Genomic DNA, 49,584 nt, shown 5'->3' with positions numbered 1-49,584 from the left:
GAAATACACCATTCAAACTAGCCCAAATGCTATTAGATAATTCATTGCTAGAAAAACTTTCACTTAAACATATTCCAGCAGATGAAGTGCATTTAAAACCTGCACTTTTAAAAAAATAAGATATCAAAATTCTAAGACAAATATCAGTGAAACTTAATCTTGCAAAAATTTAGCAAACGGAACTTAGTTTTTCAAAAGATTTCCGTTGGCTTATTAAGTATGCAAAAAAATACCCCAGAAACTGAATATCTTATAAAAATTATAACCTATTTCAAATATTTTATCTATAAAAACAAACTAAAAAAACTGACTTTACCCTTGCAAACACAATAGTCTAGCTAAAACGGAAGTTAGTTTTGCATTCAACGTAATTTGTAAACATTCTATTAACTATGTATATAAACCCTTTTCATTCTAAGAAAGTAGTGTTATTCTATAGTCATAGAGGAAGTTATTGTAACTTCCATAAAGGTATATTAGGTATAAATTTATGAGAAAGAGAAGAACAAGTAGTGGGTTAACTTGTTCTTCTTTTATTTTATATGAAAATAAAAGTATGTTGTATGAGTAAGGTAATATGATATAAATTTTATTTAGCCTTTATTGTAAACATTTTATTAACTATGGGTGTAAACCCTTTTCATCCAAAGAAATTAATGTTATTCTATAGACATAGAGAAAGTTATTGTAACTTTCATAAAGGTATATTAGGTATAAAATTTATGAGAAAAAGAAGAACAAGTAGTGGGTTAACTTGTTCTTCTTTTATTATGTAGTAATAAATATACTTTATTCAAATAGAAAAAACTAATGCTATTTACATTATCAAATAACATTAGTTTTTTGTTTATTATCATTTAATTTTTGTTTTTTTATATTACATTAGTTCTGTATTTTTTAATTTTTCTTCAAAGAATTCATTTGCATGAATAAGTGGATTTCTAAGTAATAATCCTAAAACTAAAGCAAATGGTAAGAAAGCTAATAGATATACTAAATCTTTCATATAATCCATTCCATACATTCCCGCTATTGATTCTCTCATAGCATTTATACTATGAGTAAATGGCAAGAATTTATTAATTTTCTGGAAGAACTCTGGTGTTACCTCTATAGGGAATGTACCACCAGCACCTGCTAACTGAATTACTAATAATAATACACTTAGCGCTTTTCCTACATCTCCAAACGATATTGTAAGCGTATATATTATTGTAGAGAATATGAAACTTGCCATCCAACACGCTACTAAAAATGCTATTCTATTATCACATTGTATTTTAAGATAGAATATATCCCCTAAACATATTATTGTTGATTGTAAAAATGCTAATATAAAGAATAATATATATCTACCCAAATATTCTTGATATGGTTTTAATTCAGTATACTGTTCTCTACTCTTTATAGTTGTCTTTAATATTGCTACTAAAACAATTCCACCAACCCATATAGCAAGAGTTGTATAAAATGGTGTCATTGCTGTACCATAATTATCAATAGGATATAATTCTTTAGTATCTACTTCTACTGGAGCTGCTATAAATTCACTTATTAATTCTGTATTATTGGATAATGTATCAAATAAACTCTTTAAATTTTGATTTTGTGCAACTCCTTTTATTTCTTCTGAAGCATCATTTATTTTACCTTGAATATCTTCTATTAATCCTATAGTAGTATCAAATGCCTTCTGAGTAGAGCTTAATGCATTTCCTAATTGATTCAAAACATCTTTTGTATTGGTTATATTAGTTTTTAATCCTTGTAGATTTGCTATAAGTCCATCTATTGAAGTGTTAGCATTACTTTTTATTGCTGCAACACTTTGGTTCACAACTGCATTAATCTTATTATTCAATGAATCTTTTTGATCCTTTATATTCTGCATAATCTGATTAATTCTATCTATGTCTATGTTGGTTCCAGAAGAATTGTTTAATATATCTTGAATCTCATTTAACCCAGTTTGTATATCTGATAGAGAATTCTGTAAGTCATTTGATGAATTAGTTGCATCTCCTGCTGGGATACCAATAGCTGTGAAACTATTTATTGTATTCTTAGCATTTCCTAATGAATTAGTTGCTATATCTATCTGTGATTCTACACCATTAACAGAAGTTTGCATCGTATTGTTTAAATCATTAAATGCTTTAACTGTATCATTAAATGCATTTAAACTCTGTTTAATAGTATCCATGTTACTATTTACTTTATTAAACCCTTCAATAATATTGCTACTTATATTATACTTATCCGAACCTTCTCCAGTTGATATAAGAACATCTTCTATAGATCTTGTTATTGTTTGAACAAATGTTGTATTAACTTGATTCTGAATTGTTGATACTCCACTATTAGTCATTTTAGGTGCTATAGCATTTTTCTTAGAATTACAATAATAATCTATACTAGGTCTTACTATATCTCCTGATAACACACTAGTTATATCTTTTGAAAAATCTTCTGGAATAACTATGGCTGCATAATATTTACCACTTTTAGCTCCTTCAATAGCTTCATTCTCATCAACAAACTTCCAACCCATCTTATCGTTATTTTTTAATGTTTCAATAATGTTATCACCTAAAGACATCTCTTTACCCATAAGTTTATATCCTTTATCATTGTTAACAACAGCAACAGATATTCCACCTGTATTACTATACGGATCCCAGTTGGCTATTATATTAAACCAAGCATACAAAGATGGCAATACTATAACTCCTATAATTACAATAATAGCTATTGGATTCTTAATTAATCTTTTCATATCGTCCTTAAATATCTTTATAATGTTCATTTAAATTCTGCACTTCCTCTCTATAATCATCTTTTACCATTACTTTATTAAATTTTCATCTTTTTCTTTAACATAAAAGTATTCTTGATTGTCTTTTATTTGATGGAATAACTTCTTAAGCTTAGATTTTGTACTCTCTATTACTATAACGAATCCAACTGACAAAACAATAACAGCAACCCAAACTAATAATGTTGTCATTTTACTATCAGTAGTTTTAGAAAATGCTATCCCATAAAATGTAATTATAAGAATTAGCGCATGTAATGAATATAATATTCCAAAGTATACTTTTTTCATTTTCTTGTACAACTTATAATTTTCTAACACTAAATAAGTCTTATCAATTATCGCTTTTATTCCAAATAGCTCCTTTGCCCTACTAAAGGCTTCTTCACTTTCTGGAAGGTCCCAAGTTTCATATTTATTAACTTCATCCTTTTTTAAATATTTTATATGATAATAATCTAGACACTCTTCATATATTCTGGTAAATTCTTGTATAAGCATATTTTCTGCTGCTTCATTCTCATCCATATTATTATCTTTAAGAATAGTTACTATGTATTCTTCTATATTCTTTCTCACTTCAACCACCCTTGCACACACATAATTATAGCCTCAATATATAGTTTCCTAATTTAAAAGAAAATATGCCTATGAACCATATTAATCTTTAGTTCACAGGCATTTTTTTAGGATAATTTTAATATTGGAATTTTTCTATATTCTTCTTCATATCCTTAGACATTTCTACCATATCTTCTACCGAATTAGATAATTCATTGATAATAGAAGTTTGTTCTTGTACTGATGCCGCAACTTCTTCTGTAGATGCTGCATTTTCTTCTGCTATAGCAGATAAGTTTTGCATAACATCTATTATTACCTTCTTCTTATCATTCATGTTATTAGAAGATTCATTTAATCTATCTATACTTGCTTTTGTTTCAGTTATGCTTTGAGATATTCCATTGAATTTCTCTACTGTGTCACCAACTGCTACATCTTGATTCTTCATCATATTTATCATTTTATCAACTGTTTCAACAGCACTTTCTGTTCTGCTTGTTAATTCTTGAATAACAACTTCTATTTCTTGTACTAACTTATTAGATTCATCTGCTAGATTACTAACTTCTTCTGCTACTACCGAGAATCCCTTACCAGCTTCTCCAGCTCTTGCTGCTTCTATAGCTGCATTTAATGATAGAAGGTTAGTTTGTTCTGCAACATCTTTAATCTTAGCACTTGCTACTTCTATATTCTTAGCTTTATCATTTGTGTCTTTAATAACTTCATATATCTCACTTGTAGCTGCTAATGCTTCTTTACTTTCTTCTGACAAGCTATTAACACTTGCATATCCTTGAGCTCTTAGTTTATCTACTTGATCCATAAGTTTAACCAAAGTATCAAATTCTTTATTATTTAAATCAATATATTTACCTAATTCTTCAGTTTCTTGTGAACCATTTTCTATATCTTTAGCTTGATTAGTTGCTCCTTCTGCTATCTGATTAATAACTTCTGCTATTTCACCAGAGGTATTAGTTACTTGTTCCATATTTTCAAGAACTGATCCAGCATGATTATTAACACTTGATGCCATAGAATCACTATCAGAAATAAACTTTCTTAAACTTGTAACTGCAACTTGTAAGGAATTTGATACCGTACCTACCTCATCTTTAATTTTATTTAAACCTTCAGGAATATCTTGTGATATATCTAATTCCTTCATGTTATTTGTATATTTAGCTATCTTAATTAAATTCTTAGTAATAGCATTTCCAACAAAATAAGTTACTGCTATACAAACAACTAAACATACAGCTCCTAATATATAATACGCTATTCTAATTTCACTTAAGTTTGATGCTATTGATGCATTAACATTCTCTATTGACATACCAACAAATAAAACACCTATTGTTTTACCACTTTGTCCAACTATCATTGAATATGTTGATTTATATTGTTGTCCATTTACTATAGTTATTCCATTATAAGCTTTATCATTCATAAGAGATTTATAAGCTGCTTGATTCTTCTCTAATGTTCCTGTTATTCTCTTATTATCTTTGTCTCTTATATTAGTTGAAACAATCTCGAATTCATCACCGTTTTTTACATATATTGTTGCAACATCTGAAAGATCTTGTAATACCTTATCTACTACTTCTGTATCTCCTGCTATATCTAATCCAGACTTATCAGTTAATTTCCCATTTGTCTTTGTCACGCCACCATATTTATATTGAAGATAACTATTCATAGCATTAACATCTGCATATAATTTATCATCTATTATTTCATTAGATACTTCTTTTATACTGCTACTAGACTTATGTGTTCCAAATACCACTATAATTATTCCTGCTATTAAAAATATTGCTGAAAAAACAGTAATTAATTCATTTTTTATACTCCTTTTATTAACTTTCATTTTCATAGACTTACTCTCCCTTCTGTCACTGTTTATATTTTTATTGTATCATAGAGTAATCTGTCGAAGTATTAATATAGTGTTAATATTTTACTGTTTTTCTTTACAACTTATCGCAACATTTTAAATTATATAATATTTATTTTATTAAACCTTTACAATACTCAGGTATTATGTCGAATTGGTTTAATCGAAGGCAATATTTTACATCTCTTTCTAGTTTTAAACTCATCATTACTTTATAATGTCTTGCATTTTTTACATATTCTGACGCATCATTGTTTACATAAGTCAAATACGCAGTTTTACATATATCACTCATTTCTATATCATCTGCAACTTGCTTCATTTCATTTAATATACAGCCAGTACATATAAAATCATCAATAGAAAATTGTCCATTTGTTCCCGAATTAACTATAACTATGTCTCTATCGTATTTTATAGCCTCTCTTGCAATAGCACTTCCATTAAGCATACATCCTATAAGAATTTTATAAGCACCCACACTCCTTGTTAATGCTTTAGTTCCATTTGTAGTAGTTAAAATTATATTTCTACCCTTTACTACTTCCTCTGTATATTCAAGTGGAGAATTAGATAAATCAAATCCAGGTATCTTCTGTGCTTGTCTCTCTCCGCCTAACAAATAATTTTTATGTAATTCTGAATCTCTAAGTTTTATAGCCTCTTCCACTGTTAATACTGGTATAATCTCTTTACAACCATTATTTATAGCTGTTGTTATTACTGATGTTGCTCTAAATACATCTATAACAATAACTATCTTATTTTTTATAATATCTTCTTGTATATAATCTGCTGATATAATCATATCAATATTCATCTATATAATCCCTCCCTTGATAATAGCCATTCTCTTCCATAGCCGCATCAATTGCATTTAAAACTTCCCATTTCTTCAAGCTCCATATAGGTCCTATAAGTAAATCACGTGGGGCATCTCCTGTTAATCTATGTACAACCATATCTTCTGGTAACATAGCTATACCTCTACATATAAGGTCTATATAATCCTCTTGAGATAAGAATTCTAGTTCTCCTCTTTCATATAACTTCACCATAGGAGTTTCTTTCATCAAATGTAGCAAATGAAACTTTATTCCTTTAGCTCCACTATGCGCTATATAATCTATAGTCTGTAACATATCACTTTTGTTTTCTCCTGGTAATCCTAATATTGAATGTACCACAAAATCTATATCTCTATCCTTTAATGACTTAATGGCACTTTCGAAAGTTGAAAGTTTATATCCTCTGTTAATTCTAACTGCTGTCTCATCACTTACAGTTTGAAGACCTAATTCCACCCAGACATATACTTTTTTATTAAGCTCCTCTAAAAGGTCTAAAACATCCTCAGGCAAGCAATCTGGTCTAGTTGCTATTGCAAGAGCAACAACTCCATCTTCTGCTATAGCTTCATAGTATTTCTGTCTTAACTCCTCAACTGGAGCATAAGTGTTAGTGTAAGCTTGAAAATAAGCTATATACTTACCACTTTTCCATTTCTTTTGCATCATATTCTTGATATCTATAAATTGATTATGAATAGAACATTCTCTGTTTCCAGCAAAATCTCCTGAACCACTCTCGCTACAGAATAAACACCCACCAGTACTAATAGTTCCATCTCTATTAGGGCATGAAAACCCACCATCTATAGATATCTTAAATACCTTTTCTCCAAATCTATGTCTCAGAAAATAATTAAGACTATGATATCTCTTACCATTCCATTCCTTCATAACATATCTCCTATATAAAATCTCTTTTATACATAATAGCACAATTAAATTTAATTTGCTTTAACTATATTGTTAGACTTTATATCTATTCTATACACTTCTATTACGCCTGTATTATTATCTTTAACTTTAATAAATACACCTTCATCATTTATTAAATATATGTTTAAATTATATCTTTCCCCGGGAAATAATTTTTGTAATCCTATATCTACTTTCTCACCTTTTGGAATTCTATATATATTAATAGAATTATTATATTCAGTTAATAAATAATCACCTTCTATTGTCATTACTACTTTATCTATTCTCTCTACTGGCAAAATATCATAAGCAATAACATTAGTTGCTATAGGTTTCTCCTTTATCTCTTCAACCTCTATATTATTATTTTCCCCATTAGCTTCTGTCACTTCACCATCTGCAGATTCATCATTATTAATTTGCATAAAAGTAATTAATTTACCCTCATCATTATCTGTAATTAATACGACCTTATTTCCATCAATATTTACTGTTAACTCATTATATTTATGATTGGATACATGTATCTTGTTAATAGCAATAGATGAATCCTGTGGGTATACACTTCTAGGTAAGTCCTTCTGTCTAAGTAATAATTCACTTATTCCTACATCAACATTTCTATATCTTAAATTATTATTATCTGTATATATAGCATCTAATTCTGAAGCCCTTACTTCACTTATAGAATATTTAGATTTATTTCTTATTACTTTTATATCTATATTATCTATACTTACCATTAACTTATTATTATCTTGTTTAATTGCCTTATACTTAAGCACTACACTATCAGAAGATTCTGATATATTGTCTATAGAATATGCTACTATATTATTATCTGCATTAATTGCATATTCCTTCATATATTCCTTTCCTACATTAGTAGCCTTCTCTATATCAAAAGTTTCTTGAATATTATTCTTATTATTGTTACAACCTATAATAAATATACTTAATAAAATTATTATTATACTCTTTATTAATTTCTTTACATTCATAATTCAATTCCTATAACGCTAACTACCTCTACCATTTATGTAGTTATTCCTTTCTTAATAATTCTGTATATATTTTTATCTCTTTCCGTGTTTATTATTCACATTTAATAAATGCAAAATAAACTAATAAATACTATTATTAAATTAAATCGAATATCTATAAATATATAAATTAATTAAATAGGAGTATGAATTTTTGAAAAAAGATCACATTAAAATATTTCAAATTGCTGTTGTCTTTATCGGCACTATTGTCGGTGCTGGACTTGCTTCAGGCAAAGAAATAACTACATTTTTTACTTGCTATGGTTTAAAAAGTTTTATAGGTATTATTCTATGTGGTTTTTTCTATATATTTATAGGCTCATTATTATCTAAGATAAGCATTAATTATAATCTTACATCTTATAGTGATGTCATGAATACTATAAGTCCTAATATACTAGGTAAAATAACAGGAATAATTACAACCTTATATCTCATATCTAGTGCTTCTATAATACTAGCAGGTAGTGGTGCCTTACTTAATCAATTCTTTGGAATTCCAAGAATATTAGGTAGTATATTAATGTTACTTGTGGCACTGTTCTTCTTACTAAAGGGAACTAATGGTTTAATAGAAGTTAATTCCTTTATAGTACCTGGTCTAATAACAACTATAACTTTAATTACTATTTTGTATTTTTTATTTGCTAGAGATATTCTTTCTATAGACTATCTTACACACTTTAAACCACAAAAAAATGGCTTTTTACTCTCTACAATTTTATATGCTGGATATAATACATTATGTTCATCAGGTGTAATTGTTCCTTTAAGTTCTGAAACTAAAGATTTTAAAACAATGAAATGGGGAATAATATTAGGTTCGACCTTTTTATGTATTCTATGTGCAATGATTAATCTATTATTAACAGCTAATCAACCATATATATACAATTATGAAATTCCATTATTATTAGTATCAAATAGATTTGGAACTATAATTCAAGCAATATTATTGATAATAATATTATTAGAAATGTTTTCTACAGAAGTATCAGATGTATATTCTATTAGTAAGTCAATAGAACATACCTTTAAAATACCTTTTAAGAAAGGAATTTTTATAGTTTTAGCTATTGCCTTACCTATATCTCAAATAGGTTTCTCTAATCTAATATCAACATTATATCCTATGTTTGGTGTTCTTAGTTTAATTTTTATAGTACAATGTATTATTTTTAATAATAAACAGAATAAAATCTCCAAGACAACTATGAAGCTTTAGATTTTATATAATTACCTATTTTATTCTATATAAAACGACATATGCCCCACAAATATTGGGGCATATGAATTAGTGTCTATTTATTTTCATATTTTAAAATTAAATCTCTATTTGCTATTTCATATTCATTTAATTCTGAATCATCACCCTTAAATTCTGGATTTGGAGTATACCATGCTTGATCAGAAAAATATTCATTAAACTTGCTATCATTAAATATATATCCATGTCTTGCATATATCTCATTTCTCGCATATTCAAGTTCAGCTGGATCTAGAGCTTCCACCTCACATTCTTCTATATATCTACTCTCACTAGAAGCTAATAGAATTTCACATGATGTTGGGTTATTTTCTAGTATCTTTTTCATATTAAAGCTATCAATAGTTAATCCTCCAAACATACTGTTTTTATTTATACTAGCCATAACTGTGAAGTTAGATTTATTATATTCATAGATATTAGATTTATATGCAACAGTTCCAGTAAGAACTACATGTTCTTGATCTACTTGTCTTGAACCTGTAATCTCAACTATTGGTTGACAATCTCCTCTATTACCTGAATAGAACTCAACATACCCATCATTTAATGAATAAATACCCATATTGTTAAAATCATTTATTTGAGTTCCAAATGCTTGTTGTAATAATGCATTAATATTACCATCACTAACTTTTCTATCTGAAATTATTTTATCTTCACTTTTTAGATTATTATATACGTATTCTTGTTCCCAAATTAATAATTGTAAGAAAACCATTTTTGTATTATCATCATAAGGTATACCATTTTGTAGTGCATTTACATTAAATAAATTTACAGGTTCACTTGGATAATTATTATAATATCCATCATTCATAAAATATAACTCTCCAATTAATGAAGAAACTTGTTGCTTTTCTTCATCACTCATATTATATTCTACTTCTTGGGAAAAATTTTCTGTAGGTTGTACTACTTCTTCAGTTTGTACTTCATCATACTTAACTTCTATAGTGTATTCATAATTAATGCCTTCTATCTTTATACTATCTTGTTTAGTATAATTTTTCTCTATCGTTGCAGCTTTTACTTCTAATGGGCTAATTAATCCTCCTACCATTGTTACAACTAATATAGCAACAGCAATATTTTTCTTTTTCTTTATTATTAAGATAATTCCTAATGCAATAGCAAGAACAACTACAGAGCTTAAAATAATCACTTTCTTGTTAATTCCTTTTTTACTTTCACTATATACTTTTGTTTTTACTGGTTGTACTTTATTAATTTTAATTTGTTTGCTAATACTTTGAGCTGAATCTATTTTCTCTTCATTTAATTCCAGAGTTTCTTCATTATATAATTGACTTGGTAAATTTACTTTTACACACAAATTCTCATAATTAACATCAGTTGTATTTACTATATTAACATTAATGTATTTATTATCTTCTGATGGAACCAAATCAACTGTTATTTCGTTACCATTATCTGTGCCTTCAGTTGCATAAACATTTATCCCTGGAATTATCATAATAAATAGCAACAATGTACACAATATATATCTTAACTTTTTATTATTCTTTACTTCCTTATTATTATTTTCATTACTCAATACAATCCTTTTTTTCATATCCATTCACTCCTTAACATCTTATGAGTATATTATAGCAAGCTACTTTTGCTAAATTTCGCATAGATATTGCCAACTTGTTAACACTTATTAAAAATTAAAATATAATATTTTTTTCTAGTAGAATGAAAAAATAATTCAAAAAATAGTTAATTGATATTACAATAGATTATTGAGGTGTTTTTTATGAAATATTTTAATTTACTAAAGAATTGTAATTTATGCATACGTAGATGTAATGTTAATAGATTAAATAATGAAATAGGCTTTTGTAAGGCTACAGATAAAATAAAAATTGCTAGAGCAAGCTTGCACATGTGGGAGGAACCTCCTATATCTGGAACAGTAGGTTCAGGAACTGTATTTTTCTCTCATTGCAATCTAAAATGTGTATTTTGCCAGAATCATGAAATAAGTCAAGAATCCTTTGGAAAAGAGATATCTATCCATAGATTATCTGACATATTCCTAGAACTCCAAGAAAAAAATGCTGCTAACATCAATTTAGTAACTCCTACTCATTATGTACCACAAATATTAGAATCTATTGAAATTGCAAAATCTAAAGGTTTGTCTATTCCTATTTTATATAATACAAATAGCTATGATTCTATAGAAACCATAAAATTATTAAATGGCTATATAGATGTTTATTTACCAGATTTTAAATATTTCAATGATAAATATTCTGTTAAATACTCAAGTGCTCCAAGGTATGAAGAAAATATAATACCAGTTCTTAAAGAAATGTATAATCAAGTAGGTCCTGTTCAATTTAACAAAGAAGGTTTTATTACTAAAGGTATTATTGTTCGTCACCTTATGCTACCTGGACTATTATTTGATTCAAAGAAAGTACTAGATGAAATATATTCAACCTTCCAAGATGATGTATATATAAGCATAATGAATCAATATACGCCTATGTATAATGCATGTAACTATCCAGAAATCAATAAAACACTTAATCCAAAGCATTATGATACCCTTATAGACTATGCTAGTTCTATAGGTATAACTAATGGTTTTATACAAGATAGCGGAACTAATTCTACTGCATTTGTTCCAGATTTTAATCTAGAAGGAATTTAATAAGAGCCATTCTATAATTCAATCTATTATAGAATGGCTCTTATTATAAACACTATTTTAGTTCTGCAATCTTACTTACACCTACATATATATTTGATATTTGATACCATGTTGCATAATCTACAACCCCAGTCTGAGGAAGGTTGAATATTCCTTGGAATGTCTTAACCGCTTCTGCTGTAGCTTCTCCATATACTCCATCTACTGAGACTTTTGGAATAAGCGGATAATTCTGTGCTATTCTATTTAAAAATTCTTGAATCATAGTAACTTCTTCTCCAGAAGCTCCAATGGTTAAATTATAGCCAGGATAGGATCTAGGACTACCTTGTACTTGTTCTGCAGTTGTCAATTCTATATCATTGCCATAATAATAAGTTAATATTTCATAAGGCACCTTACCTTGATCACCTAAATACTTACTTCCCCATTGACTTAACCACTCAGGGCAAGACACATTTCTACCATCACAATATTGAGTTAGTAGAGGTTGTTTCTTACCAAACCTTTTGATGTACGTTGAAAATATCTCATCAACAATTGTACTTATACTATCATATATATTTCTTCCATAATTAAATGCATGATCATAAGCTGTTGAACTTGTAATATCAAAATTCTTTCCTTTACCTCTATACCATTCAGTGTATATTCTATTTAATGTAAATGAAATTATACATAATATATTAGCTCTTATAGTTGATTCTGGCCATGTACAATATATCTCACAGGAAGCAACATTTTTGATATATTCCTTATATTCAACTGTATAATTAGGTGCACTATTATCATTAGGACTGCCTTGATGAACAGTTATAAATTCTGGAACAACAGGTTTAGCCAAGACAACTCCGCTAGATGGAGGTGGTAATGGTTTATCTGGATTCTCTGGTATTTTTTCAGGATAACTACCGTATAATGTATTTGGCAATATAATTATTACATCTGATCGAGAGCTTCTATTATTATCCCTATTAATTAGGTTAACGTTTTGAAGGGCTGTTCTATCTGGATATACTTGAACACCTTTTATAACAGCCTCTTCAAATCCATCTCTCTCTATGTTTAAATCATATAAACTATAGGGTAAATTATCTGATGGATTCATTGAATATTCAAGAAGTGGAGCTTCTACTGGAATTTCATTAGTCAATCCTGATGAATCTGTTTCTACTGATACATAATCCTTTTCATTACCTTGAATAGATGATTTTCTTATTGTTACTCTACAGTTATCTACAGGAACATAACTATCTCCATAAAAACATTGAACTTTTATCCTTCCTTCTGGCATAAAATTCTCCTAATTTTTATTGTTCTAATTATATTATTCATTTTCTATAATATTTGTTCTAATTTTATTCTATTTACATTTATACTTAGTTTACTAGGTACTCTTATAAACATTCTATTTTGTTGTATAACACCTATACTATTTATTAAAGCTTTTATAGTCTCCTCTAAACACGCCTCTCCATATCCCCAACTTGTATTTGGATATTCAATATCAGTCCTTTTTTTTCTTGCACCTATTATCATATAATACTTAAGTCTTTCTCCATATAAGTAACTATCATTCCCCTTTAATATTCCCCATTCCATAAGCAATGCACTCATACCACTTATATGTGGTGTAGCCATAGATGTACCAGTCTTTCTGTCATATATACCATAAGGCACTGGTGCTATTATATCTTCACCAGGTGCTACTATAGTAGGTTTAATCTCAAAATATAATGGATAACTTCTACCTCTACCACTAAATGATGAAATATTTTTATTAATAGGATTATAGCTTCCAACAGATATTACATTAGGAACTGTAGCTGGTATGCCTAATGTTCCATCTACTGTAGGAGATAAAAACTTGGTATTTTTATTTAATCCTTCTGATATTGGAAGCCATATATCATAAATCCCCTTATATTTGTTTAACACCTTAATTTTTAATGTCCAGACTCCTTCTAATATATAATAATTATCATTCACTAATGATATGCCTATCTCTCCACTTATATCAAAAGGTTTAGGTCCAGTATCATATATTCTATATCTATTTCCTGAAACAATACCTTCAACCAAGCCTTCTTTTATTATTATTTCTCCAGTTCCAATTCCCCTAGGAGATATTATCTCTAATGAGATCTGTGGTAATATAGATTTATATAGGTTCATTACTACATAAGTCTCATCTCCTGATATAGAAAAATTTATCATTGTTGTTTCTTCTAGATTTCCACCTATATGATGAGAAGCATTTCCTTCATTACCTGCTGCAATTACAATAGTTACTCTCTCTGATTTAGATATTGTACTTATATATTGTTCTAATAAACTACTTCCATTATGTGCTCCATCATTAGTACTTAAACTAATGTTTACTACTAATGGCATATTTAATTCATTACTTTTGTCTATTAAGAACTTTAATCCTTTCATTATGTTAGTACTTAATGAAAATAATCCTCGACTACTTTTAACCATAATAATAGAACTCTCAGGAGCTACTCCATAATAATCTCTATCTATATTCCCTCCTGCACATGCAATTCCTGCTACATGAGTTCCATGACCTATTATATCTTGGGATGGTACTACTGAATATGGATCCTTTTCTTGTAATGCTTGATTTATTTGATTCTTTGAATATATTTCCCCTCCTAAACTTAAATCATATATATATTCTACTCTAGTAGTTCCATCTGCAGTTCTAAATGCTTCTGCAGTATAATCTATTCCTGTATCTATAAATCCTATTAAAACACCTCGTCCATATAAACCATATTGAGACCTTACCATATCTACACAACTTATCTTGTTACTTAAACTATCTGTATAATATAAACTCTTCGGAAATTCTATATATTGAATTTCTGGCATTTGGGCTAAAAGTACTATCTGAGATATTAATATTTCTACAATAGCATATCCATAACCTAAATCATAAAACTTACCATTAAGTGCTTCTATCTTATTCTGTACACTTGCAGTATTCTCTCCTACTAATATTGTTAACTCTATGCTATCTGAGTCATTATATTCAGGTGATATTCCTAGCTTACCTAATATCTCCTTAGGTACATTCTTTAATCCCCCTGTAACACTATTATTTTCTATATCAGTCACCTCAAAAAAATATCATTACTATATATTTTAATGTTTTAAGCATAAATTGTTCCCTTATTTTTAATACTCAATTTATTACTATTATTTCTATAAATAAAAAATGGTAAAGACACCGACAAAATGCTATACTGTCTGAACTTTAGTGAGTTTATAGCACTTAGGGATCTTTACCTATCTTTATTATCTTAGAAATTCCTAATGATATTATTCAATTTGTGAAAACATATAATATTGATACTAATTATTAAAATTCTTCTATTATCTCTGGTGCATCATATTTTTCACCAAATGTTTCTACTGTCATCTTTTCTATAACTTGATCCTCATAAGGTCTGTCTTGATAATCAGTTTTTGCAGAGACTATCTTATCTGCAACTTCCATTCCTTCTATTACCTTACCAAAAGATGCATATTGATCATCTAAATGTGGAGCATCAGCTACCATAATGAAGAATTGACTTCCTGCTGAATCAGGAATCATTGTTCTTGCCATTGATAATACTCCTCTAGTATGTTTTAGATCATTCTTGAATCCATTTCTAGAGAATTCACCTTTTATTGAATATCCAGGGCCACCAGTTCCATTACCTTCTGGACATCCACCTTGTATCATAAATCCTGGAATAACTCTGTGGAATATTATTCCATCATAAAATCCTCTATTTATTAAGTCTATAAAATTTCTTACTGTATTAGGAGCTACTTCTGGATATAATTCCGCCTTTATCTCTCCTAAATTCTTTATTGTCATTGTTACTATTGGATTTTGCATTCTTGTTCCGCCTTTCACTTATAGATTTATTTCAATTCTTTCAATCTTAGCTATAACCTTTATAGAATTAAGTTCTATAGTTTCAGTTAAGACTGTTCCTGAATTGCTAACTAATAATGCTCTAGAATTGCCTAATAGCTTTACCTGTCTTATTATTCTTTTACCTTTATATTCTAATAGATAGAATGCATTGTTTTCAACCTCTTTTACCATATGTGCAAAAGCTAAATCTCCTTCTAACATTCTAAAACCTAACATATCATTATCTTGAATCTTTAGATATAGTACTTTATCTGCTGGATAACCTTCTACTTTATTTGAGTGTATAGCCAATTCCTTACTACCATATTCCTTCTTCAATGAATAATCATATATACTTACGTTCTTTAGTACTGATGAAAATGCTTCTGTCCATACTTCTGAAGTTTCTCCTAAAACTCTTGCTTGTTTCTTCTTTTCTGTATTCTTTTTCTCTATAACTTCTCTTTTTGCTTCTTCCTTTAACGCTTCATCAGTTACTACCATACTTATCTCATTAAGGTTAACATTTAAAGCTTTTGCAGCTTTATCTATAAAGTTCTCTGGTACTACTCTTCTTCCCATTTCTACTTCATTTATATACTTTTCTGCAACTCCTAATTTCTTTGCTAGTACCTTTTGTGATACCCCTGCCTTAAGTCTTGCACTTTTTATAGTATCTCCTACTCTACTCATATCTATCTTTCCCTATTACTGTTATAAAGTTACCAGTAATCCTTTCTTAAATTATTTTATCTTCCTTGTTCTAATTCTCTTTCTTGAAGCAAATGTTCAGTTAATACATTAAATGTCCATTTCGCTGAAATATCTGTAACTACCGCTAGAATAATTCCTGGAAATGTACTTCTTAACTTCTTAACAGCGCCTCTTATATCATGGTCAGAATAGCCATTGAATACAGCTATCTTCTTATCTGAACATTCTACACTATCTTCTGCTCCATCACTATCTATTAAATCTTGTAATGTCATATCTAACATAGAATTATTAACACTTTTAACACCTGATAGGTATATCTTAAGTTTCTTTATCTCACCTTCTGAGAATCCATAAGTCAGTACACATCTAGTTTTATTAAACATATATTATTCTCCTTCTTATAATGATAATAATCTATTACACTTATCTATTATTTCCTTACCTTCTATAGAATTATAGATAGTAATACTTCCACCTTCGTTACTATTATTAACAAGATCTGCTTTTTCTAATCTTCTTCTAAGTTCATTACATGTTCCATAACCACCATCTATTATTGGTATATCTTTTCCTATAACTTCACTGATAGTTTCTCTTATAAATGGATAATGTGTGCAACCTAGTACAATAGCTCCTATATCACTTGCATTATAACTCTGAAACTTTTCTCTAATATATTCTTTAAGTTCTGGAGTATCTAGTTTATCATTTTCTATAAATTCCATAAGACCTGCACAAGGCATAGGTATTATGTCTGCTCTATCCTTAAATCTATCCATTAATCTATTGAACTTCTTTTCTTTTATAGTCATAGGTGTTGCCATTATTATTATAGATTTATTTGTATTTAGTTCAACAGCTGGTTTTACAGCTGGCTCTATTCCTACTATAGGTATATCTGGGTAATCTATTCTAAGAGCTGCAACTGCCGCACTAGTAGCAGTATTGCAAGCTATAACTAATGCTTTCGCTCCCTTTTCTAATAAAAAATTAACTGCTTTGTATGTAAGTTCCTTCACGGTTTCTACATCTTTTATTCCATAAGGAGCATTAATCGAATCTCCAAAATATATATAATTTTCATTTGGCATTATCTTAAGTGCTTCTCTTAACACACTTAAACCACCAACTCCTGAATCGAAAAAACCTATAGGCATATTTCTCTTATCCAAAAGATACCGCCTCCATCTTTATTTCATCTAATAATTATTTTATCTCTTTATATAGAATAAATCTATACATATTTACATTAATATTCTTATATTATTCTTTAATTTACATACAGAACAAAATCGTCAAGGCGACTCTGGAGTGTTAGATTTTGCTAGAGCCTTATGACAAGTTCTAAAACTGTTTTTTTGAATTCTCCCATAGCACTATTTTTCTTTTTATACCCTTTAGGCAGTATGCTCTAACATTACTTAAACATTAAATCTAAAATACTTATTCCAAATTACAAACAAAATATAATTTCTTAAAGAGTAAAAAAAACGTAATAGGATATTATGTACCTATTACGTTTATTAGATAATTATCTCTGTATATCTAAAATGGGTAACTTTATAATTATCACAAGAACCTTAACTTGCATATACTGATTGTATTATGTTGCTGCTTCTATTCTTAAACTTCTTAGTTATACTTATATCTAATTCATCACTTGTAGTAATATTATTATTAATTACAGATTCATTCTTGTTTAAATGCATTGATGTATGTTCTATAATATATTCAGCTTCCTTGTAATCTTTAGCCTTGAATACAATAGTCCATCCACTCTTATCATATTTTCCTGCACACATCAAATATCTCTCATCATATCTTAATCCAGCAACTTGCTTATCTACTATTAAACTTCTTATCTCACCTATATTTTTTACGTTTAATTTTACAAATACATCATTACCCATTTTTATTCCTCCAATCGAACATTTGTTTGTTATAATAAATTATAGAGAACATTTGTTTGTATGTCAATATACTTGATATTTCTTTTTAATTATTTCTCTATTATTTGAAAGCTATTTAATTATACTTATTAAACTTCAAAAATATTCCCTATAATATATACTTTTTAATATATAGTACTTATATAATCTCAAACATGTTTTAGGACACATCATATAATTACCAAACAAAATCTAAGATTCCATAGTCACCTTATGACTTTGTTCTATAACATGAAAAATATTATGGAAAACTTACTCTTGAATTTAATTACTTTATTTACTTATTATGTTAATTATAATTCTTTACACTATTTCTTTGCAATAATTTTCGTTTCTTATTTTAAGATATAAAAAAACATCGTAGAACAAAAAGTAGTAATTTTCTACTTTTGTTCTACGATGTTTATTATATTTCTACAATTACTTAACTGCTGAACCCATATCGAATACTTCTAAATCTTCTTTAGTTTCTAATCCTCTGTCTTTTACTTCTACTATTGCTCTGAAAGTATCTATTGCTGTAATTACTCCTATATTTCTTTCAACAGCTTCTCTTCTTATTAAGAATCCATCTCTAGTTGAATCGTTAGCTTTAGTTGGAGTATTAACTACTAATTCAACTTCTTGATTCATAATTACATCTAATATGTTAGGGCTTTCTTCTTCTAATCTTCTAACCTTTTCTACTTTTTCAACCCCAGCTTCTTTTAATAGGTTATAAGTTCCTTCTGTAGCTATAAATTCATATCCTAAATTAGCTAGTTTAACAGCTATTGGTAAGAATTCTTGTTTATCATGTTTCTTGATAGTTGCTAATATCTTACCTTTCTTAGGCATCATTCCTGCTGCTACAAAGCCCTTGTATAATGCTTCATAAACATTTCTACCTACTCCTAATACTTCTCCTGTAGATCTCATTTCTGGTCCTAATGATACTTCAACATTTGGTAATTTTTGAGTTGAGAATACAGGAACCTTTACTGCTACTATATCTGGTTCTTTGTATATATCTACTCCATATCCTAAATTAACTAATTTTTCTCCAAGCATTACCTTAGTTGCTATATCAACTATTGGAACTCCACTTACTTTACTTATATAAGGAACTGTTCTTGAAGCTCTTGGATTAACTTCTATTACATATAATTGGTTTTCATATTCAATGAATTGGATATTTATCATACCCTTTATTCCTATTTCTAATGCTAAGTTCTTAGTATATTCTAGAACCTTTGCCTTTATTTCTTTTGAAATATTTTGGCTTGGATACATAGTAACACTATCTCCTGAGTGAACTCCTGCTCTTTCTAAGTGTTCCATAACTCCTGGAATTAATACATTTTCTCCATCAGATATAGCATCTACTTCAATTTCTCTACCCATTAAGTATTTATCTATAAGTATTGGATTCTTTTTATCCTTTGCAAATGCATTTTCTAGATAATAAGTTAACTCTTCTTCATCATGAGTTATTTCCATACCTTGACCACCTATAACATATGAAGGTCTTACAAGTACTGGGAATCCTAATCTTCTTGCTTCATCTAATCCTTCTTCAAGAGACCATACACCTTTACCCTTTGGTCTTGATATTCCTAATTTTTCTAACAATTCATCGAATTTTTCTCTATCTTCAGCCATATCTATTTGATCTGCTGTAGTTCCTAATGTAGGTATATTCTTTTCTTTTAAGAAGTTAGCAAGTTTTATAGCTGTTTGACCACCGAATTGTAATATAACTCCGTCTGGTTTTTCTTTTTCTATTATACTTAATACATCTTCTTCTGTTAATGGTTCAAAGTATAACTTATCTGATATATTAAAGTCTGTACTTACTGTTTCTGGGTTATTATTAACTATTATTGTTTCAATTCCTAGTCTCTTTAATGCCATTACACAATGTACTGATGCATAATCGAATTCTATACCTTGACCTATTCTTATAGGACCTGATCCTATAACTATTACCTTTTTATTGTTTGATACTTCTACTTCATCATATTCTTCGTATGTTGAATAATAATATGGTGATAATGCTTCGAATTCTCCTGCACATGTATCAACCATTTTATATGAAGGTTTTATGTTCCATATATCTCTTAATCTATTTATATCTTCTGGACATACCTTTAACATATCAGCTATCGCTTTATCTGAGAATCCTTTTCTCTTTAAGTTGTGTAACCATTCTTTATCAAGGTCTTCTATCTTGCTTAGCTTTAATCTTTGTTCTTCTTCAACTATCCATTTGAATTTTTCTATAAAGAATATATCTATTCCAGTTATCTTCGCAACTTTATCTACTCTATAATCTCTTCTTAACATCTCTGCTAGAGCAAATAATCTTTCATCATCTGGAGCAACTACTCTTGCTTTTAGCTCAGCCATACTTAATTCTTTAAACTTAGGATGGTCTAATGAATATTTGCCTATTTCTAGACTTCTTATACCCTTTAGTAATGCTTGCTCTAAGTTAGCACCTATAGCCATTACTTCTCCTGTTGCCATCATCTTAGTTCCTAATTCTCTATCAGCTTCAAAGAATTTATCAAATGGCCATTTAGGTATCTTACATACTACATAGTCTAATGCTGGTTCGAAACAAGCATATGTTTTTTGAGTAACTGCATTCTTTATTTCATCTAATCCGTATCCTAATGCTATTTTAGCAGCCAACTTCGCTATTGGATATCCTGTAGCTTTTGATGCTAGTGCTGAACTTCTAGAAACTCTAGGATTAATTTCTATAACTGCATATTGGAATGAATTTGGATTTAATGCAAATTGAACATTACATCCACCTTCTATACCTACAGCATTAATTATGTTTATAGATGCTGTTCTTAACATTTGATATTCTTTATCTGATAATGTTTGAGACGGAGCAACAACTATACTATCTCCTGTATGAATACCAACTGGGTCTATGTTTTCCATATTACATACTGTAATACAGTTTCCATATGAGTCTCTCATAACTTCATATTCTACTTCTTTCCAACCCTTAACTGATTTTTCAAGAAGTACTTGACCTATTGAACTTAATTGTAATCCTGATTCAAGTATAACTTTTAATTCTTCTTCATTATCAGCTATACCACCACCAGTACCACCTAGTGTATAAGCAGGTCTTACTATTACTGGATAACCTATTTTACTAGCATATGCTAATCCAGCTTCCATATCAGTTATTATTTCAGATTCGATAACAGGTTCATTTATTCTGTTCATCATATCTCTGAATAACTCTCTGTCTTCTCCTTCTTTTATAGATTCAATTGAAGTACCTATTACTTTTACATTATATTTATCTAATATTCCATTATCATATAATTCAACAGCTAGGTTAAGTCCTGTTTGACCACCCATTCCTGCTAATAAGCTATCTGGTCTTTCTTTTGCTATTACTTTTTCAACAAATTCTAATGTTAATGGTTCTATATATATCTTATCTGCAATTTCTTTATCTGTCATTATAGTTGCTGGATTAGAGTTAACTAAGACAACTTCTATTCCTTCATCCTTTAATGCTTGACAAGCTTGAGTTCCTGAGTAATCAAATTCTGCAGCTTGACCTATTACTATTGGACCTGATCCTATTACTAAAACTTTCTTTATATCATTTCTTAATGGCATCCTTAACTACCTCCTATAACGCATATTCTATAAATTTATCAAAAATGTATTCACAATCTCTTGGTCCAGCACTTGCTTCTGGGTGGAATTGTACTGAGAATATTGGTAATTCTTTATGCTTCATTCCTTCTACTGTACCATCATTTATATTGATATGAGTTACAACAACATCATCTGGTAATTCTTCAACTACGTATCCATGGTTTTGTGAAGTAATTGCTACTCTGTTTGTTTCTAAATCTTTAACTGGATGGTTGCATCCTCTATGTCCGAATTTAAGTTTAGAAGTTTTTCCACCTAAAGCTAGAGACAATAATTGATGTCCTAAACATATTCCTGTTATAGGTTTTTTGCCTATTAACTTTTTGATGTTTTCTATTGCTTCTGGTATGTCAGTTGGATCTCCAGGTCCATTTGATAAGAATACCAAGTCTGGATTTATTTCAAGTATTTCTTCTGCTGTTGCTGTTGCAGGGAATACTGTTAACTTACATCCTCTCTTTTGGAAGCATCTCAATATATTTGTCTTAATACCAAAATCCATTACTGCTACATTTTTTCCTGGGCCATCTATAACATACTTTTCTTTTGTTGTTACATTCATTACTGCATCTTTATTAGAATAAGCTTGTATCTTTTTCTTGATATCTTCATCATCTAAATCTTCAACAACAATTATTCCCCTCATTGTTCCTGAATTTCTTAATATCTTAGTTAATGCTCTTGTATCTATTCCTTCTAATCCTACTATCTTATGAGCTTTTAAGAAAGTTTCTAACTCTAATTCGCATCTAAAGTTATTAGGTAGATCACATTTTTCTCTAACTATAAAGCCTTTTACCTTTGGGCCACCCTTTGATTCCATATCTTCAAGATTAATTCCGTAGTTTCCTATCAATGGATATGTCATAGTTACTATTTGTCCATAATATGATGGATCTGTTAATACTTCTTGATATCCTGTCATACCAGTTGTAAAAACAACTTCCCCAACACTATCTTTTAAATATCCAAATGCTTTACCTTCAAAAACTACACCATTTTCTAAAACAAGCTTTGCCTTCATGATTATCCTCCTAAATTTTTATATTCGATATTAATTAATTTAAATTGGTAATTTTTCTATTTTCCCTAAAAGAAAAGGATACTAAAGAGATTAAATAGAAATAAAATCTAATCCCTCTACTATCCGATTATCTATAAAATTATCATTATTAAATTCTTGTGCATAATAAAAACCTAATGTTTTTGTATTCATTGTTAAAAACATAGTTATAGACTCCTTTCTGGCCTCTCTGGACCAATTTAAAGTATCCTGATTAAATTCTTATAAAATTTTACCTTAACTAATATTTTAATTAAGACATCATATACTGTCAAGAAAAAAATTAGTTTTATAAATTATTTATCTATATATACAATATAATAAAGTTTATTGTCTGTATTTGTAGTGAATTTTACTATTATTCACCCGTCTCACCATCTCAAAATCTGTATTGTTTAGTTTATGTACAAAACTAAATAATATATATAATAGAAGAATTACAGAAATAACTTCTAGCAATACTACATTCCTATTATATACCCTCATAATTATAGGTTGAACAAAACTAACTACTATATAAGATAATATACTCCAGTATATAGAAAACCTAATACATATAAGTCCATTAAAATTAAATGGTATATGTTTATAATTCCAATATATCTCATTAAAGTATCTCTTAAGAACAAAGCCACTTATATATTCTACTGCTGTTGGAATAAGTATACACAATAATATAAAGAATCCATTACTTATATTAAGCTTATATCTACAATATATAAGTATACACATAGCTAATCCATACATAGGTTTAAATGGTATACTTAAAAAACCTGCATCCTTAAAGTTCCCTGTTGTCACTAGTGAATAACTATGTTCTATAATCCATCCAAAAAATGAATATAATATAAAATTAAATATAACATATAAAAGCCAATTCATACCATACCTCCTATTTCTATTTATAGTATTGGTAAAATTGACTTTTTTAATTCTTATTCTATGTTATTTTTTAATATTACTTTTCTACTTATACTCCTCGGTGATATCTTTCCTCCAAATACAGCAAGTTTATTCTTAAATCCAGGTATTATTATAGGCTTCTTCTTATTAAATCCACTATACGCTTTCTCTGCAACAACACTTGCATCCATAAGATATTTTTTAGCACTTTCAGCTTTTTTTATTCCTGCTTTTTCTTGAAATTCTGTTCTAACTGGTCCTGGACATAAACATCCTATGTATACACCTTTTTCTTTACCTTCTTCATACAGTGCCTCTGTAAGAGATAATACATATGCTTTAGTTGAATAATACATTGCCATTCTAGGTCCTGCTACAAATGCTGCTGTAGACGCAACATTTAGTATATTACCTCTTCCCCTAGCTAACATTTGTTTCATATAATACTTAGTAAGTAAAGTAACCGTTCTTATGTTAATGTCTATTATCTTATCTTCAAATCCTTCTGGTCCATCACAGAAATCTCCAAAAGAACCTATCCCAACATTATTTATTAAATTATCCACAATGATATTTTTTTTATCCACAATTTCTATTAATTCTTCACAACTCTTTTCCACAGTAAAATCTATAGATATTGTCTTAACTTTATTTTTATACTTTTCTTCTAGCTCTCTCTTTACTTTTAGTAACTTAGTTTCATTTCTTGCAACAATTATTACATTATGACCATCTTGTGAAAATAACTTTGCAAGTTCATAACCTATTCCTTCGCTACCACCAGTTATTAATGTATATCTTTCATCATTCATTCTTTAATCACCTTTTTCTACTATCTTACTTACAATATTAACATAATCTAAATAAGAACAATAGACATTCTATGTTCTTATTTAGATATAAACTAAGCTACAATTCTCCATACTTGTGTTATAAAAAAACAACTTATCATACCTACTAGAGTTGGAATAACAAATGCAGCTATTGTCCACTTCACACTTTGAGTTTCTTTTTTTATAGTTATAAGCGTTGTTGCACAAGGAAAATGCATTAAACATAATATCATAACATTTATAGCTGTTAAGATTGTCCAGTTATTGTTAACTAGTAGTTCTTTTAACTTAATTAAATTATCCAATTCAATCATAGTAGAATTTTTCATATAACACATTAAAATTATTGGCATAACTATTTCATTAGCAGGTAGCCCTAATATAAATGCCATTAATATATATCCATCTAAACCTATCATATGCGCAATAGGTTCTAAATACATAGCACAATAATCTAATACACTTTTGTCTCCTATAAATATATTTGCAAATATCCATATAATAGCTCCTGCTGGTGCTGCAACAATAATAGCTCTTCCTAACACATATAATGTTCTATCTAATAATGATCTCACTAATACCTTAAATATTTGAGGCTTTCTATATGGTGGCAATTCTAAAATAAAATTCGAAGGCATTCCTTTTACTATTGTTTTTGATAAAACCTTTGAGATAATAAAAGTCACTAAAACACCTATTATAATAACAGCTGCCACTACAATAGCTGATAATAATCCTTTCTGTGCACTTCCAATTATTCCTCCTCCTATAAACATACAAGATATTGTAATAAGCATTGGAAATCTTCCATTACACGGAGTAAATACATTAGTTAATATAGCTATAAGCTTTTCTCTAGGGGAATTTATTATTCTAGTTCCTACTACACCAGCAGCATTACACCCTAATCCCATACACATAGATAATGCTTGTTTACCACAAGTACCGCACTTCTTAAAACATTTATCTAAATTAAAAGCAATACGAGGCAAATATCCTAAATCCTCTAAGAAAGTAAATAACGGAAAAAAGATTGCCATAGGTGGTAACATAACAGATACTACCCAAGTTAACGTTACATATACACCATCCACTAAAATTCCTGATAATATATCAGGCATATTATTATATAGATTAGATGATCTTATTACCTCTTCTAATCTAGAAAAACATTCAGACAAAAAGCTAGATGGATAATTAGCTAATGTTATTGTAATCCATAATATAAATACTAACATTAATATCATAATTGGAATTCCAGTTACCTTAGATACCAATATTTTATCTATCTTTTTTTGATATTTATTATATTCATATTTTTGATGTACAACTTCTTTACTTATTGCTTCAGATTTAATTACTATAGTCTTAACTATACTATCTATTATAGAACCTTTTTTAATATTCTTATTAACATCATTCCTTATCTTAGTTATTTCTATTATGCTATTACTACTTATTTTATAAATATCCAATACTTGCTTAATAATGCTAGTATTAGCTTCTAAAAATCTAAGAGCTAGCCAACGAAGTTTTTTATCAGTTATTCCAAGCTTTTCTTTATTTTTTAATATATAAACAATCTTCTTAATGCCATTCTCTATATTAATTCCATATACTATATTATTCTCTATCTCACAAGATTTTTTTTCTTCAATAAGTAACTTAAGTTCATTGATTCCTATGTTTTTTCTAGCAGAAGTAAATATAACTGGGACTCCTAACTTCTCTTGCAATAAATTTTTATTTATGATAATTCCATTTTTCTCAGCTTCATCTATAAGATTAACACATAATATCATTCTATCTGCAATCTCTGATATCTGAAGGAAAAGATTTAAATTTCTTTCTAATGAAGTGGCATCTGCTATTACTACTACTACATCTAAATCGTTGAAACATAAATAGTTTCTAGCAATCTCCTCTTCTTCAGAATCTGATAATAATGAATAAGTTCCTGGAAGATCTATTACATTTACATGGTGGTCATTATATGAATATTCTCCTATTGCATTAGCTACAGTTTTGCCTGCCCAATTACCTGTATGCTGATTTAATCCAGTTAATATATTAAATATACTACTCTTACCTACATTTGGATTCCCTGCCAAAACAACACTATAATAAGATCTTTCGTGTACCTTTTTATTGCTTATTAAGATTCCTGCTCCTGTTGAGTTTTTATTAAGCCCCACAATCAAACTCCTCCTTACTTTAATCGTCTATTATAATCATTCCTCCTTCTTCCTCTCTTAACGCAATAATTGCTCCTCTTATAAAATAAGCAGTTGGATCTCCCAATGCTCCTCTATATAAAACTTCTATATTAGTTCCTTCTATAATTCCTAAATCAAGAAATCTTCTCCTTAATTCACCTTTTGCTAAAACATTCTTAACTCTTACCTTTGACGATGTTTCAGCTTCCTTTAAAAACACTTCTAGTTTTCCTTCTTTTCTTATTATTGTTACCTATTAAACAAACTATGTTAGAACACATATATTGGTTACATTCATTTTTAATTTTAAGTTCTAAAATTGATGATGAATTACTCTTTCATTTTTACATTCTCAATTAACTAAAAAAACTCAGCCATCAAGCTGAGTTTTATCATTCATTTTACATTTTCAATTTAAAATTATCAATTAGAATTGAATTTTATTATTCTCTATATCCATTTGGATTATGACTCTGCCAATTCCATGTATCCTTACACATATCATTTAAACTTCTCTTAGTTGTCCATCCAAGAACTTCTTTTGCCTTATTTGAATTAGCCCAGAATTCTGGCAAATCTCCAGCACGACGATCACCTATCTCATATTTAATCTTCTTACCTGTAGCTTCTTCAAATGCCTTAATTATCTCTAAAACACTATAAGGAGTTCCAGTACCTAAATTAAATACCTCTACACCTTTATGATTTAATGTATATTCTACAGCTTTTACATGTCCATCTGCTAAATCCATTACGTGGATGTAATCTCTTCGACAAGTACCATCCTTTGTATCATAATCACCACCAAATACTGTTAGTTTCTCTCTTCTTCCAACAGCCACTTGTGCAATATATGGCATTAAATTATTAGGAATTCCTTGAGGATCTTCTCCAATAGTTCCTGATTCATGAGCTCCTATCGGATTAAAATATCTTAATAAAATAACAGAAAGCTCTGGATTTGCTACAGATGCATCTTCTAGAATTTCTTCCATCATTACTTTTGTCCATCCATATGGATTTGAACAACTTCCACGTTTCATTGTTTCTACATAAGGGATATCATTTTCTTCTCCATATACTGTTGCAGAAGATGAGAATACAATCTTATTAACACCTGCTTCTTCCATACACTCTAATAGAGTTAATGTTGTATCAATATTATTTCTATAATATTTGATAGGTATTCTTACTGACTCTCCAACAGCCTTTAAACCTGCAAAGTGAATTACACAATCTATTTTGTTTTCTGCAAATATCTTACTTACTGCCTCTTTATCTTTTACATCAGCTTCATAAAAAGCAACTTTCTTTCCAGTAATTTTTTCTATTCTGCTGATAACTTCAGGACAACTATTATCATAATTATCTACAATTACAACATCATGTCCTGCATTTAATAATTCTACGGCTGTATGAGAACCTATATATCCAGCCCCACCTGCTAATAGTACTTTCATAATTAATTTCCCCTTTATTTAACTTATATGTTAGTGTAATTTTAACATTTTATAGCAAAAATAACAAACAATTTTGTTATTTTTATACTTTCCTAGATTTTAAAAATAAGCCATTGCATTTCTTAATATTTATGCAATAGCTTATTTGTTATTATCTTATTTGTCCATCTCCATAGATAATATACTTAGTAGTTGTTAATTCATTTAATCCCATAGGGCCTCTAGCATGTAACTTTTGAGTACTTATTCCTATCTCTGCACCAAATCCAAATTCGCCACCATCTGTAAATCTTGTAGAAGCATTTACATATACAGCTGCTGCATCTACCTTTTGTAAGAACATTTGTGCATTTTCATAATTACTTGTAACTATTGCTTCTGAATGTCCTGTTCCATATTTGTTTATATGTTTTATAGCTTCATCTATATTAGATACTATCTTAACACCTAATATATAATCATTATATTCCTTTGCCCAATCCTCTTCTGTAGCATCTATAACAGTATTATCTATATTTTTAACTAACTTGTCTCCTCTTATCTCAACATCAGACTTTCTTAACTCAGGTAAAACTAATTTTAAGAATTCTTTTGCTACATCTTCATGTATTATTAATTTTTCTTCTGCATTACATACTGAAGGTCTACTAGTTTTAGCATTTATAACTATATTCTTTGCCATTTCTAAATCTGCATAAGAATCTACATAGACGTGACAATTACCAGTTCCAGTTTCTATTACAGGTACTGTTGCATTCTTAACTACAGATTGTATAAGTCCTGCACCACCTCTTGGAATTAACACATCTATATATTCATTCATTCTCATCATTTCAGTTGCTACTTCTCTACTAGTATCTTCAACAACTTGTACAGTTGTTTCTGGAAGTCCTGCTTTTTTTATTCCTTCCTTTAAAACCTTACCTATAGCTATATTAGAATTAATAGCTTCACTACCACCTCGAAGTATAACAACATTACCAGATTTAAGACATAAACCAGCTGCATCACAAGTTACATTAGGTCTTGCTTCATATATTATACCTATAACTCCCATAGGTACCCTTTGTTTTCCTATTTGAAGTCCATTAGGTCTTCTCCACATAGAAGTAACTTCGCCAACTGGATCTGCTAATGCTATAAGATCTGTTAACCCTTTAGCCATTCCTTTAATTCTATCTTCATCTAAAGATAATCTATCTAACATAGCTTTGGATATTCCTCTATCAATAGCATTTTTTAGATCCTTTTTATTTTCTTCTAGTATATAAGTAGTATTATTAATTAATTCATCAGCCATCTTCTGTAATGCATCATTCTTCTGACCTATAGATGCTGTCATAAGCACATAAGATGCTTCTTTTGCATTCTGCCCCATTTTGATTAATTCACTCATGTAAAAAAGCCTCCCTATTATTTATCTTTTAAGAACAAAGTTCCTATTTCTTTACCTTGTATTATATCTAATAATATGGTTGGATTAACACCATTAGCTAGAACCATATCTATTCCTCTTTTGTTTACATATTTAGCTGCTTTTAACTTAGTTATCATACCACCTGTACCTAAGCTACTTCCAACTCCTCCTGCTCCTGCTTCTATCTCTGGAGTAATCTTATCTATAGTTGATATTAACTTAGCATCTTTGTTTTCTCTTGGGTTTGAATCATAGAATCCATCTATATCCGATAGAATAATTAGCAAATCTGCATTTACTAAACTTGCAACTATTGCTGATAAATTATCATTATCACCAAACTTTACTATATTCTCAATTTCATCTATAGCTACTGTATCATTCTCATTAACTATTGGTATTATGTTATATTCTAATAGAGTATCAAAAGTATTACAAACATTCTTTCTTATATGATCATCCTCTATTACATCTCTAGTAAGAAGCACTTGACCTACTGTATGACTATATTCTCCAAAGAATTTACTATATATGTGCATTAATTCACATTGTCCTACTGCAGCCACTGCTTGTTTACCTCTTGTGGATGTAGGTTTCTCCTGTAATTTAAGCTTACTAACTCCTACACCTACAGCACCAGAACTAACTAAGACTATCTCCTTACCAGCATTCACCAAATCCGATAATACTCTAGTAAGTTTCTCTATTCTTGTTAGATTAATGTTACCATTCTCATAAGTTAATGAAGATGTTCCTACTTTTACTACTATCCTATTAGCATTAATAATATCTTCCCTCAAGTTCATCTTAACATCTCCCACTATTCATTAAGTTATAATTTAATATTACTATACTGTTAACTGCTTATCAACAATACTTTTTGCTATTAATAACTCTATGTTTTTTTAGTGTATAAAATATCATCTTCAATAATGAATATATAGGTACAACAGTAAATGCTCCTATAGGTCCAAATATATTGGCAGCTATAACAACTAAAAAGATATCAGTTATAGGATGTATCTTCATAGCCCTTCCCATAACCATTGGAACTACTATTCTTCCCTTAACAGTTTGAGATATTATAAATAAAATTGTTAACTTAAATACCATAATAGGTCCCTTAACTACTGCAAATATATAAGGTATTATCATAGATATAAAGAATCCGACAAAAGGTATAAAAGCCAATACAAAAGTAATGCTTGCTAATAGTATAGCACTAGGCATTCTAATTATCTTATATCCTATAAATATCATGGTTGCAAGTGATAATGCTACACAAAATTGTCCTAATATATAATCTCCTAATATCTCATCAGACTTATCTAATATCTCCTTAGTAACTGTAGAATATTTACTAGGAACAATACTATCTATATTGCTCCTTATCTTATTTTCATCTTTCAATGTGTATATAGCTATGAGAATTACTAATAAAATATCAGAAAAAACAAGTAACCCTTCATTAAATATTCCTTTAATGCTCATAAATATATCTTGAAACTTAGTTAAAATTAATCTAGAAATATTATTAATTATATTATGCATATATTCTTGTTCTATCACTCTGTCTATATATGTATCTAATTGAATCTTAACAACATAATCTTGTAACATCACAATCGAATCTTGACCTTGAATATATATATACCTTCCAAAAATAAATATTATTATAGATAATACACTAAAAAACATCATAAACACTAAAAAAATAGCTAATGTTGCTCTAAGCTTCTTATGAATTAGTTTCCTATACACAGGTTTCAATATATATGCTAAAAATATCCCAAATGCCATAGGAATTATTATTATCCTATTAATAGTATGTAGAAATGTTCTAAATATACCAATTAAGGATGCTAAATAAAACATCAATAATGTTAGATTAACAACAATAAGATAATTAATAAACTTCTTCATAAAAAACTAACTGCCTTTCTACATACTATAATGTATATAGTTTATCCATATATATTTTTTATTATTCAATTTTTATATTAATTTAAGCTTCCTATATCTATTATATGCTGCTATCACTTCGGATCTTCTAGGTGCTGCTAGATTACCACTTCCGCCTCTTACATCACTTATACTTAATAATCCTTCCTCTGATATTACCTCCATTATCTTATCTACTATTTCCATTAAAGTAAGCTTATTATTTACAATATTTCTTTCAGCATATTTCATTATTTCTCCTATAGACTTTATTTGCTCACTATCTACTATTTGTTCAACTGCTCTTAAATCTATATTTTCTTTATTAATAATAAGTCCATCTACTCCTGAAGTTTTAGTTTTTATTCCTTTTGGACCTTCTTCTATACTTCCCTTTTTTATTATTCTATTAAAGTCTATATCTATATTTATTTTTCTATCTTCTATTCTTTTTAAAATTTTACCTGTAGCTAATTCCTTTGCCTTTTCTGTAACATCAAATGGTTCATAAGAATCCATTTGAATTACTGTATCTGCAATATCAAAATAATCTCCAGAACTTCCTACTACTATAATAGTTGATATATCTTCTTCAATAAACATAGCTTTTACCAATTCTATAAATGGAGTTATTGGCTCTTTTTCTCTACTTACTAAAGATTGCATAACATCATCTCTTATCATAAAATTAGTCGCTGATGTATCTTCATCTATTAAGAATAATTTTGTTCCCGCTTCTATACCTTCAATTATATTTGCTGCTTGTGAAGTACTTCCACTTGCATTTTCACTGCTAAATTTCTTGGTATCCTTTTTGTTAGGTAAATTATCTATAAATAATGATATATCATCTTTATGAATAGCCCTTCCATCTTCTGCTCTTACCTTAAGTGCAGTATTATCTGTAATGACATATTCTCTTCCGTCACCTTCTATATGATTATATACTCCAAGTTCTAATGCTCTTAACATAGTAGATTTTCCATGATATCCACCACCAACTATTAAAGTAACACCTTTCTTTATTCCCATACCTTTTAGTTCTCCTCTATTAGGCAAATTAAATGTTACTTCTAAACTCTTTGGAGAATTGAATTTAATACCATCTTTTAATGGTTTATTAGATACACCACTTTCTCTAGGAAGTATTGATCCATTTCCTATAAATGCAACTAATCCCCTCTTTGATAATTCCTTTCTTATATATTCTTGATCTTCTACTAACTTTACTCTGTTTATTAATTTCTTTTGATTAATATTATTATAAAATAATGTTTTATCTACTATCTGAGGTAAAAATTGATATAAAATCTTCTCTAATTCTTTAGCTAATACACTCCTACCTCTTGCTGGAAAGCCTACTTCAAATCTTGCTTCAACTTTATCTTTTCCTATTCTTATAGAAGTTCTATCTATTATTTCTTGTGGACATCTACTTATTGCAATTAATCCACTCTTTCCAGAACCAAATACCCTAGAACTAAATTCATTTATATTCTTACTAAATAACCTTGTAAGAAAATCTTGAGTTGCTATTCTTGCATAATCCTCTATAAATAATTCTTCTGGGAACTTTGCTTTTTCTTGATTAACTACAATTCTTACTCTAGAAGGTGATGCAAAAGGATCCCCTTGAACATAATCAATAGCTAAAAAATATTCTCCAAAATCATATATTCCTTCTAATGACTTATATGCTTTATATCCCTTGCCATCTATATTTTTTAATTCTTTCAATAACACATCTTTATTTTTCATCTTCACTACCCTCTTTTATATTTTTGAAATAATTATCTATAAGCATTTCTCCTGCTTTTCTATACATATTGCTTATTGAAATAAATGAATACACAAGTAAAGATATTTCTTCAAAACTATCATCTTGTACACTAGATAATTTTTCTTCTATATCCTTTATAACAACTTCTGTATCTTGTTTATTATTATCTAAAAATTTATTATACAATCCTCTCAAATCATATTCTTCATCACTCTCATACTTTTCAACGATATCACCAAGAACATATTTTATATCATTTATAGATAGACTTCCTTTAAGTTCATATATCATACTCATTAAAATCAAATGTTCTTTTGAATATCTTTTATTTTTTACACTCATTAATAATTTTGCTTTTGCATAATTATTAATCATTGTTTTAGTTAATACCTTATCTTCTTCTGTCCTCTTAGTGTTGCCTAGCTTTCCTTCAAATAACTGTATTACTTGATCCATATATAACTCTAATTCTGGCATGTCATCTAATGTAATTCTTGCATTAAAATTATTGTTTATCTTTTCTAATATTTTATCCTTATCCATATTTCTACTCCTTCACATAGTTTTAAAAACTATATATCATATATATTTATAATTTTAATAGTAAATTAAAGATATTTCAAGCTAAACTCTAATAATCTAAGATAATTTCATTTTTTTGTTTCCATCACATATTGACTTGTGGATATTTTTATCTCATAATACAAGTATATTTTAGATATAGTTTTAAAAACTACGTTACGTATTTAAGGGAGGTCTTTTTTATGGAAAAGTATTTAAGAGAGCCTATTAATGGCTTAACTCATTTTATTGGAGCACTACTATCAGTATTAGGTTTAGTTGCATTAATTATAAAAACCTCAAACCTATATAGCGGTTCTTCATTAACTTATTTTTCAGTAATTGCTTTTGGTATAGGAATGATTTTATTGTATAGTGCTTCAGCTACTTATCATTCTATATTAGCTAATAATCGAGTAATTAAAATATTTAAGAAATTAGATCACTCTATGATTTTTGTATTAATTATGTGTTCTTATGCACCATTTTGCTTAATAGCACTTAATAATAGAACTGGTTATATATTATTTGCTGCTGTTGCTATATTCTGTACATTGGGTATTATCTTTAAACTATGTTGGATTAATTGTCCTAAGTGGTTAAGTAGTGCAATGTATATATTTATAGGTTGGTTTGCTATATTTGCTATATATCCATTATCAAAGGTTTTATCAACTGCTGGTCTAGTTTTATTACTTGCTGGAGGAGTTTTATATACTATAGGTGGAGTAATATATGCAATAAAACCAGATCGTATCAAATTAGGTGCTTGGGGTAATCATGAAATATTCCATATATTCATTATGTTAGGAACACTATGCCACTTCTTTGCAGTATACTCATGTATACTTTAAAGTTTAATATATAAAAAATTTATTAAAGGGAGAAAACAATGCTACTATATAAAAAATTTTGTGAAGAAACATATGATAATAATAATGTAATAAAAGATTTTAAATTAAAATATGAAGATAATTATAACTTTGGTTATGATGTTGTAGATAAATTAGCTCAAGAAGTACCAGATGAACGTGCTGTTGTCTGGTGCAATCCTGAGGGTGAGGAAAAAATATTTACATATAAAGAAATAAGCGAACTTAGTAATAAGGTAGTTAATGTGCTAAAACAAAATGGTATAAAAAAAGGAGATAAAGTTTTAGTTATTTTAAAAAGAAACTATGAATACTGGTATGTTGCACCAGCACTTCACAAGTTAGGTGCAATACTTATTCCTGCTACTAACCTCTTAACTGTAGATGACTTAGAATATAGAATTAATCTTGCTAATATAAATGCTGCTATATGTACACCTGAAGGTAGTACAATAGCCCATATGCTAGAAGCTCAAAAGCTATGTCCTAGTCTAAAAAAAATATTTGCAGTTAGAAAAAAAGTTAAAGGAACTGTAGATTTTACAAGAGAAGTAGAAGATGCATCTATACATCTTGATAGAATAGAAACTAGAGCCTGTGAACCCATGATAATGTACTTTACTTCTGGTACTACAGGCTATCCTAAAGCAGTAATGCATGATCATACATATACCTTATCACATATAATAACAGCTAAACATTGGCAAAATGTAATAGATGGAGGTTTACATTTTACAGTATCTGAAACAGGTTGGGGAAAAGCTTCTTGGGGAAAAATATACGGACAATGGTTATGTGGATCTGCAGTAATGGTATATGATTATAACACATTTGTTCCTGGTAGGTTATTAGAAGTTATAGAGAAATACAAAGTAACAACATTTTGTGCTCCTCCAACAGTATATAGATATTTTATAAAAAAAGGTATGGATAAATATGACCTTTCTGCACTAAGAACTATTGCAACCGCAGGTGAGGCACTAAACCCAGAAGTGTTTAACAAAGTATATGAACAATGCGGACATAAAATAATGGAAGCCTTTGGTCAAACAGAAACTGTTCTCTTACTAGGTAATTTTGTAAACACAACTCCAAAACCTGGAGCTATGGGAAAAGCATCACCATTATATGATGTAAGAATTCTTAAAAGTGATGGAACATTTGGTAAAGTAAATGAAGTTGGAGAAGTAGTTGTAGTTCCTCCAGAAAATGGTGAAAAACAACACGGAATATTCATAGGATATTGTGGCAATGAAGATCTATACAAAAATGTATGGCGCGGTGGAGTATATCACACAGGTGATACTGCTTATGTTGATGAAGATGGCTACTTCTGGTATGTGGGAAGAGTTGACGATATAATTAAAACTAGAGGTTATAGAGTTGGACCATTTGAAATAGAGAACAAACTTATAGAACATGAAGCTGTACTTGAATGTGCAATACTTGGTGTTCCTGATAAAAACAGAGGACAAGCAATAAAAGCTTGTGTCAAACTATCTGACGGATATACACCTAGTAAAGAGCTTGAAAATGAATTAAAAGATTTCGTTAATAATAGAATTGCTTCTTACAAGTGGATTCAAATAGTAGAATTCGTAGATGAAATGCCAAAAACTATAAGTGGAAAAATACGCCGAGTGGAACTAAAATCAAAAAATTAAAAACAAAGATAAAAAAAATCAAGTTAGCATTTAAAATGTTGTACTGTATTGACCTTCTTAAGTTTACAACATTTAGCTAACTTAATTTTTTCATCAAATCATATTTACCCTTTTTTTGTTGAAAGACAAATTTTTATTTTCTCATATTTTCTTTTTATCTTTTTTTATCTTTATAATACACACAGATAAAGTAATTATACTTATTACTGCTAATATAAGCATTATACAATACATATCTTTAGCCTCCATGTAACCCCCTTCACTATTCTATAATAACCATTGAATAATATTGGTTTATTTACATGAAAGGTAAAAAAAGCTTCACGTAATTCCATTTTTATGTGTTTCTTTATATTATTTTCTATCAACTTCAACAATTTTATATTTGTTATATTATCATTTTGTTTATTATGCTATAATAAATCAATGAATATTTAATAGAAATGAGGGAAACTAATTGATAACTGTATCGAATGTAAGTTTGAGATATGGCGGACGTAAATTATTTGAAGACGTAAATATAAAATTCACTCCTGGTAATTGTTATGGTGTTATAGGTGCTAACGGCGCAGGGAAAAGTACCTTTTTAAAAATTCTATCAGGTGAAGTAGAACCTAACACAGGTGAAGTAATTATTGCTCCTAACACTAGAATGTCAGTTTTAAAACAAGATCATTACAAATATGATGAATTTGAAGTTCTTGAAACTGTTATTATGGGTAACGAGAGACTTTACCAAATTATGAAGGAAAAAGATGCTCTATATTCAAAAGAAGATTTTTCTGATGAAGATGGTATTAAAGCTTCTGAATTAGAAGCAGAATTTGCGGACTTAAATGGATGGGAAGCTGAAGCAGAAGCTTCATCTCTATTACAAGGTTTAGGAATAGGTACTGAAGATCATTACAAAAAAGTATCAGATTTAACTGGTGCAGAAAAAATCAAAGTACTTTTAGCACAAGCGTTATTCGGAAATCCTGGAATATTAGTTCTAGATGAGCCTACAAACCACTTAGATTTAAAGGCAACTACATGGCTAGAAGATTTCCTTATTAACTTTGAAGGAACAGTAATAGTTGTATCCCATGATAGACATTTCTTAAATACTGTATGTACTCATATGGCTGATGTCGACTTTGGTAAGATTAAACTATATGTTGGTAACTATGACTTCTGGTATGAATCAAGTCAATTAGCTCTACAAATGGCTAAAGATCAAAATAAGAAAAAAGAAGAAAAAATTAAAGAACTTCAAGACTTTATTGCTAGATTTAGTGCTAATGCTTCAAAATCAAAGCAAGCTACTTCTAGAAAAAAATTATTAGATAAAATAACATTAGAAGACATACAACCATCTAGCAGAAGATATCCTTTTGTTGGATTTAAACCAGAAAGAGAAGTAGGAAATGATATATTAACAGTAAAAGATCTAAGCAAAACTATAGATGGAGTAAAAGTCTTAGATAACATTAACTTCTTAGTTAATAAAAATGATAAAATAGCTCTTATTGGTAATCCTATAGCAATAACTACATTATTCAAAATCCTTGCTGGAGAAATGGAACCAGATAGTGGAGAAGTAAAATGGGGTGTTACTATAACTAAGTCTTACTTCCCTAATGATAACTCTGAATATTTTGATGATTGTGACTTAAGCTTAGTTGATTGGTTAAGACAATTCTCAGAAGAAAAATCAGAAAGTTATATAAGAGGTTTCTTAGGTAGAATGTTATTCTCTGGTGAAGAAGCACTAAAACAAGCTAATGTACTTTCTGGAGGAGAAAAAGTTAGATGTATGTTATCTAGAATGATGCTATCTAACGCAAATGTATTAATGTTAGATCAACCTACAGACCACCTTGATCTAGAATCTATAACTGCTGTTAACAATGGTTTAAAAGATTATTCAAGCAATATATTATTTGCTTCACACGATCATGAATTTATTCAAACAATTGCTAATAGAATCATAGATATTAAGGATGATGGTTCATTTATTGATAGAACTATGTCATTTGACGAATACCTTGAATTAACTGATTCAAGCAAATAAAATTAAAGAAGGAGATATTACATTTCTTTAGTAATATCTCCCCTTTTGTATTAAACATATATTTTTAAGAAAGTACCGGCACATCATCCCTCAAACAATGTGCCGCTATTTTTCTTTAAAATATTATTTTATAGCATCCATACCTTCTTCACCTGTTCTTACCTTAACAGCATTTTCTAAATCATATACAAATATCTTACCATCTCCGATATTACCAGTATAAAGAACTTTTTTAGCAACTTCAATAACTTGTCCTACTGGAACTTCTGCTACAACAATTTCTATTTTAACCTTTGGAAGTAAGTGCATTTCTACTTCTACACCTCTATAGTATTCCATGTTACCTTTTTGCATTCCACATCCATGAACACTTGTAACTGTCATACCTGTAATTCCTATTGATTCCATTGCAGTTTTTAAGTTGTCAAATTTTTCTTGGTTAGTTAATATAACAACTTTTCTTAACTTACCATCTGGCTTATCATATCCTGCAGTAGTTGCATCTACTACTTTAATAGGTTTAACATTTGGTGTAGATATTGTTCCTTGTTCTAAAGTTGTTGCTTGTAATGGCATAAAGTCTGCATAACTACTTACTAAACCATGTTCAACTTTATCAAGACCAGCAATTTCTTCTTCTGCAGGTACACGTAGTCCAATTGTATGTTTAATAATATTAAATACAATTGTCATAGTAACAGCAACCCAAGCAATAACAACTACAACTCCTAAACATTGAACTCCAAAGAATTTAACACCATGTCCATATAATAAACCATCACTAGTTGATAATAAACCTGTTAATATAGTACCTACAGCTCCACAACATCCATGAACACCTATTGCACCAACAGGATCATCAATCTTAAGTTTCTTATCAATAAATTCTATTGCAAATACAACTACAAATGCTGCTACAAGACCTATTATGAATGCACCAATAGGTGACACCATATCACAACCTGCTGTTACTGCAACCAAACCAGCTAATGAACCATTCAATGTCATAGAAACATCTGGTTTCTTATAACGAATCCAAGTAATAATCATTGTAGCTGTTGTAGCTGTTGCTGCTGCTAAGTTAGTAGTAACAAATATATGTCCCATTAGATCAAGAGTATCATTACCTGTTGCTGATACTGTTGAACCTCCATTAAATCCAAACCAACAGAACCAAAGAATAAATACACCAAGTGCTCCTAATGTTAAACTATGTCCTAATATAGCTTTTGGTTTACCATCTTTATCATATTTTCCTATACGTGGTCCAAGAATATATGCTCCTATCAATGCTGCTACGCCACCAACCATATGAACTGCTGTTGATCCAGCGAAATCATGGAAGCCTAATTCTGATAACCAGCCACCGCCCCATATCCAGTGACCTGATATTGGATAAATAACTGCACTAATTATTAAACTATATACACAATATGCTGAAAATTTAGTTCTTTCTGCCATAGCACCAGAAACAATTGTTGCTGCTGTTGCACAGAAAACTGTTTGGAATATTATATATACAGGTGTTGGAATTGTTAATCCTAAGAAATCATAATTTCCTCTTATAAGAAAATCAATACTTCCTATAAATCCATTGCCTTGTCCAAACATTAATCCAAAACCTATAAGCCAGAATATTAAAGTACCTAATGCGAAATCCATTAAATTTTTCATTATGATGTTACCTGCATTCTTCGCCCTCGTAAATCCTGTTTCAACCATAGCAAATCCTGCTTGCATAAAGAATACTAATACAGCCCCAAGTAAAGTCCATATAGTATCAACTGATGAAAATTCCATAATAATTCCCCCTCTTTTAATATATATGTTTAATATAAAATAATAACAAAAAAGGTGCTTAGAAATATTTCTAATTGAAATATTTACTAAGCACCTTTGCTTGTATTTAATTATAGTTATTCTTCTCCTCAATGTCAATAAAGTTTTTTAAATATTCTTATGTGGTAATCAACTACACTTATAGCTACATACTTTCAACAATATCACATACATGTTCTATTATGTTATTTGCTAATGATTTTACTCCCTCTTCAACGTTATTAAAGGTATAGCTATTATCTGTTACATTAAACATAGATATATCATTAAAAGAATCTCCCACTACATATAAGTCCTCCTGAGACAATCCTTCTCTAGCTAAAACCCTAAGCAATCCTTCACCTTTAGAACACCCAATAGGCACTATATCTATAAAACATTGATTCCTAAATACCTCTACAGAAGAACCATATTTATTATATATATCATCCTTTATTTTCTGAGCATTAACTACATCATTATCAACATAAAATAAACACATTGTCTTGCATCTTCTTATGAAATCTTGCTTATCTTTAACTTCTATCTCTTGTATAAATCCTTCTAAAATCTCATTAAATTTCTCTTCACTCATCTCATTATTTTTAAGTACAAGTGTCTTCTTCGAATCATCTAAAAACATAATAACATTAGGGTGATTACAAAATTCATCTGCTATTCTAGAAACATATTCTTCATCAATCCATTCATCTAATATAACTTCTTGATCTCTATTAACTATAAACCCACCATTACATAACACTAAATAATCATAATCGATATTATATTTATCAATTAATCCTTCTACTCCATTATATGTTCTACCTGTGCAAATAACAAACTTATGACCTTTATTCTTTAATTGTTTTAATCCCTGTATATCTCTATCTAGAATCTTATTTCTATGTTGTACTAATGTACCATCTAAATCACTTGCCAAAATCTTCATATTTTTCATTCCTCATTTGTCCTAATAATTTATTATTGCCTTTAACTCAATATCAAAATTATATAGACTTTTAATATAATTTACAATAAAATATTAATTAAATTACTATTTTTAAGAGGGAATTTATAATGATAAAATTTTTTAATAGATTAACACATGAATATGAAGTAGAGAAGGTATATGGAGATAAATCAATCCATTGGGCATATGAATCTCCAATTGGAAAAGGCATAACAGAATTAATAGTTAAACGTAGAATTTTTTCTAAAATATTTGGAATGTACAATGATAGTAAACTTAGTAGAAATAAGATACCTAAGTTCATAAAAAACTATGATATAGACTTATCTATTGCAGAAAAATCATTAGAAGATTTCTCTTCATTTAATGATTTCTTCACTAGAAAACTACAACCTAATGCAAGACCTTATGATTCTAATAATGATATTCTAATATCTCCTGGTGATGGTCGTATATTAGCTTATGAAAATATTGATATAAATAGCTTAGTTCAAGTTAAATATTTAACTTATTCACTTTCAGAATTAATAGGTGATGAAACACTTGCTAATAAGTATAATGGAGGTACATGCTTAATTCTTCGATTATGTCCTACAGATTATCATAGATTTCATTTCATTGATAATGGAATCACTACTGACAGTAAGCCTATTAAAGGAGTATATTATTCAGTTAATCCTATTGCCCTTGATAAAATTCCAAAGCTATTTTGTCAAAATAAAAGAGAATACTCCATCTTAAAATCTGATAACTTTGGAGATATACTAACTATTGAAGTAGGTGCTACTGGTGTAGGCTCAATTATTCAAACATATAAACCTAACACACGCGTATCTAAAGGATCTGAAAAAGGTTATTTTAAATTCGGAGGTTCTACAACTATATTATTTCTAGAAAAGAATCACGCAATAATCGATAGGGATATAATAGAACAGACTAATTTAGGATTTGAATGTATTGTTAAAATGGGCGAGAAAATTGGTATTAAAATTAATGAAAATGATATGTGCCTATAATAAAAAGGGTTGTAGCTACTAGTAATAACATACTGATACTACACCCCTCTTTAATTACATACCCAAATTAAAAGTTTTTTTATTTCACAACCACTTTTAGCCTTAATTTTATTTTTTAATATCTTTATATCTTCAAGAAATTCTACATCATAGCAATAACAACCATCTTCAGTATGAATTCTTATGCTATAAGAATATCTTGTTCCAGTTAATACAACGTTAAATAGTATATACATATGATGGCTAATATTATTGCATTTACTAATATGTATATAATAAAATTTGAAGTATCTCCAAATAATATTTTCTTATTTTTAACTACAAAAACAAAATTCAATATAACTATAGCTATGCTAAATACAGATGTAATCATGTTTATTATATTTTTTCTAGTTTTCATTAATTTTTTTATTTCTTCCATTTATCTGCTCATCATATATATACTACCACCCTGTTATATAGTCTTCTAAAGAATCATCTAAAATTTCTTCTACATTGCCTTCATTTCCAAATAAAGCATCATATATATTGCCACCATTGCCACTTAATTCTGTTGCTATTGCATTATCTTTTACAATATCAATATATTGATTATAATAATTACTTGAAGTATTATATTTAAAACTAAAAAGGTAAGATATGAATTTTTAAACAATTCACATCTTACCTTTTTTATTTAATCTTACATAAAGTATCTTAACATTTTGATTTGCAATTAGCAAAAGTATAATGACTTGATGATACACTTACATCCTTAGATTTATTCTTTTTAACTTTCCATTTTAAAACCACTCTCATAACACTTCTCCTTAATCGGCATTTCTCATTTTTTCACAACTTGAAAAACATCCAAATGCAATTACTTTTTTCTTCATCTGTTTATTTACTTTCCATTTAATTTTCATAATAACCCCTCCATAGCAAATATATTTTATAGACATTATAGCATACATTTAACTCAAAATCAAAATACTGTTTGGAAACTTATCATATACAACACCAAATCCATGATCAATAAAAATTTGTTTATTAAACGGAAATTGATAAATAACACAAATTTTTCTTGGATTTAATTTATAACTTAATTTGATTTGTTTTGCAATATATTCCATTATATTCTTACTAAACGGATTATTTAAGAAAAAATAATTATATTTATCAAAATCCGAAAAAGTTCTTGCATCACACAGTAAAACCTTAATTCTTTCATCTGAAATAAGATTAAGATTATCTTGAGCAATTTTAATTAATTCATCAGAATAGTCAATTCCTACAATTTTAGAAAATTTAAATTTTGATGCATAATATAAAAATAATCCCTTACCACAGCCAATATCTAAAACAGCATCTGTATCTTTTATATCTAATTTCTTCAATATTCTTTTTATAGGATAACATCCTTCATAGCCTTTACACTCAGTATTATCTTTATTTTCTATTCTTCCCAAATAGTCTAGTCCTTTTATATCCTTAAGAATTTTAAGATATTTTGTTTTTAAAAAATATTGATAATACATCCAAAAATCTATCAATTTATTCATATCACTTTACCTTTATAAAAAAATTAAACTTTAATTATAATAAATTTAATATAACTTCTAAATCTATATTTTTATCTTTAGAAATTCCATTAAGCAATTTATTAAAATCTTCTGTCTTATCATTTTGCATTTCTATAATCCTTTCCTCTATTGAATTTGCTACTACAAGCTTATAAACAGTAACAGAATTTTCTTGTCCAATTCTATATGCTCTATCAATAGCTTGTTCCTCTACGAAAGGATTCCACCATGGATCAACTATAACTACATCTTGTGCTGAAACTAAATTAAGACCAACACCACCTGCTTTAATACTTATCAAGAAAATTCCATTTTGAGATTTTTCAAATTTTTCTACAATTTTATTTCTATTCTTACTTTTACCATCTAAATAATAAATAAATCCATTATAACTATGTTCCAATTCATCTTTAATGATATTAAGCATTGAGGTATAATTGCTGAAAACTAAAATTTTATGTCCAGAATTATATAAATTACTAATTAAATTTTTAAGAACATCCATTTTGCAAGACTGATATATATTATCAACATTTATTTTGTTATCTAACAATAATGGATGACAACAACATTGTCTCAATAAAGTTAATCCTTTTAATACTATAGATCCAGAAAAAATCTTCATACTCATAATAGTATTTTTTAATGCTAAACTAATACTTGAATATAATTTTCTCTGTTCTTGTTCCATATCACAATATATAATCTCAACAGTTTTATTAGGAATTTCTTTTAATACTTCTTTCTTCATACGTCTAAGTATAAAAAAATCTAAAAGATCTTTTAATTCAGAATAATTTCTTTTATTATACCTTTTTATAAATGATGAATGATCCATAAAAATTTTAGGATTTAACACATTCATTATATTCCATAATTCAGAAATATTGTTTTCCATTGGTGTTCCTGATAAGCCTATTTTCATTGGTACATTTAACTGTTTCAATGAATTACTTATTTCACCTTTATAATTTTTTATTATTTGAATTTCATCAAATATTAGAATTGAAAATTTTTCTTTATTTAATACCTCTTTATCTAGAAAAGCAATATTATAGGTTGTAATAACTATATTATAATTATCAAATATAAATTCATTTCTATTATTTCCATAATAAATCCCAACCTTATATGTTGATTTAAATTTATCAAACTCCTTCTCCCAATTTAATAACAATGATTTTGGAACTATAATTAATACTTTATATATACTATTTTTAACTTGATTATCTTCTAGAAAAGATATAACCTGAAATGTTTTTCCTAGCCCCATATCATCAGCTAAACATCCTCCTAAGTGATTCAAGAAAAGAAATTTAAGCCATTTTATTCCTTCTAACTGATAATTAAAAGCCTTATTGGTAATATTGGATGGTAATTCTAAACTAACATCAGAATATTTAAAAAAATCTTTTATATGTTTATTACTTTCATGAATTATTTGTAAAATATTTAATATATGTGATTCATTAATTTTTATTTTGCCAGAATCAATTATCAAATGCTCCTTTGCATTTATAATTGATTCTGGTAAAATAATAGTTTTATCGCCTTCTCTGATTTCATTCTTATCTGAAAATAATTTAATTTTAGAAGCCAAATCCATTATTTGTCCATTTATTTCACAATTTAAATCTAATTCAAACCATCCTGGCTCAATTTTTCTAACACTAATTTCAGGAGTTATTATATTTTCATCTCTTTGAACAATAATATTAAATTCTGAAAGTTTATCAATTATTTTTTTTATATTCTCATGTCCAGAATAACTAAATTTATTTTTTAAAAGTTTAACAAAATGTTCGGAAATTAATTTTGAAACAATACTTTTTTCATATTGATAATTTCTCAAATATATACTTTTACCACATTTAATAGATATTTTTTTATCTGATAAAGCAATTTTATTTCCATAATAATCAAAAATAAGATAATATGCTTTTTCATTATCATAATACATTAATTTTACTATTGGAATTACTTCATTTATACTATTTTTATACTCATTATTGTACTGTAACACTAAAATATTATTAGAATAATATAAAATATTCAATGAATTCAATACATATTTGTATTTCTCTCTTCTATTCTCACAATTAAATTTAATTTCATCTACACGAAAAAGTTTTTTATCTGTATTATCAATAAAAACTATTTCATACTCTTTTAACATAGAAAAAAATTTTTTTATATAGTCTAATTTTATATAAAATGAATTCAAAGATAATTGTTTGCAGTATTTTTCAAATATTTCTTTTATTTTATTAACATCACAATTATCTATAGGAATATAATTAAAAATATCTGCCTCATATATGCTATTGCCCACATATCTTCCATATTTATTTATTTTCAAATCTTTACTATAGTATACTTTTAATACTACAAATCCATTTTTTCTTGATTGAGGCCCATCGATAACAATCATTAATTTATACATAATTAGCTAAAAAACCTTTCATTAGTATCAATCATCAATTTATATATTTTTTCTTTTTCTGCACATTTTCTTGGCTTTATCATATCAAAATCCACATTATTAAAATCTGTTAAAGAAGTGAACTGTGGAAAAAATTCAGCTCTACAACCACCACCGCAAATATACCTTAATTCACAAGAACCACAAGGCTTAAAATTTTCAATTTTAGCAGCCTTTTCAGCTTTCTTCATCATTATATATATATCATTAAATGGTATATTACGTATATTACCTATTTTGTTTACATCTGATATTCTATCACAAAAATAATAGTCACCATTTGCCATAACATTCAGCCCACCAAAACCACAACTATCTCGAATATTTCCTATTACATTATTAACAAAAGAATCTTCAGTAAAATCTCCATAAATAGATTTAACAACATAATTTATTATATTGAAATATTCTTCCTTATTTCTTTCTATTTCATCTTTTTTTAATAGCCTTCCTGGCATAAAGAAAAAAGAATAATTAATCTCTATTGCATTTTCTTGATATTTAGAAATTAGTTTTCTTGAAAAGTTAATATATTTATCTTTATCTCTTTTTATTAAATCATATGGTGGAGTAACTGCAACTTTAACGTATATATCATTTTTTATTAATAAATCAATCGTATTTAAAGCCTTGTCAAAATATCCTTGACCTCTTATGCTTGAATTACTAACTTCATCATATCCATCAAGGCTAATTTGAACACCTTCAATATTTAAACTTGCTACCTTTTCTACCATTTCCTCGCTCCATAAGGTACCATTACTAAAAATAGAAACTTTCATTTCTAATTTATTAATATACTCTAAGATTTCCATAAAATCTTTTCTAATTGCAGGTTCACCACCTGTAATAGAAATATTTGTACCACCAAAGTTATGGAAATCATAAATCAACTTTTTTATTTCCTGTGTTGATAATTCATTTTCATAACCCTTTCCAGATTTCATATAACAATGTGGACACCTCATATTGCACATATTGGTTAAATGTATATGCATTTTTTTATTTTCGAATATAGATTTTACTTCTTTACTTTCTATATTTTTTGCTTCAATTTGAGTTAATACATTTATTATCTCCTCTTCGTATTGATTATATATTTCAAAAATTTCTTTTATTGACTTTTTACAATATAACATATCAAGAATTCCCATTTGCCTATTATTATCTAATATTATCCACTTTGCTAATTTTACAAAAATCACTATATATTTTTTGCTATATTCAATGACCTCAAATTCAGGCAAATCATATATCTTATCTAAAGAAACTTCTAATTCTTTTTCATATTCCATATTTATTGTTTTCCTCTCATATTAAATTATTTTTATATATTACAAAATTAAATATTTATTATAAATATTTTATCAAACCAATTTAGTAATATCAAATATTTTACATTATATACACTTAAAAACTAGTAAAAAAAGGTGTTTATTGTTGATTCGGAAAAGAATAATCCAATTATTACCGTAATGAAAATTACTGTTCTTACACACTAAGAATTATTTAAAATGAATTTAGATGAAATCTATACACTATAGTAAAATCAAGTATTTATTTAATATATAGAAATTAGTTCAATTTGTTATTTTACACATTCCTACAAACCTCTTAAGGAAAATAAGAATTAATCGAAAATTAATTAAGAATTTAAGAAATATGTTTAAGTCTAATTTTATAATTAGATTGAACTAAAAAATCCATAGTGGATTATTTGTGTTAAGGTTTAGGTATCACAAAAAAACAGAGTATAGCCACTATGAATCAACAAATGATATGTATTATATAAAATATGAAGTTTAAGAAGGTGGTATATTATGTTAAATATAATAAAAGTGCTTAATAAAGAAAAAGCTGGTGAAAGTGTTACTGAATTTTATGATAATAGCACTGGTGAATTAATAGGCATAAATCAAATTAAATGGAATAAATGGTTAATATACGCAGAAGATGATCATTTAATTTTAGTTTCTAGTAGTAAAGTTAGAACTAGAGATTACTATAAGTTTCCTAGAGTTAATGGTAATATTTATTTAAGAAATACCTCTAAACAAGCTTATGCTTATTTTAGGAAAAAGGAATATGAAGAGTTCTTGAAAAAATGGAACTTAGATGGATTAAAACCTTTATGCAAATTAAATTCTAATCAGAATCCTATACGTTTAATTGATAATGAAGAGATATATTTAGTTAAAAAAAAACATGAATATTATACAACTAAATATATTTATACTGACGTGGATTTAAGTTATTTAGATTTAGCATTTGAAAATAATAATATTAAATTTGAATAATAGTATAGAATAACTATATTATTGTATAAAAAATTAATCATAAATATAATTGAGGAAAAAATAGAAAAAAACGACCATATAAAAAAGCTTAAAGCCTAGTTATATAGCCATTCTTCAAAATAAGTGGCAGAGCGTATAGGAATCGAACCCATAATGTACCGTCCGTAGCGGTATGTTATATCCGTTTAACTAACGCTCCTTAAATTAAATAACAAAACTATATTATCACAACCCTTTTAATTAAGCAAGTTATTTAATTATAAATCAGCGGTAAAGATTAAATTTATTTATATTGAATAAATTTCTCATAATCTCGCCTTTAAATTGTCTGAAAATTTTGAAAATTTATCTTTGCTTGTTTTTTAAAAAACGATAAACTAGAGC

General features: G+C 28.1%; 39 protein-coding genes and 1 tRNA gene. 7 read left to right on the top strand and 33 right to left on the bottom strand.

Going from position 1 to position 49,584, the window contains the following annotated elements; genetic code table 11:
• Positions 1 to 877: 877 nt before the first annotated feature.
• The 6 genes from KQI77_RS01165 to KQI77_RS01140 all read right to left on the bottom strand — a co-directional run bounded on the left by KQI77_RS01165 (position 878) and on the right by KQI77_RS01140 (position 8,049).
• Entirely contained in the window at positions 878 to 2,806 is a 1,929-nt protein-coding gene (locus KQI77_RS01165) for a YhgE/Pip domain-containing protein (protein ID WP_216387510.1), read from the bottom strand.
• 39 nt (positions 2,807 to 2,845) lie between these two features.
• Positions 2,846 to 3,394, bottom strand: a complete 549-nt coding sequence (locus KQI77_RS01160) for a hypothetical protein (RefSeq protein ID WP_216387509.1) — start codon at positions 3,392 to 3,394, stop codon at positions 2,846 to 2,848.
• 118 nt (positions 3,395 to 3,512) lie between these two features.
• A complete protein-coding gene (locus KQI77_RS01155) occupies positions 3,513 to 5,261 on the bottom strand; it encodes a methyl-accepting chemotaxis protein (protein ID WP_216387508.1) in 1,749 nt (582 codons plus the stop codon).
• 133 nt (positions 5,262 to 5,394) lie between these two features.
• Positions 5,395 to 6,102 carry a 2-phosphosulfolactate phosphatase gene (locus KQI77_RS01150; protein ID WP_216387507.1) on the bottom strand — a complete coding sequence of 236 codons (708 nt, stop codon included), beginning with the start codon at positions 6,100 to 6,102 and terminating at the stop codon, positions 5,395 to 5,397.
• Entirely contained in the window at positions 6,092 to 7,024 is a 933-nt protein-coding gene (locus KQI77_RS01145) for a TIGR01212 family radical SAM protein (protein WP_216387506.1), read from the bottom strand. Before KQI77_RS01145 ends, KQI77_RS01150 begins: the two co-directional genes overlap by 11 nt.
• A 50-nt stretch (positions 7,025 to 7,074) precedes the next feature.
• Positions 7,075 to 8,049: a hypothetical protein gene (locus tag KQI77_RS01140; RefSeq protein ID WP_216387505.1), complete on the bottom strand. Its 975-nt coding sequence runs from the start codon at positions 8,047 to 8,049 to the stop codon at positions 7,075 to 7,077.
• A 196-nt stretch (positions 8,050 to 8,245) separates the two neighbouring features.
• On the opposite strand from KQI77_RS01140, the gene KQI77_RS01135 reads away from it, so the two are divergent.
• Entirely contained in the window at positions 8,246 to 9,319 is a 1,074-nt protein-coding gene (locus tag KQI77_RS01135; RefSeq protein ID WP_216387504.1) for a GerAB/ArcD/ProY family transporter, read from the top strand.
• A gap of 76 nt (positions 9,320 to 9,395) precedes the next feature.
• Here the strand turns inward: KQI77_RS01135 and KQI77_RS01130 are convergent, their stop codons facing one another.
• A complete protein-coding gene (locus KQI77_RS01130; protein ID WP_216387503.1) occupies positions 9,396 to 10,937 on the bottom strand; it encodes a YARHG domain-containing protein in 1,542 nt (513 codons plus the stop codon).
• 186 nt (positions 10,938 to 11,123) lie between these two features.
• Here KQI77_RS01130 and KQI77_RS01125 point away from each other — a divergent pair, with 186 nt between their 5' ends.
• Entirely contained in the window at positions 11,124 to 12,029 is a 906-nt protein-coding gene (locus tag KQI77_RS01125) for a radical SAM protein (protein ID WP_216387502.1), read from the top strand.
• A 52-nt stretch (positions 12,030 to 12,081) separates the two neighbouring features.
• On the opposite strand, the gene KQI77_RS01120 is transcribed toward KQI77_RS01125, so the two are convergent.
• The 19 genes from KQI77_RS01120 to KQI77_RS01030 all read right to left on the bottom strand — a co-directional run bounded on the left by KQI77_RS01120 (position 12,082) and on the right by KQI77_RS01030 (position 34,448).
• Positions 12,082 to 13,323 carry a peptidoglycan-binding protein gene (locus KQI77_RS01120; RefSeq protein WP_216387501.1) on the bottom strand — a complete coding sequence of 414 codons (1,242 nt, stop codon included), beginning with the start codon at positions 13,321 to 13,323 and terminating at the stop codon, positions 12,082 to 12,084.
• Positions 13,324 to 13,367: 44 nt separating this feature from the next.
• Positions 13,368 to 15,155 carry a S8 family serine peptidase gene (locus KQI77_RS13250; RefSeq protein WP_216387500.1) on the bottom strand — a complete coding sequence of 596 codons (1,788 nt, stop codon included), beginning with the start codon at positions 15,153 to 15,155 and terminating at the stop codon, positions 13,368 to 13,370.
• A 244-nt stretch (positions 15,156 to 15,399) separates the two neighbouring features.
• Positions 15,400 to 15,927 carry a peptidylprolyl isomerase gene (locus tag KQI77_RS01110; protein ID WP_216387499.1) on the bottom strand — a complete coding sequence of 176 codons (528 nt, stop codon included), beginning with the start codon at positions 15,925 to 15,927 and terminating at the stop codon, positions 15,400 to 15,402.
• Between the two features lie 18 nt (positions 15,928 to 15,945).
• Positions 15,946 to 16,641 carry a helix-turn-helix transcriptional regulator gene (locus KQI77_RS01105; RefSeq protein ID WP_216387498.1) on the bottom strand — a complete coding sequence of 232 codons (696 nt, stop codon included), beginning with the start codon at positions 16,639 to 16,641 and terminating at the stop codon, positions 15,946 to 15,948.
• A 56-nt stretch (positions 16,642 to 16,697) separates the two neighbouring features.
• Positions 16,698 to 17,048 (bottom strand): DUF3783 domain-containing protein, encoded by a 351-nt coding sequence (locus tag KQI77_RS01100; RefSeq protein ID WP_216387497.1) that lies wholly within the window; start codon positions 17,046 to 17,048, stop codon positions 16,698 to 16,700.
• Between the two features lie 15 nt (positions 17,049 to 17,063).
• Positions 17,064 to 17,837 (bottom strand): glutamate racemase, encoded by a 774-nt coding sequence (gene murI / locus KQI77_RS01095; RefSeq protein ID WP_216387496.1) that lies wholly within the window; start codon positions 17,835 to 17,837, stop codon positions 17,064 to 17,066.
• Between the two features lie 408 nt (positions 17,838 to 18,245).
• The gene (locus KQI77_RS12890) at positions 18,246 to 18,575 is read right to left on the bottom strand and encodes a hypothetical protein (RefSeq protein ID WP_253289291.1); all 330 of its coding nucleotides are present in this window, start codon (positions 18,573 to 18,575) and stop codon (positions 18,246 to 18,248) included.
• A 459-nt stretch (positions 18,576 to 19,034) separates the two neighbouring features.
• Positions 19,035 to 22,250 carry a carbamoyl-phosphate synthase large subunit gene (gene carB / locus KQI77_RS01085; protein ID WP_216387495.1) on the bottom strand — a complete coding sequence of 1,072 codons (3,216 nt, stop codon included), beginning with the start codon at positions 22,248 to 22,250 and terminating at the stop codon, positions 19,035 to 19,037.
• Positions 22,251 to 22,263: 13 nt separating this feature from the next.
• Positions 22,264 to 23,316 (bottom strand): glutamine-hydrolyzing carbamoyl-phosphate synthase small subunit, encoded by a 1,053-nt coding sequence (gene carA / locus KQI77_RS01080; protein ID WP_216387494.1) that lies wholly within the window; start codon positions 23,314 to 23,316, stop codon positions 22,264 to 22,266.
• 366 nt (positions 23,317 to 23,682) lie between these two features.
• Positions 23,683 to 24,237, bottom strand: coding sequence for a putative ABC transporter permease (locus tag KQI77_RS01075; RefSeq protein ID WP_216387493.1), 555 nt, complete (start codon positions 24,235 to 24,237; stop codon positions 23,683 to 23,685).
• A gap of 53 nt (positions 24,238 to 24,290) precedes the next feature.
• On the bottom strand, positions 24,291 to 25,070 hold the full coding sequence (locus KQI77_RS01070; RefSeq protein ID WP_216387492.1) for an SDR family oxidoreductase: 780 nt from the start codon (positions 25,068 to 25,070) through the stop codon (positions 24,291 to 24,293).
• A gap of 92 nt (positions 25,071 to 25,162) precedes the next feature.
• Positions 25,163 to 27,286 carry a ferrous iron transport protein B gene (feoB, locus tag KQI77_RS01065; protein WP_216387491.1) on the bottom strand — a complete coding sequence of 708 codons (2,124 nt, stop codon included), beginning with the start codon at positions 27,284 to 27,286 and terminating at the stop codon, positions 25,163 to 25,165.
• A 19-nt stretch (positions 27,287 to 27,305) separates the two neighbouring features.
• The gene (locus KQI77_RS01060) at positions 27,306 to 27,527 is read right to left on the bottom strand and encodes a FeoA domain-containing protein (RefSeq protein WP_216387490.1); all 222 of its coding nucleotides are present in this window, start codon (positions 27,525 to 27,527) and stop codon (positions 27,306 to 27,308) included.
• A gap of 223 nt (positions 27,528 to 27,750) precedes the next feature.
• Positions 27,751 to 28,767 carry a UDP-glucose 4-epimerase GalE gene (gene galE / locus KQI77_RS01055; RefSeq protein ID WP_216387489.1) on the bottom strand — a complete coding sequence of 339 codons (1,017 nt, stop codon included), beginning with the start codon at positions 28,765 to 28,767 and terminating at the stop codon, positions 27,751 to 27,753.
• A gap of 151 nt (positions 28,768 to 28,918) precedes the next feature.
• Positions 28,919 to 30,163 carry a glutamate-5-semialdehyde dehydrogenase gene (locus tag KQI77_RS01050; RefSeq protein ID WP_216387488.1) on the bottom strand — a complete coding sequence of 415 codons (1,245 nt, stop codon included), beginning with the start codon at positions 30,161 to 30,163 and terminating at the stop codon, positions 28,919 to 28,921.
• A gap of 17 nt (positions 30,164 to 30,180) precedes the next feature.
• Positions 30,181 to 30,990 (bottom strand): glutamate 5-kinase, encoded by an 810-nt coding sequence (gene proB, locus KQI77_RS01045; protein WP_216387487.1) that lies wholly within the window; start codon positions 30,988 to 30,990, stop codon positions 30,181 to 30,183.
• Positions 30,991 to 31,051: 61 nt separating this feature from the next.
• Positions 31,052 to 32,107 (bottom strand): AI-2E family transporter, encoded by a 1,056-nt coding sequence (locus KQI77_RS01040; protein WP_216387486.1) that lies wholly within the window; start codon positions 32,105 to 32,107, stop codon positions 31,052 to 31,054.
• A 72-nt stretch (positions 32,108 to 32,179) separates the two neighbouring features.
• Positions 32,180 to 33,883 carry an ABC-ATPase domain-containing protein gene (locus KQI77_RS01035; RefSeq protein ID WP_216387485.1) on the bottom strand — a complete coding sequence of 568 codons (1,704 nt, stop codon included), beginning with the start codon at positions 33,881 to 33,883 and terminating at the stop codon, positions 32,180 to 32,182.
• A complete protein-coding gene (locus KQI77_RS01030) occupies positions 33,873 to 34,448 on the bottom strand; it encodes a DUF1836 domain-containing protein (RefSeq protein ID WP_216387484.1) in 576 nt (191 codons plus the stop codon). The genes KQI77_RS01035 and KQI77_RS01030 overlap by 11 nt, the downstream gene beginning before the upstream one ends.
• Positions 34,449 to 34,669: 221 nt before the next feature.
• Here KQI77_RS01030 and KQI77_RS01025 point away from each other — a divergent pair, with 221 nt between their 5' ends.
• The 3 genes from KQI77_RS01025 to KQI77_RS01015 all read left to right on the top strand — a co-directional run bounded on the left by KQI77_RS01025 (position 34,670) and on the right by KQI77_RS01015 (position 39,055).
• Complete coding sequence (locus KQI77_RS01025; protein ID WP_216387483.1) at positions 34,670 to 35,320, top strand: hemolysin III family protein; 651 nt, start codon at positions 34,670 to 34,672, stop codon at positions 35,318 to 35,320.
• A gap of 38 nt (positions 35,321 to 35,358) precedes the next feature.
• On the top strand, positions 35,359 to 37,002 hold the full coding sequence (locus KQI77_RS01020; protein WP_216387482.1) for an AMP-binding protein: 1,644 nt from the start codon (positions 35,359 to 35,361) through the stop codon (positions 37,000 to 37,002).
• Positions 37,003 to 37,459: 457 nt separating this feature from the next.
• Positions 37,460 to 39,055: an ABC-F family ATP-binding cassette domain-containing protein gene (locus KQI77_RS01015; protein WP_216387481.1), complete on the top strand. Its 1,596-nt coding sequence runs from the start codon at positions 37,460 to 37,462 to the stop codon at positions 39,053 to 39,055.
• Between the two features lie 123 nt (positions 39,056 to 39,178).
• Here the strand turns inward: KQI77_RS01015 and KQI77_RS01010 are convergent, their stop codons facing one another.
• Both KQI77_RS01010 and KQI77_RS01005 read right to left on the bottom strand, forming a co-directional pair.
• Positions 39,179 to 40,855, bottom strand: a complete 1,677-nt coding sequence (locus KQI77_RS01010; RefSeq protein ID WP_216387480.1) for an ammonium transporter — start codon at positions 40,853 to 40,855, stop codon at positions 39,179 to 39,181.
• Positions 40,856 to 41,039: 184 nt separating this feature from the next.
• A complete protein-coding gene (locus KQI77_RS01005) occupies positions 41,040 to 41,822 on the bottom strand; it encodes a Cof-type HAD-IIB family hydrolase (RefSeq protein ID WP_216387479.1) in 783 nt (260 codons plus the stop codon).
• Positions 41,823 to 41,950: 128 nt separating this feature from the next.
• On the opposite strand from KQI77_RS01005, the gene KQI77_RS01000 reads away from it, so the two are divergent.
• Positions 41,951 to 42,859, top strand: coding sequence for a phosphatidylserine decarboxylase (locus tag KQI77_RS01000; protein ID WP_216387478.1), 909 nt, complete (start codon positions 41,951 to 41,953; stop codon positions 42,857 to 42,859).
• A gap of 50 nt (positions 42,860 to 42,909) precedes the next feature.
• Here the strand turns inward: KQI77_RS01000 and KQI77_RS00995 are convergent, their stop codons facing one another.
• From KQI77_RS00995 to KQI77_RS00980, 4 genes are all read right to left on the bottom strand, one after another.
• A complete protein-coding gene (locus tag KQI77_RS00995) occupies positions 42,910 to 43,095 on the bottom strand; it encodes a hypothetical protein (RefSeq protein ID WP_216387477.1) in 186 nt (61 codons plus the stop codon).
• A 717-nt stretch (positions 43,096 to 43,812) separates the two neighbouring features.
• Positions 43,813 to 44,400, bottom strand: a complete 588-nt coding sequence (locus KQI77_RS00990) for a cyclopropane-fatty-acyl-phospholipid synthase family protein (RefSeq protein ID WP_216387476.1) — start codon at positions 44,398 to 44,400, stop codon at positions 43,813 to 43,815.
• Positions 44,401 to 44,434: 34 nt separating this feature from the next.
• Positions 44,435 to 46,864: a DEAD/DEAH box helicase gene (locus tag KQI77_RS00985; RefSeq protein WP_216387475.1), complete on the bottom strand. Its 2,430-nt coding sequence runs from the start codon at positions 46,862 to 46,864 to the stop codon at positions 44,435 to 44,437.
• 2 nt (positions 46,865 to 46,866) lie between these two features.
• Positions 46,867 to 48,198 carry a radical SAM protein gene (locus KQI77_RS00980; protein WP_216387474.1) on the bottom strand — a complete coding sequence of 444 codons (1,332 nt, stop codon included), beginning with the start codon at positions 48,196 to 48,198 and terminating at the stop codon, positions 46,867 to 46,869.
• Positions 48,199 to 48,723: 525 nt separating this feature from the next.
• Here KQI77_RS00980 and KQI77_RS00975 point away from each other — a divergent pair.
• Complete coding sequence (locus KQI77_RS00975; RefSeq protein ID WP_216387473.1) at positions 48,724 to 49,200, top strand: hypothetical protein; 477 nt, start codon at positions 48,724 to 48,726, stop codon at positions 49,198 to 49,200.
• A 124-nt stretch (positions 49,201 to 49,324) separates the two neighbouring features.
• Here KQI77_RS00975 and KQI77_RS00970 read toward each other — a convergent pair.
• Positions 49,325 to 49,399 (bottom strand) — tRNA-Arg (locus tag KQI77_RS00970).
• Between the last annotated feature and the right edge of the window lie 185 nt (positions 49,400 to 49,584).

It is taken from the genome of Clostridium sp. MSJ-8 (assembly GCF_018918325.1).
In the GTDB taxonomy this organism is placed as follows: domain Bacteria; phylum Bacillota; class Clostridia; order Clostridiales; family Clostridiaceae; genus Clostridium.
Note: the sequence above shows the minus strand (reverse complement) of the source record. Positions and strands in the feature narration are given on the sequence as shown.

Coding starts and splice junctions, on each gene's coding strand:
- KQI77_RS01165 (WP_216387510.1), bottom strand. CDS start 2,806: ATGAACATTATAAAGATATTTAAGGACGATATGAAAAGATTAATTAAG.
- KQI77_RS01155 (WP_216387508.1), bottom strand. CDS start 5,261: ATGAAAATGAAAGTTAATAAAAGGAGTATAAAAAATGAATTAATTACT.
- KQI77_RS01150 (WP_216387507.1), bottom strand. CDS start 6,102: ATGAATATTGATATGATTATATCAGCAGATTATATACAAGAAGATATT.
- KQI77_RS01145 (WP_216387506.1), bottom strand. CDS start 7,024: ATGAAGGAATGGAATGGTAAGAGATATCATAGTCTTAATTATTTTCTG.
- KQI77_RS01140 (WP_216387505.1), bottom strand. CDS start 8,049: ATGAATGTAAAGAAATTAATAAAGAGTATAATAATAATTTTATTAAGT.
- KQI77_RS01130 (WP_216387503.1), bottom strand. CDS start 10,937: ATGAAAAAAAGGATTGTATTGAGTAATGAAAATAATAATAAGGAAGTA.
- KQI77_RS01125 (WP_216387502.1), top strand. CDS start 11,124: ATGAAATATTTTAATTTACTAAAGAATTGTAATTTATGCATACGTAGA.
- KQI77_RS01120 (WP_216387501.1), bottom strand. CDS start 13,323: ATGCCAGAAGGAAGGATAAAAGTTCAATGTTTTTATGGAGATAGTTAT.
- KQI77_RS01110 (WP_216387499.1), bottom strand. CDS start 15,927: ATGCAAAATCCAATAGTAACAATGACAATAAAGAATTTAGGAGAGATA.
- KQI77_RS01105 (WP_216387498.1), bottom strand. CDS start 16,641: ATGAGTAGAGTAGGAGATACTATAAAAAGTGCAAGACTTAAGGCAGGG.
- KQI77_RS01100 (WP_216387497.1), bottom strand. CDS start 17,048: ATGTTTAATAAAACTAGATGTGTACTGACTTATGGATTCTCAGAAGGT.
- KQI77_RS12890 (WP_253289291.1), bottom strand. CDS start 18,575: ATGGGTAATGATGTATTTGTAAAATTAAACGTAAAAAATATAGGTGAG.
- carB (WP_216387495.1), bottom strand. CDS start 22,250: ATGCCATTAAGAAATGATATAAAGAAAGTTTTAGTAATAGGATCAGGT.
- carA (WP_216387494.1), bottom strand. CDS start 23,316: ATGAAGGCAAAGCTTGTTTTAGAAAATGGTGTAGTTTTTGAAGGTAAA.
- KQI77_RS01075 (WP_216387493.1), bottom strand. CDS start 24,237: ATGAATTGGCTTTTATATGTTATATTTAATTTTATATTATATTCATTT.
- KQI77_RS01070 (WP_216387492.1), bottom strand. CDS start 25,070: ATGAATGATGAAAGATATACATTAATAACTGGTGGTAGCGAAGGAATA.
- galE (WP_216387489.1), bottom strand. CDS start 28,767: ATGAAAGTACTATTAGCAGGTGGGGCTGGATATATAGGTTCTCATACA.
- KQI77_RS01050 (WP_216387488.1), bottom strand. CDS start 30,163: ATGAGTGAATTAATCAAAATGGGGCAGAATGCAAAAGAAGCATCTTAT.
- proB (WP_216387487.1), bottom strand. CDS start 30,990: ATGAACTTGAGGGAAGATATTATTAATGCTAATAGGATAGTAGTAAAA.
- KQI77_RS01040 (WP_216387486.1), bottom strand. CDS start 32,107: ATGAAGAAGTTTATTAATTATCTTATTGTTGTTAATCTAACATTATTG.
- KQI77_RS01035 (WP_216387485.1), bottom strand. CDS start 33,883: ATGAAAAATAAAGATGTGTTATTGAAAGAATTAAAAAATATAGATGGC.
- KQI77_RS01030 (WP_216387484.1), bottom strand. CDS start 34,448: ATGGATAAGGATAAAATATTAGAAAAGATAAACAATAATTTTAATGCA.
- KQI77_RS01025 (WP_216387483.1), top strand. CDS start 34,670: ATGGAAAAGTATTTAAGAGAGCCTATTAATGGCTTAACTCATTTTATT.
- KQI77_RS01020 (WP_216387482.1), top strand. CDS start 35,359: ATGCTACTATATAAAAAATTTTGTGAAGAAACATATGATAATAATAAT.
- KQI77_RS01010 (WP_216387480.1), bottom strand. CDS start 40,855: ATGGAATTTTCATCAGTTGATACTATATGGACTTTACTTGGGGCTGTA.
- KQI77_RS01005 (WP_216387479.1), bottom strand. CDS start 41,822: ATGAAGATTTTGGCAAGTGATTTAGATGGTACATTAGTACAACATAGA.
- KQI77_RS01000 (WP_216387478.1), top strand. CDS start 41,951: ATGATAAAATTTTTTAATAGATTAACACATGAATATGAAGTAGAGAAG.
- KQI77_RS00995 (WP_216387477.1), bottom strand. CDS start 43,095: ATGTATATACTATTTAACGTTGTATTAACTGGAACAAGATATTCTTAT.
- KQI77_RS00990 (WP_216387476.1), bottom strand. CDS start 44,400: ATGAATAAATTGATAGATTTTTGGATGTATTATCAATATTTTTTAAAA.
- KQI77_RS00985 (WP_216387475.1), bottom strand. CDS start 46,864: ATGTATAAATTAATGATTGTTATCGATGGGCCTCAATCAAGAAAAAAT.
- KQI77_RS00980 (WP_216387474.1), bottom strand. CDS start 48,198: ATGGAATATGAAAAAGAATTAGAAGTTTCTTTAGATAAGATATATGAT.
- KQI77_RS00975 (WP_216387473.1), top strand. CDS start 48,724: ATGTTAAATATAATAAAAGTGCTTAATAAAGAAAAAGCTGGTGAAAGT.